The 57,671-nt window shown below is 47.0% G+C and carries 55 protein-coding genes and 5 pseudogenes (2 of these 60 only partly in view); 53 read left to right on the forward strand and 7 right to left on the reverse strand.

Annotation, left to right across the window (positions count from 1 at the left end; all coding sequences use genetic code 11):
- The 15 genes and pseudogenes from DXA20_RS06220 to DXA20_RS06285 all read left to right on the forward strand — a co-directional run.
- Positions 1–350 (forward strand): annotated as a pseudogene (locus tag DXA20_RS06220) (VirD4-like conjugal transfer protein, CD1115 family); the annotation flags it as partial.
- On the forward strand, positions 343–513 hold the full coding sequence (locus tag DXA20_RS16385; protein WP_164468384.1) for a hypothetical protein: 171 nt from the start codon (positions 343–345) through the stop codon (positions 511–513). The pseudogene DXA20_RS06220 and the gene DXA20_RS16385, both read left to right, overlap by 8 nt.
- 194 nt (positions 514–707) lie before the next feature.
- Positions 708–923 carry a Maff2 family protein gene (locus DXA20_RS06225; protein WP_009906233.1) on the forward strand — a complete coding sequence of 72 codons (216 nt, stop codon included), beginning with the start codon at positions 708–710 and terminating at the stop codon, positions 921–923.
- A gap of 18 nt (positions 924–941) precedes the next feature.
- A complete protein-coding gene (locus DXA20_RS06230) occupies positions 942–1,811 on the forward strand; it encodes a VirB6/TrbL-like conjugal transfer protein, CD1112 family (protein ID WP_015529210.1) in 870 nt (289 codons plus the stop codon).
- Between the two features lie 21 nt (positions 1,812–1,832).
- Positions 1,833–2,237 carry a PrgI family protein gene (locus DXA20_RS06235; protein WP_035394369.1) on the forward strand — a complete coding sequence of 135 codons (405 nt, stop codon included), beginning with the start codon at positions 1,833–1,835 and terminating at the stop codon, positions 2,235–2,237.
- The gene (locus tag DXA20_RS06240; protein ID WP_054344400.1) at positions 2,185–4,614 is read left to right on the forward strand and encodes a VirB4-like conjugal transfer ATPase, CD1110 family; all 2,430 of its coding nucleotides are present in this window, start codon (positions 2,185–2,187) and stop codon (positions 4,612–4,614) included. Before DXA20_RS06235 ends, DXA20_RS06240 begins: the two co-directional genes overlap by 53 nt.
- Before the next feature lie 152 nt (positions 4,615–4,766).
- A complete protein-coding gene (locus DXA20_RS06245; RefSeq protein ID WP_442857777.1) occupies positions 4,767–6,554 on the forward strand; it encodes a CHAP domain-containing protein in 1,788 nt (595 codons plus the stop codon).
- 31 nt (positions 6,555–6,585) lie between these two features.
- Positions 6,586–6,855 (forward strand): DUF4315 family protein, encoded by a 270-nt coding sequence (locus tag DXA20_RS06250; RefSeq protein WP_005933780.1) that lies wholly within the window; start codon positions 6,586–6,588, stop codon positions 6,853–6,855.
- On the forward strand, positions 6,845–7,570 hold the full coding sequence (locus DXA20_RS06255; RefSeq protein ID WP_015529207.1) for a DUF4366 domain-containing protein: 726 nt from the start codon (positions 6,845–6,847) through the stop codon (positions 7,568–7,570). The genes DXA20_RS06250 and DXA20_RS06255 overlap by 11 nt, the downstream gene beginning before the upstream one ends.
- On the forward strand, positions 7,567–7,752 hold the full coding sequence (locus DXA20_RS06260; RefSeq protein ID WP_015529206.1) for a hypothetical protein: 186 nt from the start codon (positions 7,567–7,569) through the stop codon (positions 7,750–7,752). Before DXA20_RS06255 ends, DXA20_RS06260 begins: the two co-directional genes overlap by 4 nt.
- A gap of 15 nt (positions 7,753–7,767) precedes the next feature.
- The gene (locus DXA20_RS06265) at positions 7,768–9,858 is read left to right on the forward strand and encodes a DNA topoisomerase 3 (protein ID WP_054344402.1); all 2,091 of its coding nucleotides are present in this window, start codon (positions 7,768–7,770) and stop codon (positions 9,856–9,858) included.
- Between the two features lie 216 nt (positions 9,859–10,074).
- Positions 10,075–13,947: an antirestriction protein ArdA gene (locus tag DXA20_RS06270; protein ID WP_118559695.1), complete on the forward strand. Its 3,873-nt coding sequence runs from the start codon at positions 10,075–10,077 to the stop codon at positions 13,945–13,947.
- Between the two features lie 3 nt (positions 13,948–13,950).
- A complete protein-coding gene (locus tag DXA20_RS06275) occupies positions 13,951–14,895 on the forward strand; it encodes a hypothetical protein (RefSeq protein WP_015529204.1) in 945 nt (314 codons plus the stop codon).
- Positions 14,892–15,104, forward strand: coding sequence for a transposon-transfer assisting family protein (locus DXA20_RS06280; RefSeq protein WP_005933795.1), 213 nt, complete (start codon positions 14,892–14,894; stop codon positions 15,102–15,104). The genes DXA20_RS06275 and DXA20_RS06280 overlap by 4 nt, the downstream gene beginning before the upstream one ends.
- Positions 15,101–15,466: a cysteine-rich VLP domain-containing protein gene (locus DXA20_RS06285; protein ID WP_005933796.1), complete on the forward strand. Its 366-nt coding sequence runs from the start codon at positions 15,101–15,103 to the stop codon at positions 15,464–15,466. Before DXA20_RS06280 ends, DXA20_RS06285 begins: the two co-directional genes overlap by 4 nt.
- Positions 15,467–15,610: 144 nt before the next feature.
- Here the strand turns inward: DXA20_RS06285 and DXA20_RS06290 are convergent, their stop codons facing one another.
- The 5 genes and pseudogenes from DXA20_RS06290 to DXA20_RS06310 all read right to left on the reverse strand — a co-directional run bounded on the left by DXA20_RS06290 (position 15,611) and on the right by DXA20_RS06310 (position 18,522).
- On the reverse strand, positions 15,611–15,904 hold the full coding sequence (locus DXA20_RS06290) for a hypothetical protein (protein WP_025579757.1): 294 nt from the start codon (positions 15,902–15,904) through the stop codon (positions 15,611–15,613).
- Positions 15,905–15,950: 46 nt separating this feature from the next.
- On the reverse strand, positions 15,951–16,220 hold the full coding sequence (locus DXA20_RS06295) for a helix-turn-helix domain-containing protein (RefSeq protein ID WP_015529202.1): 270 nt from the start codon (positions 16,218–16,220) through the stop codon (positions 15,951–15,953).
- A 60-nt stretch (positions 16,221–16,280) separates the two neighbouring features.
- Positions 16,281–17,629 (reverse strand): annotated as a pseudogene (locus tag DXA20_RS06300) (relaxase/mobilization nuclease domain-containing protein).
- Positions 17,590–17,919 (reverse strand): plasmid mobilization protein, encoded by a 330-nt coding sequence (locus tag DXA20_RS06305; RefSeq protein WP_015529200.1) that lies wholly within the window; start codon positions 17,917–17,919, stop codon positions 17,590–17,592. Before DXA20_RS06305 ends, DXA20_RS06300 begins: the two are co-directional and overlap by 40 nt.
- A 243-nt stretch (positions 17,920–18,162) precedes the next feature.
- Entirely contained in the window at positions 18,163–18,522 is a 360-nt protein-coding gene (locus DXA20_RS06310) for a helix-turn-helix domain-containing protein (protein ID WP_442969684.1), read from the reverse strand.
- A gap of 160 nt (positions 18,523–18,682) precedes the next feature.
- On the opposite strand from DXA20_RS06310, the gene DXA20_RS06315 reads away from it, so the two are divergent.
- From DXA20_RS06315 to DXA20_RS06445, 27 genes and pseudogenes are all read left to right on the forward strand, one after another.
- Positions 18,683–18,859: a helix-turn-helix domain-containing protein gene (locus DXA20_RS06315; protein ID WP_015529198.1), complete on the forward strand. Its 177-nt coding sequence runs from the start codon at positions 18,683–18,685 to the stop codon at positions 18,857–18,859.
- Positions 18,860–18,968: 109 nt separating this feature from the next.
- A complete protein-coding gene (locus DXA20_RS06320) occupies positions 18,969–19,751 on the forward strand; it encodes an ABC transporter ATP-binding protein (RefSeq protein ID WP_015529197.1) in 783 nt (260 codons plus the stop codon).
- Positions 19,741–21,891 (forward strand): ABC transporter permease, encoded by a 2,151-nt coding sequence (locus tag DXA20_RS06325; RefSeq protein WP_015529196.1) that lies wholly within the window; start codon positions 19,741–19,743, stop codon positions 21,889–21,891. Before DXA20_RS06320 ends, DXA20_RS06325 begins: the two co-directional genes overlap by 11 nt.
- 37 nt (positions 21,892–21,928) lie before the next feature.
- Positions 21,929–22,612, forward strand: a complete 684-nt coding sequence (locus tag DXA20_RS06330; RefSeq protein WP_220389690.1) for a response regulator transcription factor — start codon at positions 21,929–21,931, stop codon at positions 22,610–22,612.
- Complete coding sequence (locus tag DXA20_RS06335) at positions 22,609–23,661, forward strand: sensor histidine kinase (protein ID WP_015529195.1); 1,053 nt, start codon at positions 22,609–22,611, stop codon at positions 23,659–23,661. Before DXA20_RS06330 ends, DXA20_RS06335 begins: the two co-directional genes overlap by 4 nt.
- 2 nt (positions 23,662–23,663) lie before the next feature.
- Positions 23,664–24,152 (forward strand): hypothetical protein, encoded by a 489-nt coding sequence (locus tag DXA20_RS06340; protein WP_015529194.1) that lies wholly within the window; start codon positions 23,664–23,666, stop codon positions 24,150–24,152.
- Between the two features lie 522 nt (positions 24,153–24,674).
- Positions 24,675–25,115 (forward strand): RNA polymerase sigma factor, encoded by a 441-nt coding sequence (locus DXA20_RS06345; protein ID WP_015529193.1) that lies wholly within the window; start codon positions 24,675–24,677, stop codon positions 25,113–25,115.
- On the forward strand, positions 25,096–25,353 hold the full coding sequence (locus DXA20_RS06350) for a helix-turn-helix domain-containing protein (protein WP_006858660.1): 258 nt from the start codon (positions 25,096–25,098) through the stop codon (positions 25,351–25,353). The genes DXA20_RS06345 and DXA20_RS06350 overlap by 20 nt, the downstream gene beginning before the upstream one ends.
- Positions 25,354–25,771: 418 nt before the next feature.
- Positions 25,772–25,975: an excisionase gene (locus DXA20_RS06355; RefSeq protein WP_009905235.1), complete on the forward strand. Its 204-nt coding sequence runs from the start codon at positions 25,772–25,774 to the stop codon at positions 25,973–25,975.
- Between the two features lie 79 nt (positions 25,976–26,054).
- Positions 26,055–27,248, forward strand: coding sequence for a site-specific integrase (locus DXA20_RS06360; RefSeq protein ID WP_118559697.1), 1,194 nt, complete (start codon positions 26,055–26,057; stop codon positions 27,246–27,248).
- Positions 27,249–27,675: 427 nt separating this feature from the next.
- Positions 27,676–28,997 (forward strand): annotated as a pseudogene (gene rsxC, locus DXA20_RS06365) (electron transport complex subunit RsxC).
- Between the two features lie 13 nt (positions 28,998–29,010).
- On the forward strand, positions 29,011–30,003 hold the full coding sequence (locus tag DXA20_RS06370; RefSeq protein WP_118559698.1) for an RnfABCDGE type electron transport complex subunit D: 993 nt from the start codon (positions 29,011–29,013) through the stop codon (positions 30,001–30,003).
- Entirely contained in the window at positions 29,993–30,655 is a 663-nt protein-coding gene (locus DXA20_RS06375) for an RnfABCDGE type electron transport complex subunit G (protein WP_022306561.1), read from the forward strand. Before DXA20_RS06370 ends, DXA20_RS06375 begins: the two co-directional genes overlap by 11 nt.
- Positions 30,656–30,667: 12 nt before the next feature.
- Positions 30,668–31,498 carry an electron transport complex subunit RsxE gene (gene rsxE / locus DXA20_RS06380; protein ID WP_118559699.1) on the forward strand — a complete coding sequence of 277 codons (831 nt, stop codon included), beginning with the start codon at positions 30,668–30,670 and terminating at the stop codon, positions 31,496–31,498.
- Entirely contained in the window at positions 31,498–32,097 is a 600-nt protein-coding gene (locus tag DXA20_RS06385) for an RnfABCDGE type electron transport complex subunit A (RefSeq protein ID WP_330420673.1), read from the forward strand. The genes rsxE and DXA20_RS06385 overlap by 1 nt, the downstream gene beginning before the upstream one ends.
- A 15-nt stretch (positions 32,098–32,112) precedes the next feature.
- Positions 32,113–32,907 (forward strand): RnfABCDGE type electron transport complex subunit B, encoded by a 795-nt coding sequence (locus tag DXA20_RS06390; protein WP_022306558.1) that lies wholly within the window; start codon positions 32,113–32,115, stop codon positions 32,905–32,907.
- A 200-nt stretch (positions 32,908–33,107) separates the two neighbouring features.
- Positions 33,108–34,081 (forward strand): annotated as a pseudogene (locus DXA20_RS18355) (aldolase catalytic domain-containing protein).
- An 80-nt stretch (positions 34,082–34,161) separates the two neighbouring features.
- Positions 34,162–35,232: an HD-GYP domain-containing protein gene (locus DXA20_RS06400; protein ID WP_243100564.1), complete on the forward strand. Its 1,071-nt coding sequence runs from the start codon at positions 34,162–34,164 to the stop codon at positions 35,230–35,232.
- 183 nt (positions 35,233–35,415) lie between these two features.
- Complete coding sequence (locus DXA20_RS06405; RefSeq protein WP_118559701.1) at positions 35,416–37,503, forward strand: aminopeptidase; 2,088 nt, start codon at positions 35,416–35,418, stop codon at positions 37,501–37,503.
- A 102-nt stretch (positions 37,504–37,605) separates the two neighbouring features.
- Positions 37,606–39,231, forward strand: a complete 1,626-nt coding sequence (locus DXA20_RS06410; protein ID WP_118559702.1) for a diguanylate cyclase domain-containing protein — start codon at positions 37,606–37,608, stop codon at positions 39,229–39,231.
- A 3-nt stretch (positions 39,232–39,234) separates the two neighbouring features.
- Complete coding sequence (locus tag DXA20_RS06415; protein WP_022306553.1) at positions 39,235–40,077, forward strand: NYN domain-containing protein; 843 nt, start codon at positions 39,235–39,237, stop codon at positions 40,075–40,077.
- Between the two features lie 56 nt (positions 40,078–40,133).
- On the forward strand, positions 40,134–40,751 hold the full coding sequence (locus tag DXA20_RS06420) for a hypothetical protein (RefSeq protein WP_118559703.1): 618 nt from the start codon (positions 40,134–40,136) through the stop codon (positions 40,749–40,751).
- Entirely contained in the window at positions 40,748–41,839 is a 1,092-nt protein-coding gene (locus tag DXA20_RS06425) for a hypothetical protein (RefSeq protein WP_118559704.1), read from the forward strand. Before DXA20_RS06420 ends, DXA20_RS06425 begins: the two co-directional genes overlap by 4 nt.
- Positions 41,832–42,659: a TPM domain-containing protein gene (locus DXA20_RS06430; protein WP_158577150.1), complete on the forward strand. Its 828-nt coding sequence runs from the start codon at positions 41,832–41,834 to the stop codon at positions 42,657–42,659. The genes DXA20_RS06425 and DXA20_RS06430 overlap by 8 nt, the downstream gene beginning before the upstream one ends.
- Positions 42,660–42,811: 152 nt before the next feature.
- The gene (locus DXA20_RS06435) at positions 42,812–43,510 is read left to right on the forward strand and encodes a DUF3795 domain-containing protein (protein ID WP_022306550.1); all 699 of its coding nucleotides are present in this window, start codon (positions 42,812–42,814) and stop codon (positions 43,508–43,510) included.
- Between the two features lie 53 nt (positions 43,511–43,563).
- Entirely contained in the window at positions 43,564–44,874 is a 1,311-nt protein-coding gene (locus DXA20_RS06440) for a M18 family aminopeptidase (RefSeq protein ID WP_118559706.1), read from the forward strand.
- Positions 44,875–44,928: 54 nt separating this feature from the next.
- Positions 44,929–45,954 carry an acyltransferase gene (locus tag DXA20_RS06445; protein ID WP_158577151.1) on the forward strand — a complete coding sequence of 342 codons (1,026 nt, stop codon included), beginning with the start codon at positions 44,929–44,931 and terminating at the stop codon, positions 45,952–45,954.
- Between the two features lie 178 nt (positions 45,955–46,132).
- Here the strand turns inward: DXA20_RS06445 and DXA20_RS06450 are convergent, their stop codons facing one another.
- Together DXA20_RS06450 and DXA20_RS18360 are read right to left on the reverse strand one after the other, a co-directional pair.
- Complete coding sequence (locus DXA20_RS06450; RefSeq protein ID WP_118559708.1) at positions 46,133–46,705, reverse strand: carbonic anhydrase; 573 nt, start codon at positions 46,703–46,705, stop codon at positions 46,133–46,135.
- 59 nt (positions 46,706–46,764) lie between these two features.
- Positions 46,765–48,137: pseudogene (locus DXA20_RS18360) on the reverse strand (sodium-dependent transporter).
- A gap of 366 nt (positions 48,138–48,503) precedes the next feature.
- Here DXA20_RS18360 and DXA20_RS06460 point away from each other — a divergent pair.
- Positions 48,504–49,901 carry an alanine/glycine:cation symporter family protein gene (locus DXA20_RS06460; RefSeq protein WP_118559709.1) on the forward strand — a complete coding sequence of 466 codons (1,398 nt, stop codon included), beginning with the start codon at positions 48,504–48,506 and terminating at the stop codon, positions 49,899–49,901.
- A gap of 155 nt (positions 49,902–50,056) precedes the next feature.
- Positions 50,057–50,602, forward strand: a complete 546-nt coding sequence (spoVT, locus tag DXA20_RS06465) for a stage V sporulation protein T (protein WP_022306543.1) — start codon at positions 50,057–50,059, stop codon at positions 50,600–50,602.
- A 170-nt stretch (positions 50,603–50,772) separates the two neighbouring features.
- On the forward strand, positions 50,773–51,570 hold the full coding sequence (locus DXA20_RS06470; RefSeq protein WP_118559710.1) for a hypothetical protein: 798 nt from the start codon (positions 50,773–50,775) through the stop codon (positions 51,568–51,570).
- Positions 51,571–51,804: 234 nt separating this feature from the next.
- Positions 51,805–52,080: an HU family DNA-binding protein gene (locus DXA20_RS06475; RefSeq protein WP_022306541.1), complete on the forward strand. Its 276-nt coding sequence runs from the start codon at positions 51,805–51,807 to the stop codon at positions 52,078–52,080.
- Between the two features lie 107 nt (positions 52,081–52,187).
- The gene (locus DXA20_RS06480; protein WP_022306540.1) at positions 52,188–52,427 is read left to right on the forward strand and encodes an RNA-binding S4 domain-containing protein; all 240 of its coding nucleotides are present in this window, start codon (positions 52,188–52,190) and stop codon (positions 52,425–52,427) included.
- Positions 52,428–52,506: 79 nt separating this feature from the next.
- Complete coding sequence (yabP, locus tag DXA20_RS06485) at positions 52,507–52,791, forward strand: sporulation protein YabP (protein ID WP_022306539.1); 285 nt, start codon at positions 52,507–52,509, stop codon at positions 52,789–52,791.
- Complete coding sequence (yabQ, locus tag DXA20_RS06490) at positions 52,788–53,180, forward strand: spore cortex biosynthesis protein YabQ (RefSeq protein ID WP_022306538.1); 393 nt, start codon at positions 52,788–52,790, stop codon at positions 53,178–53,180. The genes yabP and yabQ overlap by 4 nt, the downstream gene beginning before the upstream one ends.
- Positions 53,181–53,345: 165 nt before the next feature.
- Positions 53,346–53,648: a septum formation initiator family protein gene (locus DXA20_RS06495; RefSeq protein ID WP_158577152.1), complete on the forward strand. Its 303-nt coding sequence runs from the start codon at positions 53,346–53,348 to the stop codon at positions 53,646–53,648.
- A gap of 163 nt (positions 53,649–53,811) precedes the next feature.
- Complete coding sequence (locus DXA20_RS06500; RefSeq protein WP_118559711.1) at positions 53,812–56,145, forward strand: SpoIIE family protein phosphatase; 2,334 nt, start codon at positions 53,812–53,814, stop codon at positions 56,143–56,145.
- A 17-nt stretch (positions 56,146–56,162) separates the two neighbouring features.
- Positions 56,163–57,671, forward strand: partial view of a tRNA lysidine(34) synthetase TilS gene (tilS, locus tag DXA20_RS06505; protein ID WP_118559712.1) — the 5' portion only. 42 nt of this gene lie beyond the right edge of the window; the window shows 1,509 of its 1,551 coding nt (coding positions 1–1,509); its start codon is at positions 56,163–56,165; the stop codon falls past the right edge of the window.
- On the forward strand, positions 57,658–57,671 hold the 5' portion of the coding sequence (gene hpt / locus DXA20_RS06510) for a hypoxanthine phosphoribosyltransferase (protein ID WP_022306533.1). Its footprint extends 517 nt past the window's final position; only the first 14 of its 531 coding nucleotides appear in the window; its start codon is at positions 57,658–57,660; its stop codon lies off the right edge, out of view. Before tilS ends, hpt begins: the two co-directional genes overlap by 56 nt.

The following is a 57,671-nucleotide window of genomic DNA, read 5'->3' on the forward strand; positions in this document are numbered from 1 at the left end:
GGAAAGAAACCATTGACAGCTTCAACACTTCCGAGAACCGGGGGCGCGAGGTATCGCATGGGCTGAACTATCAGAAGTTAGGCAAGCAGCTTATGACGGAAGATGAAATTGCAGTCATGGACGGCGGGAAATGTATCTTGCAGCTACGAGGGGTGCGCCCGTTCTTCTCTGATAAGTATGATATTACAAAGCATCCCAACTATAAATACCTGTCCGACTATGACAAGAAAAATACCTTTGATATGGAAAAGCATTTAAGGCGCAGACCCGCCCTTGTGAAGCCGGACGAACCCTTTGACTATTACGAAATCAGTGAAGCAGATTTGCAGGAGGACACCGACCATGAATAGACGTATCCGAAAGAAAAAGGATAAGAAAATCACAGAAGCCATAAACGGGCTTATTTTCATTGCCGAGCGACGGGAGCAACAGCGACAGACAGCTATCCGGCAGTTTGTAAAACGGTGTGAAGCCCTGTATGAGCAGCAGCGAAAGGAGGAATTGACGCAGTAACAAAGAAACAGACAACTTACAGAATACGCGCCCCTACTGGAAAATCCATAACGCCCATACTTAAAAACTGAATACCGCCGCGCGGCAGACACATAGGCAGCGCGGGGACTTATGACCGCGGCAGTTACAAAACTGACCGCCGTTTTTTATGCCCTTTTATGGGGCAAGCCGCATTTGCGGCAGAAAGGAGCTTTATGGAATTTTTTAACTCTGCTATCGACGTATTACAGACCCTTGTTATCGCACTGGGCGCAGGCTTAGGCATTTGGGGCGTTATCAACCTCTTAGAGGGATATGGAAACGACAATCCGGGTGCAAAATCACAGGGCATTAAGCAGCTTATGGCGGGCGGCGGTGTTGCCCTTATCGGCACTATCCTTGTACCGCTTCTTTCCGGTCTGTTCGGATAAGTTTACGGAGGGTAGCCTATGGAGAGCATACTTGACGCGATTAACGAATGGATAAAAGAAATCCTTATCGGCGCGATAAACGGTAATCTGTCAACGATGTTCGGGGACGTAAACGAAAAAGTAGGCACCATTGCAGCGGAGGTAGGCAAGACCCCACAGGGGTGGAACGCGAACATTTTCAACATGATACAAAATCTGTCGGAAAATGTGATTGTACCCATTGCGGGGCTTGTCATTACCTATGTCCTCTGTTATGAGCTTATCAGCATGGTAACGGAAAAAAACAATATGCACGACGTTGACACGTTCATGTTCTTTAAGTGGTTTTTCAAAGCCTTTGTTGCCGTTTTCTTGGTAACGCACACCTTTGATATTACTATGGCGGTGTTTGATATGGCGCAGCATATTGTGTCCGGCGCGGCGGGGGTAATCGGCGGCGATACGAATATCGACGTAACCGAAGCCCTTGCCGCCATGCAGGAGGGACTAAAAGATATGGAAATCCCCGAACTACTGTTACTTGTCATGGAAACGAGCCTTGTAAGCCTTTGTATGAAAATCATGTCCGTACTGATAACCGTTATCCTCTACGGCAGAATGATTGAGATATACGCCTACTGTTCCGTTTCCCCTATCCCTTTTGCCACCATGACAAACCGGGAATGGGGACAGATTGGGAACAACTACCTAAAGGGGCTGTTTGCACTTGGTTTTCAAGGCTTCCTCATTATGATATGCGTCGGCATTTATGCGGTTTTGGTAGGCGAAATGGTCTTAGCGGACAACCTGCACAGCGCGATTTTTTCCCTTGCAGCCTATACCGTTATCCTCTGTTTCTCCCTGTTCAAATCCGGCGCACTGGCAAAATCTATATTCAACGCCCACTAAGGGCAGAAAGGAGGTTTTTTCTTGGCGTATGTACCTGTACCCAAAGACTTATCCAAAGTCAAAACAAAAGTCGCTTTCAATCTGACAAAGCGGCAAATCCTTTGTTTTTCAGTGGCACTTCTTATGGGACTGCCACTTTTCTTTTTGTTCAAAGACAGCGCAGGGACGAGCCTTGCGGCAATGGCAATGATTGTCGTCATGCTTCCCTGCTTTTTGGTTGCCATGTATGAAAAGCATGGGCAGCCCCTTGAAGTGGTTGTAAAGAACATCATTCAGACAAAATTGACCCGTCCCAAAGTGCGACCGTATCAGACGGAAAACCTGTATGCACTCTTGGAGAAACAGCGGGCATTAGAAAAGGAGGTATCAGCGATTGTCAAAAGGACAGACAAAAAAGACGCGGGAAGCCGCAGGAAACAGGCGTAAGCTGACCCGCGCGGAAAAGAAACAGATAGCGGCGGTTATCCGGCAGGCAAAGGGGGACGGCAAAGCCCACACCGCACAGCAGACCATTCCCTACCTTGCCATGTACCCGGACGGTATCTGCAAAGTGGCACAGCGGAAATATTCAAAGAGCATTGCCTTTGAGGACATCAACTATCAGCTTGCACAGGCAGACGATAAGACCGCCATTTTTGAAAACTGGTGCGATTTTCTCAACTACTTTGACGCAAGCGTGAACGTGCAGCTTTCTTTCATCAATCAAGGCTCACAGCAGGAACAGGCAGCGCTGGCAATCCATATCCCGCTGCAAAATGACGATTTTAACTCTATCCGCACTGAGTATTCCGATATGCTGAAATCGCAGCTTGCCAAAGGGAACAACGGGCTTGTCAAGCATAAGTACATCACATTTTCCATTGAAGCGGACAATCCGGCGGCAGCAAGGGCGCGGCTTTCCCGTATTGAAACAGACGTACTCAATAATTTTAAGGTGCTTGGGGTATCGGCGCACCCCTTATCCGGCTATGAACGCCTAAAGGTGCTGCATGGGGTATTCCACCCGGCAGGCGAGCCGTTCTCATTCTCTTATGACTGGCTGACCCCGACGGGGCTTACCACAAAGGACTTTATCGCCCCGTCCTCTTTCAAGTTCGGGGAGGGACGCTACTTTGCTATGGGGAAAAAGACGGGGGCGGTATCGTTCCTTGAAATCCTTGCCCCGGAGTTAAACGACCGTATCTTAGCGGATATGTTGGACTTGGAAACAGGCGTTATTGTCAATCTCCACATTAAAAGTATCGACCAGTCGGAAGCAATCAAGACCATTAAGCGCAAAATCACTGACCTTGACAAGATGAAGATTGAGGAACAGAAAAAAGCGGTTAGAAGCGGTTACGATATGGATATAATCCCGTCCGACCTTGCCACCTTTGGAAATGAAGCAAAGAACCTGTTGCAGGATTTACAGAGCCGCAACGAGCGAATGTTTCTTCTCACGTTCCTTGTGGTAAACATGACAGACACGAAGCGGAAACTGGAAAATGACATTTTCGCGGCGGCGGGCATTGCACAGAAATACAACTGCGCCCTGACCCGTCTTGACTATCAGCAGGAAGCGGGGCTGATGTCCTCTATCCCTTTGGGGGAGAACCTTATCCCGATACAACGTGGACTTACCACATCAAGCACCGCTATTTTTATCCCGTTCATCACGCAGGAGCTATTTCAGACCGGGTCTGCCCTGTATTATGGGCTGAACGCTTTAAGCAACAACATGATACTCTGCGACCGCAAGCAGCTTAAAAACCCGAATGGGCTTATCTTGGGAACACCGGGCAGCGGAAAATCCTTTGCGGCAAAGCGGGAAATCACAAACGCCTTTCTCATTACTGACGATGATATTTTTATCTGCGACCCGGAAGCCGAGTATTTTGCCCTTGTCAAGCGGCTTGGCGGGCAAGTGATACGCTTATCCCCGACCGGGAAAGGCATGGACGGCAAGCCCCAGTATGTGAACCCTATGGATATGAACCTTAATTACAGCGAGGACGACAGCCCCCTTGCACTGAAAAGTGATTTTATCCTGTCCCTCTGCGAGCTTGTCATTGGCGGCAAGGAGGGCTTGCAGCCCGTTGATAAGACCGTCATTGACCGCGCCGTAAGGAATGTGTACCGGGACTACCTTGCTGACCCCGACCCGGCAAAAATGCCTATCTTGGGCGACCTTTACGACGAGCTGTTAAAACAGCCGGAGCCGGAAGCTGCCCGCATTGCAGCGGCATTGGAGCTGTATGTTTCCGGCAGTCTTAACGTATTCAACCACAGAACGAATGTGGAGCTTTCTAACCGCCTTGTCTGCTTTGACATTAAGCAGCTTGGGAAGCAGCTCAAAAAGTTAGGTATGCTCATTGTGCAAGACCAGATATGGAACCGCGTTACCATTAACCGGGCAGAAAAGAAATCTACCCGCTACTATATGGACGAATTTCACTTGCTCTTAAAAGAGGAACAGACCGCCGCTTACAGTGTGGAGATTTGGAAGCGTTTTAGAAAATGGGGAGGCATACCCACAGCTATCACGCAGAACATTAAGGACTTGCTTGCTTCCCGCGAGGTGGAAAATATCTTTGAAAACTCTGATTTTGTCCTCATGCTCAATCAGGCACAGGGCGACCGGGCTATCCTTGCAAAGCAGTTAAATATCAGCCCACAGCAGATGAAGTATGTAACCCACACCGAAGCAGGCGAGGGACTTATCTTTTATGGGAATGTGGTGCTTCCCTTTGTAGACCATTTCCCGAAAGATACCGAGCTTTACCGCATTATGACGACGAAGCCGGAGGAAGTGAGCAGCCTATGAAACAGTTAAAACCACGCGATAAAATCACGCAGAAAATGACCCGCGACGGTGCGGTGGAAATCAATGAAACACAGCAGACTGCCGAGCGTATCAGCAGCCGGGAAGCAGACAGCGACTTTTCACAGCCGGACACCGCTACCGCAGAGCGTGTCATGGAACACCTTGACGCAGCCCATACCCGAAAGGCAAGCAAAAAGGCAGTCAAGAAAGCACAGGAAGCGGCTGTTTTGCGTACTTCCACCTCACGCTTGCAGTTTACCGACGAGGAACGGGAAACGCCAAAACTGCAACCCTACATCAAAAAATCGGAAAAAGCAGCCGACAAACTGGACGCAGCAAAGGCAGCTCTCCCGAAGCAGAAGAAACTTGTAAAAGAGCGCACCTTTGAGGAAACCGCCGGAAAGGCAAAGACCCGTTTACGCTTTGAAGAACAGGAAAAGCCGATACCCGGCGGCAAAGCCCACAGTAACCCGTTATCCCACCCCGCGCAGGAAGCGGGTATTTTTGTTCACAACAAAATCCATAGCGTCGAGAAAGATAATTCCGGTGTGGAGGGCGCGCACAAATCGGAGGAACTTGCCGAGCGCGGCGCAAGGTACGGGACAAGAAAATTAAAACAGGGCTACCGCAGCCATAAGCTGAAACCCTACCGGGAAGCGGCAAAGGCAGAACAGGCAGCGTTTAAGGCAAACGTCAATTTTCAGTATCACAAAGCCTTGCAGGAGAACCCGCAGCTTACAAGCAATCCCTTTTCACGGTTCATGCAGAAACAGAAAATCAAACGCCAGTATGCAAAAACCGTAAAGAAAAGCGGCGCAGCCACCGCCAAAGCTGCCGCCGGAGCGTCCCAAACAGCAGCAAAGAAAGCGGCTGCCTTTGCAGGACGACACCCGGCAGGCGTGATAATCGCTATCGCCGCGCTGCTTCTGTTCATCATGGTATCCGTAGGGCTTTCCTCTTGTGGGGCAATGTTTTCCGGCAGCATGAACAGCGTGTTAGGGACTTCCTACACGTCCGAGGACAGCGACCTTGTGGCAACGGAACAGAGCTATGCTGCAATGGAAAATGAGCTGCAACAGGAAATTGACAATATCGAAAGCACCCACAGCGGCTATGATGAATACCGCTATGACCTTGATACTATCGGGCATAACCCCCACGAATTAGCGTCGTACTTGACTGCCCTTTTGCAGAGTTACACCCCGCAGAGCGCACAGGCAGAGCTAAAACGGCTGTTCGGCTTACAGTACACCTTGACGCTGACGGAAGAAATCGAGATACGCACCACCACCGACGAGGAGGGCAACGAGGAAGAATACGAATACCGTATCTTAAATGTGAAACTGACAAACAAGCCGATTGCTTCCCTTGCGGAAGAACTGCTGAACCCACAGCAGTTTGAAATGTTCAAGGTGTACTTACAGACACAGGGCAACAAACCGTTGATTTTTGGCGGCGGCTCTCCCGACGGAAGCCCGTCCGAGGATTTAAGCGGCGTGGAGTTTGTAAACGGCACACGTCCCGGAAACCCGGAGCTTATGGAGCTTGCAAAACAGCAGGTCGGAAACGTGGGCGGCTACCCTTACTGGTCTTGGTACGGTTTTAACAGCCGCGTGGAATGGTGCGCCTGCTTTGTGTCATGGTGCTACAATCAAGCCGGAAAAAGCGAACCCCGCTTTGCGGGCTGCGAATGGCAGGGCGTTCCTTGGTTCCAGTCAAGGGGACAATGGGGCGCACGCGGCTATGAGAATATCGCACCGGGCGACGCTATCTTTTTCGACTGGGATTTAGACGGCGTTGCCGACCATGTGGGGCTTGTGCTTGGCAGGGACGGAAGCCGCGTCTATACCGTTGAGGGCAATTCCGGCGACGCCTGCAAGATTAAAAGCTATGACCTCAACTATCAATGTATCAAAGGCTACGGGCTGATGAACTGGTAAGCAGCCCCGAAAAGAAAGGAGAATTTATTTTATGGCAAACAACAAAATCGACCGTATCAATAAGGAAATCGCAAAGACCCGCGAGAAAATCACAGAGTATCAGAACAAGTTAAAAGGACTGGAAGCGCAGAAAACCGAAGCGGAAAACCTTGAAATCGTGCAGCTTGTACGCGCTATGCGACTTACCCCGCAGGAATTAAATGCTATGCTGTCCGGCGGCGGTATTCCCGGCATGAACGCCGCACCCGCTACCGAAGCGGCAGACTACGAAGAACAGGAGGACAATGCAGATGAAAAATAAACTCAAACAGACCATGACTGCCCTTTGTGCCGCCCTTATCCTTATGGGCGGTTTTTCTGTCCCTGCCTATGCACAGGGAACAGCCGCAGAGCCACCCACAGAGGACGCGACCAACGACAGCAATGTAGTGGTGGAAGAACCGGAAACGCCGCCCCTTACCCCAAAGGGCAACGCAACACTGGTGGACGATTTCGGCGGCAATAAGCAGCTTATCACTGTTACCACCAAAGGCGGCAACTACTTTTATATCCTCATTGACCGGGCAGCCGAGGGGGAACAGACCGTACATTTCCTTAATCAAGTGGACGAAGCCGACCTTATGGCACTGACCGAAACCGGGGAAGCCACGAAAAAGCCGGAAGTCTGCAACTGTACGGAAAAATGCGAAGTCGGAAAGGTAAATACGTCCTGCCCGGTATGTGCAACTACTCTGACAGGCTGCACAGGCAAGGAACCCACGCCAACACCCACCGAGCAGCCGGAAGAACCCAAAGAAAAAGACGGCAATCCCGGCGCGGTGCTTGCCTTAGTCCTCTTTGTGCTGCTTGGTGGCGGCGCGGCGTTCTACTACTTTAAGTTTGTAAAACCGAAGCATAACGTGAAAGGAAGCACCGACCTTGAAGATTTTGACTTTGAGGATTACGACGAGGACGAGCCGGAAGCAGATACCGGGGAAGTTTCCAAAGAGGAAGAAACGGAGGACGAGGAAGTATGACCCTGTTTACCGACAATCCCTTTGAAAAGATGATGATACAGAAGCCGGACTATGGCAAACGGGAAAAATCCCCGCCGGAGCTTTCTTCCCCACGCTGCGCGGGCTGCCCTTACAAGGGGCAGTCCCCTTGTGTGGGGTACTGTATGAGAAAACTGGAAAACAAACGACAGACCGAACGATAAAAGGAGGAATTATCATTGATTTTAGTTATCGCAGAAAAGCCCAGTGTGGCACAGACAATCGCTGCCGTACTTGGGGCAAAGGAAAAGAAAGACGGATTTCTCACAGGAAGCGGCTATATCGTTTCTTGGTGCGTGGGACATTTGGTAGGGCTTTCCGAAGCTGCCGCCTACGGGGAGCAGTATAAAAAGTGGAGCTATGACAGCTTACCGATTTTGCCGCAGGAATGGAAGTACACCGTTGCTTCTGACAAGGAAAAGCAATTCAAGACCTTAAAGGAACTTATGCACCGGGCAGACGTTTCCGAAGTCGTCAATGCCTGCGACGCGGGGCGCGAGGGAGAACTCATTTTCCGTTTTGTCTACGAAGTTGCCGGGTGCAGGAAGCCCACGCGCCGCTTGTGGATTTCCTCAATGGAAGAAGCTGCTATCAAAGAGGGCTTTTCTCATCTGAAGAACGGCGAAGCATACGACGCGCTCTTTGCTTCCGCATTATGCAGGGCAAAGGCTGACTGGCTAATCGGTATCAACGCCACCCGTCTTTTTTCTGTCCTTTACAACCATACCTTGAATGTGGGACGCGTACAGACCCCGACCTTAAAAATGCTTGTTGACCGGGACGCGGCGATTACCACGTTCAAGAAAGAAAAATACTATCATGTGCGCCTGTCCTTATCCGGCGCGGAAGCTGCAAGCGAAAAACTGTCTGACCGTTCCGAAGCTGACAGGCTGAAAGCTGCTTGTGAAGCGTCAAAAGCAGTCTGTACTTCCCTTGTGAAAGAGAAAAAGACCGCAGCCCCGCCGAAGCTCTTTGACCTTACTTCTTTGCAGAGGGAAGCAAACCGCCTGTTCGGATATACCGCAAAGCAGACCCTTGACCTTGCACAAGCCCTGTATGAAAAGCGTTTGCTTACTTATCCGAGAACCGACAGCGCATTTCTGACCGACGACATGGGCGACACAGCGGCGGGCATTATCAAGCTGCTTTGTGGGAAATTTTCTTTTATGGCGGGCATGGACTTTGCGCCGGAGCTTGCAAAAGTGCTGAACAGTAAAAAGGTATCAGACCACCATGCCATTATCCCGACTATGGAGCTTGCAAAGACCGACCTTGCCGCGCTGCCGGAAAGCGAAAGGAATATCCTTACCCTTGCCGGGGCGCGTCTGCTCATGGCGACCGCCGCAGTACATACCTTTGAAGCGGTTACGGCTACATTTGAATGTGCCGGACAGTCCTTTACCGCAAAGGGAAAAACAGTGCTGTACGACGGTTGGAAAGAGATTGACCGCCGTTACCGGGCAGCCTTAAAGAACAAGCCCGAAACGGACGACGCAGACAGCGACACAGAAAAGACCCTGCCGCCATTTACCGAGGGACAGACCTTTGAAAATCCGGCGGCAACGGTAACGGAACATGACACAACACCGCCAAAACCTCACAACGAAGCGTCGCTGCTCTCTGCTATGGAGCACGCCGGAAGCGAGGACACCGACCCGGACGCAGAACGCAAAGGGCTTGGAACTCCCGCCACCCGCGCCGCCGTCATTGAAAAACTGGTAAAGGGCGGTTTTGTGGAGCGAAAAGGCAAGCAGCTACTTCCCACAAAGGACGGTATCAACCTTGTGTGCGTCCTGCCGGACACCTTGACAAGCCCGCAGCTTACCGCAGAATGGGAAAACAATCTGACACAGATTGCAAAAGGCAAGGCAGACCCCGCCGCATTTATGGAGGGTATTGAGAATATGGCGCGGGAACTGGTAAAGACGTACCCGTTTCTTTCTGATGATAAAGCGCAGATGTTCAAGCCGGAACGGGAAGCGTTGGGAAGCTGCCCCCGCTGCGGTTCTCCTGTCTATGAGGGCAAGAAGAATTACTATTGCAGCAATAAGGAATGTATCTTTACCATGTGGAAAAATGACCGTTTCTTTGAAGAACGAAAAGTAACCTTTACCCCGAAGATTGCCGCCGCGCTCTTACAATCCGGCAAGGTAAATGTGAAAAAGCTCTATTCCCCAAAGACGGGCAAGACCTACGACGGAACTATCGTATTGGCTGATACGGGCGGGAAATATGTCAACTACCGGGTGGAGCTTCCGAAGAAAAAATAACTGAATAGCAAGCATAGGAAAAGAGTACCCTTTTCCGTAAAATTCCTGCTTTCTCTACCGAGAACGGCGGGGATTTTTGCTTGTTGGGAAGTTCCCAAACCCTCTGAAATCTTGAAAAAATATCTAAACTCTTTGGCAAAAACGCGGGCGCGGGGTACTGAATGATGAAACTGGAAAGCGCAGCGTCCGCGCTGCCTTTGGGAAAGGAGGTTACACATGGCAAATTTACGGGACACCGTAAAAGACTATCAAGAAGAATTAAGGGACGGTATCGCTTGGGTGGCGTTTTGGAAAACGGGACGTTCTTGGAACGCGGAATATTTCCACCTTGAAATGGGCGATATTCTCTACCCGGAGGACAGAAGCCGCATGGAAGAAATCAAACAGGCTGACCCTGCCGCCGTTGTGGTAAACGGCTATTATTCCGGCTATCTTGGCGAGGACAGGAACCTTGACGAACTGACCGCCGGGGTGCGCCGCCACTACGAAAACGGATATAGCAATATCGGGGAATTTATCGAAGCCCACGACGACAGGCTGCCGCCGGAGCTTATCGAGGAAGCAAGAGCCGCCGCCCACGCTGCGGGGCTGCCTTTTTCTGAAAAAGCCTACCGGGGCGGCGAAGAACCCGACCCCTATCTATTTGACGGGAGCATGAGCATGGAGGACTACGAGCTTATGCACCGCATGATTGAGAAAGAAAGGAGTGAGCGCATGGAAGAAACGATTTTAAGCGGGTATCTTTCTAATCTTGGAAAGTACACCGAGGGCAGACCTGCGGGCGAATGGGTATCATTCCCCACGACTGCTGAACATTTGAAAGAAGTCTTTGACCGTATCGGGATAGACGGCAAAAACTACGGGGAGCTGCACATCACAGAATATCAGTCCTCTATTCCGGGACTGGCAGGGAAATTGACCGAGCTTGAAAGCCTTGACGAACTGAACTATTTGGGCGAGCTTTTGAAAATGCAGTTTGACGACGACCGGGAAAAATTTGCTGCGGCTATCACATACGGCGACCATACAAGGGACTTGCAGGACATTATAAACCTTGCACAAAATCTTGACTGTTACTGGATTTATCCGTCCGTAAAAACCGAGGAAGATTACGGGCATTATCTGATTGAAGAACTGGACGAGTTGGAGCTGCCGGAAGAAGCAAAAAACTATTTTCTCTATGAGGAATACGGGCGGGACGCTGCTATCAATGACGGGGGCAGATTTACCGAGCAGGGATATATCTACAACAACCGCAACACCTTTACACAGTGGTATGACGGACGGGACGTGCCGGAGGAATATCGGGTAACACCGCAGCCGCCAGTACAGGAAAAGGAACAGGCAGACCTTGACGCTGCCGCAGCCATACCGACCACTGCCACAGAGCAGCCCCCGGTTCTCCCGATTATCCTATCTTCCGAAAAGCCCGCCAACAAAATGAAAGAGATTACCGACCGACTGGAACAGGGCATTTTGGGGATTTATGAAAGCGACCGTTACGCCGACTATCTGCGTACTATGTCTAAATTCCATGATTACAGCCTAAACAATACAATCCTTATCGCCATGCAGGGCGGCAACCTTGTAAAAGGCTATAAACAATGGGAAAAGGAATTTGACCGCCATGTAAAGCCGGGGGAAAAAGCTATCAAGATAATTGCGCCCGCGCCCTTTACCGTTAAGAAACAGGTGGAAAAAATCGACCCGGACACGCAAAAGCCTGTTTTCGATAAGAACGGGAAAGCCGTTACCGAGGAAAAGGAAATCCAAATCCCCGCCTTTCGTGTGGTATCTGTTTTTGACGTGTCGCAGACCGAGGGTAAGGAGTTGCCCGACCTTGGGATAAAGGAGCTTACGGGCGACGTGGAACAGTATCAGGATTTTTTCGCTGCCCTTGAAAAAACTTCCCCCTTTGCTATGGGATTTGAAGCACTAAGCGGCAGTATAAAAGGACGCTGCAATTATGAGGAAAAGTGTATTCTCATCAACGAGGGCATGGACGAATTGCAGAATATCAAGACCGCTATCCATGAAATTGCCCATGCGACACTCCATGACATAGACAAAGACGCGCCGGAACGTCCCGACCGCCGCACCCGCGAGGTACAGGCAGAAAGCGTCGCCTATGCCGTTTGCCAACACTACGGGCTTGATACGTCGGACTATTCCTTTGGATATATCGCCGGGTGGAGCAGCGGAAAAGAACTTGCAGAACTGAAAGGCTCTCTTGAAACAATCCGCAGCACCGCCGCAAGTCTGATTGATACCATAGACGGACATTTTGCAGAAATCCAAAAGGCACAGGATAAGGAACAGATCACCGAACAGGCACAGACCCCACAGGAAGCTACCATACAGCCCGAAGCAGAAGCAGCCGCGCCGGAGCTTCCCGAAGAAACAGCCCCGGTACAGGAAAAAGAAGCACAGACCGAGCCGGAAGCTGATACAGGCGCAAGCAGCGAAGCACCACAGCCGGAACAAGCTGCACCCGCCGCACCTTATTACACAATCAACGAAGCTGCCGCCAAACGTGCAAAGGACGCAAACAGTTTTTCCGATTATAAGCAAGGCAGCGCGACGGCTGAATACAGGCACTATGTAGATGAAGCCGTACAGCTTGCAGAAAGGCAGAAACAGCGGGTAGACCCGATGTACCATGAGAAAATCGACAGCCTGCTTGACACCTACGCCCGGAAACTGGCGGCGAACATGAACAAAGGCTATGAGATTGACGCGCGTGTTCCCTCTATCCTCATTGCGGGCGGCTCTAACTTCCCCACAAGGAAGAAAGAAAAGCAGAACGCAGCCCGCGACAGCAATTACCGGGAATGGCAGGACATACAAGGACTTCTTGATAAAATCCGCAGTACCGGCATGGGCGGTATCAGTGCAGACGACCCGCAGGCAGTACAGAAGTTAGAAAAGAAACTGGAAAGCCTTGAAAAATCACAGGAAACCATGAAAGCCGTAAACGCCTATTACCGTAAGCACAAGACCCTTGACGGCTGCCCGCATTTGTTGCCGGAACAGCTTGAAAAATTAAAAGCGGACATGGCGAGCAGTTGGCATTTGGGGGACAAGCCCTTTGCGACTTGGGCGTTATCCAACAACAGCGCGGAAATCCGGCGCGTGAAAGACCGTATCAAATCCCTTTCACAGCAAAAAGAAATCGGTTTTGTGGGTTGGGAATTCGACGGCGGCAAGGTGGAAGCAAACACCGAAGCGAACCGTCTGCAAATCTTCTTTGAGGATAAGCCGGACGAAGCTACGCGGGAAGCCTTAAAAAGCAACGGCTTCCGTTGGTCGCCAAAAGCCGGGGCATGGCAGCGGCAGCTTACCAGTAACGCCTATTATGCGGCTGATTATGTCAAGGCGATTGCACCTCTTACCGGGGAAAAGCCTACCGAGTTACAGCGGGCGCATATCCGGGCGCAAAAGGTAGCTGCACAGGAACAATTCGCACAAGGGCAGCCGGAGCAGGAAGCCCCACAGGATAAAGACACCTTTTCCATTTATCAGATAAAAGGCGGGGACGAAACAAGGGACTTGCGTTTTGAGCCTTACGACCGTCTGATTGCCGCCGGACACCGGGTAGACGCGAAAAACTATACACTTGTCTATTCCGCACCTCTTACGCCGGGGACTTCCCTTGAAGATATTTACACCCGCTTTAATATCGACCACCCGAAAGATTTTAAGGGACACAGCCTTTCCGTTTCCGACGTGGTGGTACTTCATCAGAACGGACAGGACACCGCCCACTATGTAGACAGCTTCGGTTATAAGGACGTGCCGGAGTTTTTGCAGCCGGAAAATTATCTGAAAGCTGCCGAACAGACCACCGAGCAGAATTACAACATGATTGACGGGCAGATAAACAACACCCCGACCGCTACGGAACTGGAAGAAAAAGCAAAAGCCGGAGGACAGATTTCCCTTGCAGAATACGCCGAAGCCCTCAAAGCAGAAAAGAAACAGGCAGAGCCGGAGAAAAAGTCCTCTATCCGGGCGCAGCTTAAAGCAGCGAAAGAACAGGCACCGAAGAAACAGGCAAGACAGAAAACACAGGATTTGGAAAGGAGCTGACCTATGAAGTTACAAAAATTTGAAAATGTGGACGTTATTGCTTCCCTTGAAGCCATAATGAAACAGAACACCGCTTTTTATCAGAGCGATTTTGACATAGACAAACAGATTTTGCGGAAAGCGGCGGTAAGCCTTATCCCGGAGGACAAACGGCTTTTGTGGTTTTCCCGCCCGTCCGGGACGTGCTGCTTCCGGGAACGGGACGTTTTTCTAAAGGACACAAGGCAGCATAATACATGGCGGTTTTACGGGGAACAGACCCGCGATACTATCCTTGCCTATGCGGTGGAACTGACAGGCACAGAGCAGGAAAAAATCAAGGGCAATCTTTATGAACTGGATTATTTGCAGCATTTCCGGGAAGTAATCGAAAAATCAATCCCTGCCGACAACTACACGCTGATTTATGAGCATGGGGAGCTGACAAAGCCTGCCGGACAATATTTTGACGGGGACACTGACCCGCAACTTGGAAAGTTTATACGTTTTGAAGCACAGCCAAACGACCCGGAAGCCTTAAAAAGCCTTTTGAGGGAACAGCAGAAAAAACGAACACCTCATACGCAGAGGGATTTTCAGTTACATATCGCCGCCCTGCATGATAGACAGATTGAAATAGAAGCCCGCCGGATTGTGGAAAATGTAAAAGGGCTTGGAGAACCGGACAGCCCCGAAAAGACCCATTGTGCGGTAGAACTTTCTCCCTACTTTGTTCCACTGGCAACGGATAAGGATATGGAACGGCTGCTTTCCATGCTCCCTTACAAAAGCCTTTCCTTATCTACGTTGGAGGGCAGGCATGGCGTTTATGCGCTGATAGATAAAAGCGAGAGGAAGAAAGAGATGAAACAGTCCCCTCCCTCTGTCCGGGCGCAGTTACAAACAGAAAAATCCCCAAAAGTCCCGAAAAAGACAGCAAAATCAAAACATCACGAATTGGAGGTATGAGCATGATTAGACTGACCGTTGAAGAAATGAACCTGTTGAGTATTTACCATGAGGGAAGCAAAGCACAGCTTATGGAAAATATGACGGCTGCGCTGCCGTTCATGGACGAGGATATGCGCCCCTTTGCAGAACGCACCTTACAGAAAATTTCCCCGCTAACAGAAAACGAGTATGCGGAGCTTGCCATTTTCGCCGCTGATGAAGTATGACCGGGGGTAAGCGGCTTACGCCGCCACAGAGCCGAAAAGTCAACAGCCTTGTAAAAAAGGAGTGCTGCAACTGCGAGCGCGGACACTGTATCTTACTGGACGACGGGGAGGAATGTGTCTGCCCGCAGCTCATTTCCTGTTCGCTTTTATGCAAGTGGTTTCAAATTGCCGTACTTCCTCTTGATAAGCTACTGTATGCAGAGCTTTTCAAGACAGAGGACAAAAAGCGTTGTACCGAGTGCGGCACGTTCTTTGTATCAAAATCGAACAGCGTCAAATACTGCCCGGACTGCCGGAAGCGGATTACCCGCAGACAGGCAGCCGAGCGCATGAGGAAACGGCGTGCGGCGGTTACGCGATAAGGGCAAAAAAAGCCTTGATTTACAGGGCATAAATGACGTGAAACTGGCATAGGCGATACAGAATACCTTTTCCCTTAAAATGGGGGTTCTACTGCGTAACATTTTAAAATCAGTACCTATAAAAGAACAGGGTGCGGGAGGTCATTACTGGCTTCCTGCGCCCTGTTCTTTTTGTGTCTGACTGTCTTTATCCTGCATTTCCGGCTTCGGCTGTAATTCTTTTTCTATCCGGTTCCGGTAATGGGTTTTCCTGCGGTAAAAATATTTTGTTACTTCCTGTTCCGGCAGCCATATCCCCGCAGCTTCTATCCGTTCCATAACAGCGGCAACGATTTCCCGGTTGTTGTACTTATGCGGCTCCTGTCCCTTTTCTATCCAAAGACGGCGGTATTCCTCATAAAGCCATGTACTGATAGTTTCTTTCTGCCGTTGCTTCAAATGCCGGAACTGCTTATCTGTCCGCAGCAGCTTCCCGTCTACCTTTTTATGATTTTTTGTCCCGATTTCTTTTTTCCTCTCTTTCCATTTCTTCAAGGGGAAACTGGGGGAGGGCTTCTATCAGCTTCATTGTGATATACTGGCGCATATCTTCATCAATTTCCAGTTTGAATGTTCCGTCCGGCTGACGTTTCTTTACAGTTGCCTGCCTGTCGATTTCGTCCTTGTAGCACATAAGCACCTTTTCCACCGCCCATGTTTCTCCGGTAACGGCGGCGCTTATGGTTTCATAATCGGGTATCGTTTGGTCTGCCATGTTTTCACGCTCCTGTCTATATTGGAATACCTTTATCCTACCACGCTTTTATAGATATTTCTACTGTAAGCGTTCGGTTTCCCTGCCCCGTTCCGGTTCTTTTTCCAGTCTTAAAATACTGTCTATGTTCTGTTTGATAACGTCGTATTCCTTGACCTGTTTTTTCAGCTTGCCATAATCAGTGTAAAGGGCTTCTTTCTGCGCTTGGAGCTTCCCGTATTCTTCCTGCATGGCGGCAAGATTGGGGAGCTTGGTAACGCCCGCCGCTTTCAATGCCTTTGCCGCCGCTTCATGGAGTATCAGACTGCTTTCCTGCTTTGCCCGGTATGTGTCCTTATCCTTTGCCCTGCGGTATGCTTCATAGACGGTTTTTGTTTTTTGGTAGGTGGTAACGTGCTTCATCAGCACCGCCATGTCTGCAAGACGTTTCTCCACGCTCTTTAATGCGTCTGCTGTCTTTTCATTTTCCGCATTTATTTCTTCAATCCGGCTGACTAAATCCGCGTACTGCTCAATCTTGTGTTCTGTCAAGAAATTCATAGTTTTTGCAGCCAGTTTCAGATTATGGATTTTCGCCCACTGTTCATAGCCCCGGCTCTCTTGTGCTTGATACTACTTTCAATGTCGATAAGCAGCGATACGCCGCGCTGCTCTTTGGGAGCTTTCGCTGCCTTTGTGCGCTTGCCTGCAATCCGTTCTTTGATTGCTTCCTCTGTATAATCTGCACCGAGGGTTTTTAAGCGGGTAAAGCGTTCCTGTCCGGGAGCGCGGCAGGAGATATATTTTCCCGGTTTTATCTCATAGCCCGCCGCCTGTAACCGCTGCAATAATTCTTCAAAACTTGCTACTTGGGGGATAAGTGTATCAACGGCAATTTTTAGCTTGCCTTTCCAACTTGTTCCCGTCTTTTCCGCTTGATATTCTGCATAGCTTTTTCCCTTACTGCCTTTACCCGGAATGACAACGGACAGCCCGTTTTCCCTGCACAGCTTATCACTTATGTTCCGTATGCCGTAGTAACTGCGCCTATTGGAATTGTACTTATGGTAGTCAACAAAGTTGACCGCACAAAAAATGATATGGTTATGGATATGCCCTTTGTCTATGTGGGTAGTCAAGACGTATTCATGCTGTCCCTTTGTTACCGCGTCGGCAAGCTGTTTTCCGATTGTGTGGGCTTTCTCACAGTCCACCTCTCCCGGTTCAAACGATTGTATCAGATGAAAGGCTAAGTTGTTCCCTTTCTGCCGAGCCTGCGACAAAGTATATTCAAACTCAATATCTGCCGTTTCATAGCTGCACCCAAAGGAGGACACAAGCGTTTTCCCGTCTGTCTTATCCGGGTTTTGGATATAACCAAGGGCTTTGCTCAACGTGCTTTTAATAGGCTTAATCTTTGTAACCGCCATATCTCCGCAAGCACCCCCTTTATTTCCTCTATGTCCTCTTGGTAGACGCTGCCTGTCGCATTGACACGCTTTGCAATCTGATTGACGTTGACCCCGATTTTCTGTATCTCCGCTGTCATGGCTTTTATGTCGCTATGGTCTGTCTGAATGATATACCCGTCAATGGCAATCTTGCGAAGATACGCCGCCATATTTTGGGTAGGGACGAGCTTCATTTTCTGTTCAATCAATGCCCGTTCTTCCTCTGTTACATAGAATTTGATTTGTACTTTTCTTTTGCGTCCGTTCATGCAATCGTTCCTTTCCATTCCGAGGGTTTGGGACACTTCCCAACAAGCAATTTTTAACCGACGCACCGCAGGGCGGGAGGGCGAAAATACGGAAAAGGGTACTCTTTTCCTATGCTTGCTAAGAAACTTTCTCCCTTTATCCCTACTACATGGAAAATTTGATTTTGCCAAAGCAGGACAAAAGAAAAACGTCGCAAACTGCGACGTTTCAAACTGCTTTCTCTATGAAGAAACGAGGGAACTTTATTCCCCCGTTGTTTCGTTGTTGGCTTCCTCAATCCCTTTTGCGGTAGCAGACAGGATTTTCAAATCCTTTTCGCTCATGCCGTCGAGCATGGTATCAAGCTGACGGCGGCGGGTGGACTTTTCCTGTTCCCGTTCCGGGAAAAAGAACTGGTCTACCGATACGTCAAGCAAGGTTACAAGCTCATACAAAATCTGCAAACTTGGGTGCTGTCCGCTGTTCTCAATGGACGCGATATATCGCGGCGCAATGTTCAGCTCATCCGCTAACTGATTGCGGGAAATCCCCTTTGCTTTTCTTGCCGCTTTTATAGCCTGTCCGAAAGCCTTAAAATCAAACTTTTCTTTGTTCTGCTTCATAATCATTTCACCCAACTACATTGTATATTTCATCTCTCTTTCGAGATATGATTACACACATCATAGTATGGATAGAAATAGAGCATATCATACACTTGCTATTATTCGGTTATCCGATTATAATTATATTGATAAAGTTTGAGGAAAGGGCGGTTGAACTATGGAATATATGTCTTGTCCAGAAGCAGCGGAAAAATGGGGCATTTCTGAACGGCGAGTACAGATACTTTGTAAACAGAACAGAATACCGGGAGTTTCAAAAATCGGTTATATGTGGTTGATACCCAAAGCGGCAGAGAAGCCTACTGATGGACGTAGGAAAGGGAATAAAAAATAGATAATTCCTTACGTAAAACCTTACATCAAATGTAAGTGTTACATTGAGTTATTACGCAGTAAAATTATAACTGGTAAACAATCAACAATCCACAAGGCGAGGTGTAAAAATGAATTATACAGAAAAACTCTTGGAAGTGTGCGACTTGCATAAAGTTTACACAAAAGATGGTGTCCCCACAAAGGCTCTAAATGGGATTTCATTTAATGTTCTCAATGGTGAATATTTGGGTATTATGGGTGCAAGTGGTTCCGGTAAAACTACATTATTAAATTGTATTGCGACGGTAATTAAACCAACTTCAGGTCAAATTTTACTTTCAGGTGCCAATATAAGCTCTTTTGATGGCACGAAGTTGGCTGAATATCGTGGCAACAAGATTGGTTATCTATTTCAAGATTTTGCTTTACTTGATAATCTAACTGGTAAAGAAAATATTATATTGCCTTTATCAATTCATAATATTGACATTGTTACAGCGGAAAAAAAGCTAAAAGATATAGCAGATTTTCTTGGAATTACAGACGTTCTTTCTAAATTTCCGTCACAAATGTCGGGCGGTCAAAAACAACGCGTAGCTGCTGCACGTAGTTTGATTTCTGACCCCGATATTATTTTGGCTGATGAACCTACAGGTGCATTAGATACAAAATCAGCACGTTTACTCATGGAGAAGTTACAGGAAATCAATCTTAGGCGTGGACGCACAATCCTAATGGTCACGCATGACCCTAACGCCGCGAGTTTCTGTTCTCGTATTTTGTTCATTCAAGACGGTGTTATTTTCCATGAGTTACGTCGTAAAATTCCAAATGAAACACAGGAAGATTTTTATGCACGTATTTTACAAGTGATGGCTCAAATGGGGGGAGGAAGTGCAAATGTTCTTTAATCTCACATGGCGAAACGCCAAACGGAGCCGTAGCGAAAACCTAATTTATTTTCTGACAATGATAACAGCCGTAGCAATGTTTTATATAGTGCTTTCTCTTGGACAACAGGACGTAATACGTTTTTTAAGTGAAATTGAGAGCGACGCAGTAGAACGGTTGCTTACTAATCTTTTACCGACGGTTTATCTTTGTGCTTTATTATTTGTGTTCTTTCTCGTAGTATTTGCAAACAAATATCAACTTGAATGTCGTAGTCGAGAACTGGGGCTTTATTTGATGTTTGGAATGACAAAGATTAAATTATTTATTCAAATAATGACAGAGGGGCTAATCACGTCGTTTTTAGCTCTTTTAGGAGGGCTTGTATGCGGTGGCTTTTTATCCGAAGCTATAAGTCTTACAACCGCGCGTTTAGTAGGGCATGGTATCATTACACACCAATTAAGTTTTTCTGTAAGTGCCGCTATTTTCACATCGTTAGGCTTCTTGATTATTCAGTTTGTAGCATTGTTTGTTCTATGCGGAAAGCTGTTCCGTAAAGAGCTACATCAACTTGTTTATGGAGAGATGGCGAAAAAGCAACGCACAGGGAATCCATATGTAAGTTTCGTATCGTTTGCTATAGGCACCGTAATTTTGCTTGTCGCGTACTGGATTGTTGTAGAGCATTTTATGGCTGCGAGTGGGGCAATGCTGCTTATTGCCGTTTTACTTGGAATTATCGGAACAATTCTATTTATTCGAGGACTTGCAAGAATTTTGAGTATATGGGCAGCTTCTATAAAACACAAAGCCACAAGAGGACTTTATGTATTTACTTTACGGCAGTTGCATGAAAATGTCGTTAATAAATATATTTCAATCAGCGTAGCGTCCATTCTGATGATGCTTACTATTATGTTAATTACCGACGGCTCAGTGCGCATAATGTCATATGGAAGTGAATTGACACGAGGTACTTCTGTTTATGACTTTACTGTAATGGGCAACGACCAAATTGTTGAGAAGTATCTTTCCAACGAACAAATTCGTCCTTATGTATCAAATCTGAACCGTATGGAAATAGGAAATATAAAATCCACTGCTTCGGATGGGATAAGTTCTCCTGTTGATTGGTCGAAATTTAGGAAACAAATCGTGCAGCATTTACCTCAAGATGTAGTAGACCCTGCCACACAAGAAGATGGTATGTATAGTTTTGGCTCCGACCAACCTGCTGCCTTAAACCTTTTAGGTCTTATTGATACTGGTAGTTCTTCTCCTTATTTGCTTCCTGTATCTTCCTATAATCGGTTATTGGATGCCGCGGGAGAAGAACAGATTAGCCTTGGGAACAATGAAGTTGTCTATTATCTCAACCCAGATTTTTTAGGTAATGCTCAAGATGAAACGGTTACACTGTTAAATCAAATTGCAGCAGACGCACAGGCGAATAATGAAGCGTCGCTTTCTATCAACGAAAGACCATTTTATCTTGTTCCCTCCGTACCGATGAAAGGGTTGACCGCAGATGAAAATATCAAGATTATAACTGCATTGATTGTTTCAGATGAGATATATTCAGAATTTGTAAATTCAGACACTTGTATGGTTTATTGGAACTTTTGTATTCCTAATGAACTTGTTGAAACAAAAGGTTTAATGTTACCGATTATGGAAGCTCGTGATTTGTTAAAACCATCTGGTCTATATTACGAAAGCTATCTTAATAATTTTGGGCGACAATTATTTTATGTTATTTCCGGAAGTTATACAACACTATACATGGGATTTATGTTTTTGATTATTGCGTGTGCATTACTTGCCCTGCAATTCTTGACGCAAATGCAAACTACAAAATCAAGGTATCTAACACTCTCTATTTTAGGAGCACGACGTGAACAAATTAAGCGTTCTATCAACCAACAAGTATTATGGTATTTCCTGCTTCCTCTTATATTAGCGTGTATCAGCGGAGCAGTAGGGATATATGCCATGCAGCTATATTTATATTCAGGAGCGGCACACCTTGAACAGTCCTATCCTCTTTTAATTGCTATGGCTGTTATTGTTGTTCTTGTTATGGTAATTTACGGTGTGGCTGTTGCTCGAACAGCTAATCGTGAAATAGGAAAGCTCAATTACAAGCCCAATTCTTAACAGGCTTATAAATATTATGGGAAAGGAGGCGGACATATTGGCAAAGATAGTTGTGGTTGAAGATGATGTTTATATGCGAGAAGAACTGTTGAACTTATTAGAAAAATCGGGATATGATACGATTGGATTATCGGATTTTGAAAACGCAGTATCAGAAATAGCAGCATATTTTCCCGACTTAATTTTGCTTGACATCAATCTTCCCTTTCGTTCGGGTTTTGAAATATGTAAAGAGTTGAAAGCTAAACAGATTGGTACGGTACTCGTATTGACTGCAAGAGATAAATTGCAGGACGAACTGCACGCATTAGACTTGGGGGCTGATGACTATTTAACAAAACCTTGTAATATGTCACGTTTACTTGCCCGAATTAAAAATCTTCTTCGACGTAAAGAAGAACAGGTACAGCAAGGGTTACTTGATGGAGGTGGTTTTTTACTTGACCCGAATACCTTTACAATTTATGTAGGGAATAGCTCTTACCTTATGCCACCGAACGAAGGAAAAATATTACTTGCTCTCTTGAAAAATAGCCCTAAGATTGTTTCTAAAAAAGAATTATGCATTAGACTATGGGGAACAGAAGAATTTATAGACGAAAATGCATTACAAGTAAATTTTACTCGGCTGCGAAAAACGCTTCGGGAGTTTGGGCTTGAAGAACGTATAGAAACGGTGCGAGGGCAAGGATACCGTTTGAAAGAGCAGGTGGACATATGAATAAATGGAAAAATCTTTTAATTGCTATTTCTTCTAATCGAATTTGGTTTATAACATTTATGTGTTTGGATTTGTTCTTTATATTCCTTGCTTGGTTGGCTTACCCGGAATATTTCACAAGCTATGTTGCCTTGATAATTTTTGTTTCATTGGCTGCACTTACTATACCGATTACTATATCAATCAAAAAAAGTAACAAAGCTGATGTTGTTTTTCATAGTTTTTTATTGGAACCAGATGATACTAATGAATACTTACTATGTGAAATTGTACCCGCGTTATTACGTCCCTATGTTCGTGAATTGGGACAGCATTTGAGAACACAGCAGGAATATGTGAACGAACAGAAAATAAAGATTTCGGACTATGAACAATATATTGAAAATTGGGCGCATGAAATTAAAAAGCCACTATCGCTTATGACATTGTTATTGGATAATCGAAAAAACGAAATGTCCCCTTTAGTGCATACTCGTATGCTTTACGTGCGTGACCATGCGCGGCAAGATGTTGAACAAATCCTTTATTTTTCTCGGCTTGGTGCTGTCCATAAAGATTATTATTTTGAACCACTATCTATTCTTAGGACTTGTCGAGAAGCAGTTGAGGATAATGTAACTCTGCTTGAAGAAGCCGGATTTTCTATTGAGTTTTTGGGGAATGAATATCAAATTATATCCGACAAAAAAGGGCTAATGTTTATTTTAGGACAGATTATTAGTAATAGTGTAAAATATGCTGAAAAAAAATCTTCTCCCTTTCTTCAATTCTCAATCAATGAAGCTTCACAAAGTGAAGAAATCATCTTATCTATTAACGATAATGGAATGAGCATACCCATATCGGATTTGCCATTTGTTTTTGATAAAGGTTTTACCGGCGATACAGGAAGTTATTTAAGCCGTTCTACAGGCATGGGGTTATACCTTGTTCAAAAAATGGCTAATGACCTAACTATAAAAGTGGAAATACAGACTAATTCTTATGGTGGAACAACCGTAACCTTGACGTTTCCAAAAGTGGAACGTCCTTTCTTTCGGGAGGTGTAGAAATGCAACAACAGAGTAACGTAACAAACGGACAAAAGCAAAATTCTATTTTGGTATTGTTACTGAACTGGATAATTATTTTAGGAGTGTACCTTTTAATTCGTATTGTATTTATTGTTTTAGGCTTTCATTTATATACACCCCTTTTAGGCGGTTTACTTGCTATTATACCGTATCTTTTAGGAACAATATATTTATGGAAATCCTGTAATCAATACAAAATTTGGTTTTATGTATTGGCTATTCTTCTACCATCTATCGTTGAAAAAATCACATTATATTTGTTTGGCTCGTTTTTATATAATTTAAGTCCGACAAACATTGTTGAAGTTATGGAAACTATTGGTAACAATATGCCATATGTTAACTTCATTAAAAGTCAATCTGCACAATATTTAATCAATATATCATTTTTTAATTGGACGTACATTATATGTAGTATTGTATTTTCTCTTGCTTGTGTTTTGTTTTTGGTAAGGCGAAAAAAGTGACTGAATAACCACAGAGAATAAATTTAGATATTGCAAATATTATAACAAATGGATATAAAATAGACTAAATCTGCCGCGCGACGGCAAAAGAAAAAAAGCCGTCGTAAAGCAGACATATTTTCACGCGTCTTTGAAACGGTGGCTTATGGAAAAGCCGCCGTTTCTTTTTGCTTAAAGCACTTTGACACTCTCTATCCCATGCAATCAGCAGGGGCGGTATATTGGGAGGTTGTCATTGTGAAAAAAGGAAAGAATGAATACATACAGATAAGGAATACCTTATCAAAAAAGCCAGCCTCCTACAAGGGGTTATTGCGGCTATATATATGAATTGTCAAATCATCTGAATACTTCTTTTAATTCCTCTGCGCCTGTCCGAGTTTTTTCGGGCGGGCGTATTTTGCGTTTACAGAAGATTTTTTCAAAAACTTTGTCCTCTTTTTGGCAAAGCAAAAAGTCGCCTGTATTATCCCGCGAAAAGGGGAGGTACTACCGCCTTTCGGCAGAAAGGAGGTGAACACCATGACACCTAATCGCAGGGAATTTGAAAAGCAATGTGCGTTTCAAAAGTTCTGTAAATCAGTGCTGCACAACGAAGCGTGCAACGCCCATGAAGAAATTCGTCGGCGCAGAGTTCGGGAGGTTACTTTTTCCAACCTTGCCTTGCATGAGGAACGGCAACTTTATACCGTCGATAAGTATTTTCAAGACGAAGAAGCAGAGCCGTCTTATCAAATGGCAGGAAAAGAAATAACCCCAAAACTGCTACTTGAAGCTATCCGGGCTTTGCCCGAAGAACGGCGCAAAATTATACTGCTGTATTACTTTGAGGGATTGACTGATATAGAAATCGGAAAGCAACTCAATATCTCAAGAAGTACGGTACAGTATCGCCGGACAAGCTCCTTTGAGCAGTTAAAAAAATATTTGGAGGAAAACGCTGATGAATGGATTGAATGGTAAACCGACCGAGTACCCGGAAAATGCCCTTGTTCCCTATCCCGTTATTTTGGCGGCGAGCAAAGGCGACCCGGACGCAATGAAGATTGTATTGCAGCATTTCAGCGGCTATATAGCAAGTCTTTCCATGCGGAAGCTCTATGATGAGCGAGGAAATGTTTATTTTGGAGTAGACGAAGAAATACGCGAAAGGCTGCAAGCAAAACTGATGAGGGCAATCCTCACATTTAGGGCTGAATAAACCAACGCGGTATTGGAACGCTTCTCCCTTTTCCGTTCCATATCGCAGAACAGCTCTCTGCTCTTTGACAAAGAAAGCGGCGCAATAGAACGGCGACGCAGTATAAGGCAAATCGGATACGTTCCTTTTGTGCCGAGCCATGCGGTGGGTACGCCATGACCTTTTTCTTAACCGAAAAGCGAGCGAGAAATACCACACCGTAAAGCAGGGATAGCACCCTGCGGGCGATAACGCACAGAATATATAATGATACTTCCTTACAGCCATAGTCCGAGCGTTAGAAGCGTCGCAGGCAATGGGTAGGGCTTCGGCAGACCGCCGGAGGGGTGCAAGTCCCATGAGGTTACGCTAATAGCCGTCCGATTAAAGCCTATGTTACACATTAACTTTTGACCCATTAAGAAAGGGGGACGACAAATTGAACAATAACGACGTGCCGATTTGGGAAAAGTACACTCTTACCATAGAAGAAGCGGCAAAATATTTCCGTATCGGAGAAAGCAAGCTGCGGAAACTGGCAGAAGAAAATCCCGTCCCGGACTGGGTAATGATGAACGGAAACCGTATTCAGATTAAGCGGAAGCAGTTTGAAAAAATGATTGATACGGTGGACGCAATCTGATAGTGAAATCGAGCCTTGAATGTGGTACAATGTAGTCAAGCATATCAAGGCTCTTTCCATTATGGAAAGGAGCATAACGATGTCGGAAAAAAGACGGGATAATAAAAATCGTATTCTCCGCACCGGAGAGAGCCAGAGAAAAGACGGGAGATATGCCTACAAATATATAGATACCTTTGGGAAACCGCAGTTTGTTTATTCTTGGAAGTTAGTGCCTACGGACAAACCCCCGGCAGGAAAGCGCGACGATATAGCGTTGAGGGAAAAAGAGAAAGAAATCCAAAAAGACCTTGACGACGGTATCGACCATATCGGAAAGAAAATGACTGTCTGCCAACTCTACGCAAAGCAGATACGCCACCGGGCAAATGTGCGGCATGGTACAAAGCAGGGGCGAAAACAGCTCATGCGGATTTTGCAGGAGGATAAACTTGGAGCCTGCCGGATTGAAAATGTGAAGCTCTCCGACGCAAAGGAATGGGCGTTACGCATGAAAGAAAAAGGTTACGGCTTCAAAACTATCAACAACCACAAGCGTTCCTTAAAGGCTGCCTTTTACACAGCCATACAGGACGATTGTATTCGTAAAAATCCGTTTGACTTCCAGTTGAACACAGTCCTTGAAGATGATACAGAACCAAAGGAACCTCTATCCCCTACGCAGGAAGCGGCTTTCTTGTCCTTTGTGCAGCATGATAAAGTCTATCAGAAATACTACGACGAGATTATCATACTGTTAGGGACAGGGCTTCGCATTTCGGAACTCTGCGGATTGACGGAAGCTGACATTGACTTAGACAAACAGCTTATCCATGTAGACCACCAACTTTTGAAGATTGCAGACGTGGGCTACTATGTGGAAACACCTAAGACGAAAAGCGGCAACCGGGTTATTCCTATGAGTGAAAAAGTGTTGGAAGCATTTCAGCGGGTGCTGAACAAACGGAAATATGCACAGCCTGTTATTTTGGAGGGCTACACAAAGTTTCTGTTCCTTAACCGGAACGGCTTGCCAAAAGTGGCGGTCAACTATGAAAGTATGTTCCGGGGGCTTGTAAGGAAATACAACAAAACGCAAAAGGTAGCATTGCCAAAGGTAATGACACCGCACACCTTACGCCACACATTCTGCACCACGTTAGCAAATGCAGGAATGAACCCAAAGGCATTACAGTACATCATGGGACATTCTAACATCAACATGACACTGAACTATTACGCGCATACGACTTCCGAAACGTCGATAACAGAAATGAAGCGGCTGATTGCATAAGTAGTAAACGGAGAATTTACTACTCCACATACTACTTTTGAACATCAAAACATACGGGGATATAAGAAGATTTGAGAATATCTTCCATAACGAAAAATGCCGGAAAAGCCTGTAACAATAGGCTATACCGGCATATAAGAACTTTTGAAAAGATAGTCAAAAATTACTTTGTGATTTCTTTTACATATTTATAATTTTCGGAAAAGTCTGATATAAATTCTCAATGGGAAAAGGGACGAACTTTTGGTGAAAATAACCGAAAACGGCGTGAAAATATTGACTTTTGTCGTACGAATGATACAATAAAAGGTGAATTGTTGTGGCTGAATCACGTCCCAAAAGAATAGATTGTAATAGGCATATGTGAGGGAAATGAGAAATGATCTCAACAGACACGGCAAAATAAAACAAAGAAAGGGGAACCGGAATGAGTAACGCAACATTTCGTGGGGGTGTTCATCCCTACGAGGGAAAAGAGCTGTCTAAGGATTTACCGATCAAGCAGGTAAATCTGCCGGGAGAGTATGTATTTTCCATGGCTCAGCATATTGGTGCGCCTGCGACTCCAATCGTGGAAAAGGGCGACAAGGTGCTGGTAGGACAAAAGATTGGCGAAGCCAGTGGCTTTATTTCTGCAAATATCTGCAGTTCGGTTTCTGGAACCGTCAAAGCAGTAGAACCGAGGATGCTTCTTAATGGTTCCAAAGCAACTTGTGTAGTAATTGAGAATGATGAGGAGTACACAGGCATCGAGGGGCTTGGAGAGGATCGTGATTACACGAAGCTGTCCAAGGATGAGATCCGCGATATCGTCAAGGAGGCGGGTATCGTTGGTATGGGAGGAGCAGGCTTCCCGACACATGTAAAGCTTGCCCCGAAGGAGCCGGATAAGATTGATTACATCCTTGTAAACGGCGCAGAGTGTGAGCCGTATCTGACATCTGATTATCGTCAGATGATGGAATACACCGATCAGATCGTTGAAGGTCTGAAGGTAATGCTTACGCTTTTCGACAATGCGAAGGGTGTGATCTGTATTGAGGACAACAAGCCGGATGCGATCGCAAAGATGCGGGAGGCTGTTCAGAATGAGGAACGCATAGAGGTGCTTCCCCTTAAGACAAAGTATCCTCAGGGTGGTGAGCGTACCCTGATCTATGCGGCAACCGGACGTAAGATCTATTCTGCAAAGCTGCCGGCAGATGCAGGCTGTATCGTGGATAATGTATCTACGGTTATTGCGATCTACCGTGCTGTCTGCAAGCAGACACCTCTGATCCGGGGCGTCTGACATTAACCGGAGATGCATTTAATACACCGGTCAATGTAGAGGTTCGTCTCGGCTGTAGTCATGCCGATCTGGTACCGGAAGGAGATGGCTTTAAGACAGAGCCGGTCAAGATTATTTCCGGTGGTCCGATGATGGGCTTTGCATTCTTTGATCTGAATGTACCGGTGACGAAGACTTCCTCCTCGATCCTTGCACTGACAAAGGATGAGGTGGCAGAGTATGAGCCGACACCGTGTATCCGCTGCGGACGCTGCGTGGAAGCATGTCCCGGCAATCTGATGCCGCAGAAGATGGCACAGGCGGCTATGCACAATGATTACGATGCATTTGTGAAATTAAACGGTATGGAATGCTATGAGTGCGGAAGCTGTACATTTGTATGTCCGGCAAGACGCCCTCTGACCCAGACCTTTAAGCAGGCACGCCAGTATGTGGCAGCCCAGAGAAGAAAGAAATAGGAGGTGTAGAATCGTGAGTAATCTATTGAATATTTCATCATCACCACACGTTCGAAGCAAGACCTCTACAAAATCGATCATGTACGATGTGCTTCTTGCTCTGGCACCGGCGGCTCTGTTCGGAATTTACAATTTCGGTATCCGCGCACTGGTATTGATTGTGGTATGTATGGCGTCATGTGTACTGTCTGAGTACATATGGCAGAAGGCAATGGGACTTCCGCTGACCGTCAGCGATGGAAGTGCCGCTCTGACAGGACTTTTTCTTGGACTGAACTTAAGCTCCAAGTTTCCGATCTGGATGGCGATCATCGGCAGTGTTTTTGCAATCATCATTGTAAAACAGCTTTTCGGTGGTCTTGGACAGAACTTCATGAACCCCGCACTCGGTGCAAGATGTTTCCTGATGATCTCCTTTGCGGGTCAGATGACATCCTTTGCATATGACAAGGCAGTAGGATTGAAATATCTGTCCGACAAACAGCTTGATGCGATCAGTGGAGCAACGCCGCTGGCAATGATCAAGGATGGCTCCATGAATCTTGACTGGGCACAGGTGCTGAAGATGTTTCTCGGAACAACCGGCGGAACGATCGGTGAAACCTCAGCACTTTGTCTGTTGATCGGTGCAGCTTATCTGTTGATCCGCAAGGTCATCAGCTGGCGTATTCCGGTATGCTATCTGGCAACCTTCGCTGTATTTTATCTGATCTTCGGCGGACACGGTTTCAATATAATGTACCTTGCTGCTGAGCTTTGCGGCGGCGGACTTTTACTCGGTGCCTTCTTCATGGCCACTGATTACGTAACAAGCCCGATCACCCCGAAGGGACAGATCGTGTTTGGTATCCTGTTAGGTATTCTGACCGGTATCTTCCGTGTGTACGGTGCATCTGCAGAGGGCGTATCCTATGCGATCATCATCAGCAACCTTATGGTACCGTTGATCGAAAAGGTGACAATTCCTGTTCCATTTGGAAAGGAGGGCATCAAGGATGGCAAATAAAGACGAGAAAAAATCAGGCAATACACTGGTGCATGATACCATTGCGCTTACCGTGATCACACTGATCGCCGGTATCCTGTTGGGCGGTGTGTATACCATTACAAAGAAGCCGATCGAGCAACAGAATGAAAAGATAAAGGCAGAGGCATATGCCGCTGTTTATGAGAATGCAGAATTTGTCGATGACAAGACGGTTGATGACGCACTTGTCAAGTACAATGAGAAGCTTGCTGCCGGTGAGATCAAGGCAGATGCCATGGGTGAGACCCTCAGCGATGTAGAGATCTCTGAGGTCATGAAGGCACAGGTGGACGGCGCAGATGCCGGCTATGTAGTGACCTGCTCAGCCAAAGGCTATGGCGGAAGTGTGGTGCTGGCACTTGGTGTTGATAAGGATGGCAATATTTTAGGTATCCGTGTAACCGACTGCTCCAACGAGACACCCGGTCTTGGACAGAACAGTGCGACCTCATGGAATGAGCAGTATGTCGGCATGGCAAAGGGTGACTCCGGACTTTCCGTTGTGAAGGATGGTTCCGGTGATGCAAAGAGCGGCACGGTCAATGCGATCAGCGGAGCGACCATTACAAGCCGTGCGGTAACAAGAGCCGTCAATGGTGCGTTGGATTTCATTGCATCATTATCAGAATAGGAGGAATGGATTATGAATTCTTGTACAGAACGTTTGAAAAACGGCATTATCACAGAGAATCCTACCTTCGTGATGATGCTTGGCATGTGTCCGACGCTGGCTGTTACTTCATCAGCCATCAACGGTCTGGGCATGGGTCTGACGACAACGGCAGTTTTGATCCTGTCGAATGTATTCATCTCTCTGCTTCGTAAGGTGATTCCGGATAAGGTGAGAATCCCTGCATTTATCGTAATCGTTGCAACGTTCGTAACGTTGATCCAGTTACTTTTGCAGGCGTATCTTCCATCACTGAACAAAGCATTGGGTGTATATATCCCACTTATCGTAGTAAACTGCATTATCCTCGGAAGAGCCGAGGCATATGCATCAAAGAATCCGGTACTTTCATCTGCATTTGATGGACTCGGTATGGGTCTTGGATTTACGTTTGGTCTGACCTGTATCGGTATCTGCCGTGAGATCCTGGGTGCTGGTGCAATCTTTGGACATCAGTTCATTCCGGATGATTATCATATTACATTTTTTGTACTGGCACCGGGAGCATTCCTTGTTCTGTCTTTCCTGACAGCAATCCAGAATAAGCTCAAGATGCCTTCTGCGACAAATGTAGAGAAGGCAGATGACGAGATTGCCTGCGGTGGAAATTGTGCATCCTGCGTCGGTAACTGCAGTGTTGCCAACAAGGGACTTGTAGAGGCAGAGAGAGCTGCTCAGAAGGCAGCCGCAGCCAAGGCAAAAGCAGAAGCCGCAGCGAAGGCGAAGGCAGCAAAGGAAGCAAAGGCTAAAGCCGAGGCTGAGACCAAGGCGAAGGAAGCCGCTTCTGACAGGAAGGAGGATTGATGGCAGTGGGCGAATTATTTGTGATCATTATATCATCAATGCTGGTCAGCAACGTCGTATTGAGCCAGTTCCTTGGTATCTGTCCATTCCTTGGTGTATCGAAAAAGGTTGAGACAGCCGTTGGTATGGGAGCTGCCGTTACATTCGTTATTACGATTGCTTCAGCAATAACATATCCGATTTATTATTTTATTCTGGAACCAACCGGTCTTGCTTATCTGGAGACCATTGCATTTATCCTGATCATTGCTGCACTTGTGCAGTTTATCGAGATGGTTCTTAAGAAATTCATGCCGGCACTGCATGCATCCCTTGGTGTGTATCTTCCACTGATCACGACCAACTGTGCAGTTCTTGGTGTGGCACTGAACAATGTAACTGATTATGCCGGAGAGAGCTTTGGTATGGGATTCCTTTACAGTGTCGTAAGAGGTCTGTTTACCGCACTTGGTTTTCTTGTGGCTATTACGATCATGGCAAGTATCCGCGAGCGCAGCGAGTACAACGATGTGCCGAAGTCATTTCAGGGTACACCGATCGTACTTGTAACAGCAAGTCTGATGGCAATCGCATTCTGCGGCTTTGCCGGTCTGGTATAGAAGGGAGGAGACAAAATGGTAGCTGGTATTTTACATGCGGCAATTTTAATTGGCGTTATCGGTATTCTGATTGGTCTTCTTCTGGGATTTGCAGCGATCAAGCTCGCCGTGCCTGTCGATGAGAAAGAGATCGAGGTTCGTGAGTTCCTTCCGGGCAACAACTGTGGTGGTTGTGGTTATGCAGGCTGTGATGCGCTTGCCAAAGCAATCGCGGCCGGAGAAGCACCGGTTAATGCATGCCCGGTCGGAGGCGCAGCAGTCGCCGGGAAGATCGGAGCGGTCATGGGCGTGGATGCCGGAGAGGCAGTCAGGATGGTTGCCTTTGTGAAATGTAACGGAACCTGCGATAAGGCGGGGCTTAAGGCAAATTATTACGGTATCTCAGACTGTAAGAGAGCAGCAGCGATACCGGGACGCGGCGACAAGGCATGCTCTTTTGGATGCATGGGTTTTGGCTCCTGTGTGGCAGCCTGTCAGTTTGATGCGATCCATGTGGTTGACGGCGTGGCAGTTGTTGACAAGGAGAAGTGTGTGGCATGCGGTAAGTGTGCGGAGGAATGTCCAAATCACCTGATTGAGATGGTTCCATACGATGCCTCTTATGGAGTGGCATGTTCTAATCAGGATAAGGGACCAAAGGTTATGGCAGTCTGCGACACCGGATGTATCGGCTGTGGTCTTTGCGTAAGACAGTGCGAGTCCGGAGCTGTGACGGTTGAGAATAATGTGGCTCATATCGATCAGAACAAGTGTACGGGCTGTGGCAAGTGTGCGGAGAAGTGTCCGAAGAAGATCATTCTGGCACACTAACAAATGAAAGAGATTCCGCTTGACGGCGGATCATAAACGCATAGAAAGCTGTGATATTTCCATTTTGGTGAATATCACAGCTTTTTTGTAGTATGGGAGAATCTTTTTATTTCCGATCGGAGTAAAAGGATTGTAAAACATGCCGAGATTATGTATAATATACGATGGAAATAAAGTTTTAGAAACGGAGGAAAGACATTATGGCACAAAAAGGAGATTTATTATCTTTTCGTCCGGACATCAAGGTCCTGGATGCAACAATTCGAGATGGTGGACTGGTTAATGATTTTTATTTTACCGATGAGTTTATTAAAGCTCTGTATAAGACCAACGTAAAGGCTGGCGTAGATTATATGGAGTTCGGATATAGAGCAGACAAAGAAATGTTTGATGTGGACAAATTTGGCAAGTGGAAATTTTGCAACGATGAGGATATCCGCGCGATCGTAGGAGATAATGATACTGATCTGAAGATCTCCATCATGCAGACGTCGGAAGGTGTAATTACAAGGAGGACATCCATCCGAGAGATGAGAGTCCGGTTGATCTGGTGCGTGTCGCTACATATGTGAACACGATGCCGGCAGCACTCGATATGATCGAGGATGCATACAATAAGGGTTATGAGACGACATGTAATATCATGGCGATCTCCAATGCGAAGGAGTCCGATATCATGTCTGCGCTCGAGATGCTCGGCAACAGTCCGGTAGATGGAATCTACATCGTAGACAGCTACGGTTCTTTATTCCCGGAGCAGATCCGTAATATCAGTGAGCAGTACCTTGAGATCGGTGAGAAGTATGGCAAGTACATCGGAATGCATGCACACAATAACCAGCAGCTTGCATTTGCCAATACGATCGAGGCGTTGACCAATGGCGTATCCTTCCTGGATGCAACGATGAAGGGCATGGGACGTGGCGCAGGAAACTGTGCGATGGAGCTTCTGCTTGGATTCCTCAAGAATCCAAAGTACCAGTTATTCCCGGTACTGCAGTTTGTTGAGAAGTATATGGTTCCTCTCGAGGAACAGGGAGCTGTCTGGGGGTACGACATTCCGTACCTCATCACAGGTCATCTGAATCAGCATCCGCGGACAGCGATTGCAGCAACGAAGGAACAGAGAAAAGATTACTCAAGCTTTTTCATGGAAGTTGTTGATAAGGATTGATGATGCTTTTGCCCGCAAAACCGGAGAGTGCTTCGGGGAGCGGGCTTATTTTGAACAAGAGGTGGTGAAACGAAGTGCAGATGATGGACAAGTCGAGGCTTTGTCCGGGGATGATCCTGGGACAGGATGTCTATAATTTTGCCAATCAGATCGTCATAAAAAAGGGAACGGTGTTGGATGAGAGAACCATCACAAAGCTGCACCGTTTCGAGATACCACAGTTTATGATCGAGGAAGAGGTCTTAAGTATTCAGGAGGCCAATTCGTATCATCGTTCCTCCTATTCGGAACGGATACAGAACAGTCCGGAGTTTAAGAAGTTTCAGGAGGATTATGACACAGAGGTGTTAGGTTTCCAGAATATGATCAGCTGTGTCGTCGAGAAGAATCAGAAGATTGACTGCGAAGCATTGTACCGTCAGGTAGTGATGCTTTTGAAGGATACCGGTAATTCCATCAATGCATTCGATATGGTTCAGAATTTGAGACACTATGATGATAGTACATATGCGCATTCAATGAATGTGGGGCTTTTGTGCAACGTATTTGCGGACTGGCTTGATTTCGATGAGGAAGAGAAAAAGACTCTGACTGTCGCCGGCATCCTTCACGATATCGGTAAGACAAGGATACCGCTCGAGATCATTCAGAAGCCGTCAAGGCTCAGTGAGGAAGAATATCAGATCATCAAGAAGCACACGGAATATGGCTTTGCGATACTGACAGAGAACAAGCTGGATTATCATATCCGTTATACGGCGCTGCAGCATCATGAACGCAATGACGGCAGTGGATATCCGCTTGGGCTGGTGGATGCACATATTGATGAATATGCCAAGATTGTATCGATCGTGGATGTGTATGATGCAATGACTTCTCCGCGTGTTTATCGCGGACCGACATGTCCGTTTGATGTGATCAATCTGTTTGAACAGGAGGGCTTTCAGAAGTATGACAGCCGATATATCATGATCTTTCTGAGGAGGATTGCAGAATCCTATCTCAATGAAAACGTACGTCTTTCGGATGGAAGGAGCGGAAAACTGATCTATATCAACAACCATGCTCTGTCGCGGCCGGTAGTGATGGCAGATGGAGAGGCAATCGATCTGCGTAAGGAGAGATATCTGCGGATCGAGGAGATCATGTAGCCGGATACAACGGCGATATGAAGGGGGCAGTGAGGCAGGTTTGCAAAGCTTATGCACCGGACAATAAAGGGACTTAAATCAATAACACTGTGGTGCCGACTGTTTTTACAGGCGGTGCTCCAGTATTTTTTCTTTATTATGGGAACAGATAATCAGGAATGCTACAGGGGGATTTGAAACACTATGAATATTGTTTATCCAAAAGCAGAGGAAGAAAAGAAGCAGTATCAGGAAAGATATGAGCTTGCGGCGGGGCGTGTCCGCGGAGTTTACGAAGAGTTAAAGAACGGCGGAGCAGTTGTGCCGGAATATACCGGAGATTATTTTGAAAAGGTTTCCGGTTATCTTGTGATGCTGATGGAGACATATGAAAGTGTCACAGACGGCACGCTTTACACAAAGTCATTCGAGGAGCTGCAGGAGCAGAACCATGCACTTTACGAGGATATCCTTCCGGAGAACTATGGGGAGAGTTACGCCAACCCGGCATATGCAGTGAAGGTGCTCGGGGAAGAGTATGGACGGTATCTGTGCCTGTTATATGCAGAGCTGCGTGAGACGCTGGTGTGGGTGTTTGAGCAGAGACTGTTTTTCCTGGTGACGGGTCTGGAGTTATTCATTGAGATCTACGATCTGATGGAGGATGAGAAATGCGAACCGCATGAGCTTCGGAATGCCCTGTATTATTATGTGTATGATTATGCGGATGTGACGATTGCGGACCGGACACAGGCGATGTTAGATCCGGATCACTGCTTTGCACAGTCGCTGATCATGACGGCAGATTTGACAGATCAGAAGTACCTGTATTATTTTGGAGAATATATCGGAGAGAATGAGCTTGGAACAGCCAGACATCTGCAGGAGTTGGAAGTAAAGCAGATCGAGGATATGGCGTGCACTTATACGGAGGGATACCGGAAGGGATTTGAGTTGTACCGGATCGATCTGTCCTCTAAGCAGACGGTCAACATCCGGTATCAGCTCGGCTTTGAGCGGATGATACGTGCGGCAATGTGCCGGTTTGAAAAGCTGGGACTTAAGACGACGATGTACCGTGCGGTTGGCAATCTGATCTATCACAATGGCAGAGGCATCCGGGTGGGCTACAGCTCCGGAGGAGCTAATCCGCAATACGATTACGATCACCGTTTTGATGAGGCGCTGATCTTTGGAAAGGCACTGGCAGACCGGAAGCTGGTACAGCAAAGATGTGCTTATGAGGAATATCAGACACTGGCGGCTGCCTATGCAGGTCCGGCAGTTGTTGAAGTTTTCGGAGAGGAGCCGTTTGTCCCTGTTGCAAAGAAGGAGGCTGCCGTATATACCGAGAAGCAGCGTAAGCAGAAGCTGGAATACCAGTCTGCCGCCTCACTGCTTTCCAATGAATTTATACCAGGGGATCAGGTGAGCTTTACGATCATCGCATACCCTGTCCCGGAAATTGGACAGAACTACAAAGAAATCTTTGACGAAACCGTACAGGTCAATACGTTGGACAGCACCAAATACGGCGTGATCCAGCAGAAGCTGATCGATGCGCTGGATCAGGGAGAATATGTTACCGTAACCGGACGAAACGGCAATTGCACAGATCTGACGGTAGCGCTTCATCCGCTGGAGGATCCGGAGCGTCAGACCGATTTTGAAAACTGTCTTGCCGATGTGAACATTCCGCTTGGAGAAGTATTTACTTCACCGAAGCTGGAGGGAACGCATGGAACACTTCATGTGACCGAGGTATATCTGAACGAACTCAAATATGAGAACCTGTCTCTGGAGATTGAGGATGGTACGGTCAAAGAATATATGTGTACCAATTTTGGAACAGAAAAGGAGAATAAAGCCTATATTGAGGAGAATCTTTTGTTCCAGCATTTGACCCTTCCGATGGGGGAGTTTGCAATCGGTACGAATACGACTGCTTATGCGATGGGGCAGAAGTACGGCATTTCCAACCTCCTGCCGATCCTGATCGCGGAGAAGACAGGACCACATTTTGCGTTTGGTGACACTTGTTTTTCTCATGAGGAAGAGCTTGTCACATATAATCCGGATGGCAAGCAGATGATTGCAAAAGAAAACCGCTTTTCCGCACTTCGCCATACCGAGCCAGAGAAGGCGTATTTTAACTGTCATACAGATGTGACGATCCCATATCATGAGCTGGGGGATATTATTGTTCATTGTCATGACGGAAGACAGATCGCGCTGATCCATGAGGGGCGTTTCGTGCTGGAGGGAACCGAAGAATTAAATGAGGTATTATAATTATAATACAAAATGTCATTTTAGTATCTGGTGTATGTTGCAAATTCATGATACACTGTATAAAGAAGGATAAGCACGAAGGAACAAAAGAATGGAGATAGTATGAAATCAATTCAAAGCAAATTTACAGTCCTGATGATATCGGGACTTCTGACGATGTCATTACTGTTAGGCGGCATCTGCCTCGTCTATGCAGTTTATGAGTCGACAGAAAATCTTAAGACGACACTGAATACAGTGTGCGAGGAGCAGACGATCCGCATGGATAATCAGCTCGATACCGTAAAGCAGGCGGCAACGATCATTTACAACTATGCCCGGAGCCGTCTGACCTCACTGAAGGATCTGCAGGATGAAGATTTTCGGAAGGAATATACCGACCGGGTGTGTTCATTGGCAGTCAACGTAACAGATCATACAGAGGGAACGCTCGGGGTGTATTTTCGTTATAATCCGGAGCTGACGGGACCGAAGGACGGATTCTTCTGGGCGAAGAACGATATCAAGAGTGGCCTTAAGAAATCAATGACGACAGATCTCACCGAGTATGGAGAAAAGGACGTGGAAAAGACCTGCTGGTATTATCAGCCTGTCAATGCCGGGAAACCGATATGGACAAGTTCCTATTATAATGAGACGATCGGGGTGGAGATGATCTCTTATGGAATTCCGTTCTACCTTGGCAAGACATTAGTAGGCGTGATGGGAATCGATATGGACTTTTCTTATCTTGTGGATCTGGCGCAGGAGGGTGCCATTTACGAAAATGGACGTGGTAATCTTGTGGATATGAACAAGCGGGTGGTTTATTATCGCAATGCCGGTGACAACGAATTTGAGATCCGCACACTGGATATTTCAGATCATTTCTATAATACCCTGAAAAAGGCAGACACCAATCAGGGAAAACTTCTGCCGTTTTCCTATAAAGGGAAGCATTCCCATATGTCATATCAGACGTTAAATAACGGAATGAAATATGTACTTCTTGCACCTGTCACAGAGACAAACCGGCCGAAAAATCATCTGCTGATGGTAATTCTGCTGGTGACCTGCAGTATTCTGATCGGTTATTTGTGTTTCACGATATATATGACGAAAAAGATCGTTCAGCCGTTAAAACAGCTTAATGCCGCGGCAAAAGAGATTGCGGACGGTAATATGGATGTGAGCATCGAGTGTAACACGAATGATGAAGTGAAGACGCTGACGGAGAGCATCCAGCAGATGGCGCAGAATCTCAAGGCTTATGTAAAGGAGATCAACGGACTTGTCTATCGTGACGGACTTACCGGAGTTAAGAATAAGACGTACTATTATGAATACATAAAATCCCTGTCCGAGGAGGCGCAGAAGCAGCCGTACACAATCGTAGTATTTAAGGTGACGGGACTGGCGGGAGTCAACAAGACAAGAGGCAGAAAATGTGGAGATGAACTGATCGTAACAGCGTGCGGCATTATCTGCAGGGTGTTCTCTCACAGCCCGATCTTCCGCATCGGTGGAGACGAGTTTGTCGCATTTCTGAAAGGGAACGATTACATGAAGTGCGGGGAGCTTTTGCGGGAGTTTGAGGATTTAAGCAGCGATGTGACGCTTGTGGGTGCGCCGGACATCGCAGTTCGGATCGTGTATGGCACGGCACAGTCGGCTGATGGAACAGAGCCGTACGAGGAGGTATTCTGTCGTGCTGACGAGGAGAAGGAACAGAAAAAGAAAGGAATGTAAAGGATGCAGAAACAGGACAAGATAGCTGTATTGATCGACGGAGAAAATATTTCCCGCAAATATATTAAACTGATCTTGGATGAAGTCATAGAATTTGGTACACCGACGTATAAAAGAGTGTATGCGGATTTTTCCGAAGGAAGTGCATCGGCATGGAAGGATGAGCTTCGTAAATATGCACTCACGCCGATTTTCCAGATCAATTACACAAAGAACAAGAACGCATCGGATTCGGCGATGATCATTGATGCGATGGATATTTTGTATACAGGCAACGTGACCGGTTTCTGTCTGGTCACTTCAGACAGTGATTTTACAAAGCTTGCGAACCGGCTGCGCGAGGCGGGCATGCTTGTCATCGGTATGGGAGAGAAGAAAACACCGATCTCTCTTGTGTCAGCCTGCGAGACCTTCAAATATCTCGACCTTCTGTATAAGGCGGAGGATGAGAATAAAAAGCAGCAGAAAAAGAAACCGGCAGGCGGCAGTCAGTCCGGCAAAAAACAGAAAAAAGAATCAAAAAAGGAGAATGTACCGGTATATTCTTCCTACGATGATGTTTTCTATGATTTTTACGATGACCATGCAGAGGAAAGCTTTTTGACCAAGGAGGAGCTCGGAGATGAGATCGCCAATATTATTGATCTGAAATCTGACGAGGATGGATGGATCAATCAGTCAGAGATCGGTATTCAGCTCTCCAAAAGAATCCCGGGCTTTGATCCGCGAAACTACGGCTATTCCAAGCTTGGCAAGCTGATCCGAAGCTTTGACTTTCTGGAGATAGATGCTGTGCCAAGCCCCAAAAATTCCAAGCTTAGCATAGTTTATGTCCGAATCAGATAAATGGAAATGTTATGCAAATAATTTAATCATAAAGGAAAACCGAAAGGAGGTATTGTATGTATGAATGTCCTAATTGCGGAGGGAATCTGCGATACGATATTCCATCAAAAATGATGGCATGCGCAAGCTGTGACTCCAAGTTCGATCCTTACGAAGTGTCCGAACGCAACGGAGCGCAGGAAACAGAGGATGAGTACGAGGTAACCGTATTCAAATGTCCGCAGTGCGGCGGCGAGATTTACAGCACCGACAACACGGCGGCAGGCTTTTGTACCTTCTGCGGATCGGCAGCGATACTGGAGAGCCGTCTTCGTAAGGAGCACCGGCCGAAGTATATCATACCGTTTCGTCAGACGAAGGAGCAGTGTAAGAAGTCTTACATGAAGCTGATGGGAAAGGCAGTCTTTGCCCCAAAGGAGCTTAAGAGTGAGAAGCATATCAATGAGTTTCGCGGAATTTACATGCCGTATTGGATCTACAACGTTCATGAGGGCGGCGGGGATATCCGTCTGACAGGAATCACGGAGAAGCGCAGAGGTGATATATCATTAAAAGTCACTATAATCTGCACCTTGATCTGGATGCTGATTATCAGGGAATTGCTTATGATGCATCCTCCTCGTTCTCGGATACGATCAGCGAGAATCTGGCACCGTTTGACACGAAGAATATGAAGGAATTTACACCGGCATTTTTAAGTGGCTTTTATGCGGACAGCGCAGATATAGATACCTCGTTATATGTGGATGACGCAGAGCAGTTTGCACTGGATAAGACGCAGGATTTTATCAGCTCTTACCCGAACCTGCGAAAATATGACATCGTAGAAACCGGCAAAACGTTGCAGTGGAAACTGAATTCTACGGTAGGAGATGCTGAGGGAGCAATGTTTCCGGTATGGTTTATGGCGTACAAGAATAAAGACCGTGTCGCCTACGCAACGGTGAACGGTCAGACCGGAAAGGTTGTTGCGGATCTTCCGGTGGATGTCCCGAAATATCTGGGGGCGTCGGTGGTATTGACAATTCCGCTGTTTTTCTTGTTAAACGCTTTTCTGACATTGATCCCGAGTATGCTGCTTGGCATAGTCTGTCTGGTAGCAGGAATCGTATCCTGTATGTATTTCAGACAGATTGATGATATTGCAGCGCAGGAGGGCAAGGAATATGACAAGGGTGCGATCGCGGCAAGGCTGCGTGAGCAGAGAGAGAATCACAAAAGAGCACCCGGAGGAGAGAAGCTTCCGCCAAAGTCGGATGCACAGCTTGCGGCATCCTTAGAGGAGAGGAAAAAAGAAGAGGCAGATGCGAAGCCGAAGCTTATCGTTAACGGAGAAACGGTATCGGCGGAGAGTGACAGTTTCCGTGCAGCAATGACGTTTTTTGATCCGATCCTTGTTCTTGCTGTGGTAGCAGCAGGGCTTCTTTTTGGATTTGTACTGGAAGAATATTTTACGCGGATCACAGTGGGAGCCGCAGCGGTTCTGGTCTTGATCTACTGGTTCCGTACATGGTTTAGGATGGATGATGTAAGCTCCAGAAAGGGACGCGGCAATGCGTTGACCTATCTGTTGATTCCGATGGTGGCTTCTGTGATCGTTGCATTGCTTCATCCGGTTTCAGATCTGTATTATTATGGATGCATTGCATTGATGCTTCTTGCGATGGTGGCTTCCCTGGTGGATCTGATCCGCTGCTACAATCTGTTTGCAACACGGCCATTGCCGCAGTTTCATTATAAGGGAGGTGATGACCGTGCATGATCGTAATTTTGGGAAATTGACCGGTATGAGATTTGTTGTGATCTGTTTACTGGCAGCGTTTTGTCTGCTGTTTGTGCCGGCATCCGTCCATGCGGAGGAGATCGGAGAGTTAAGCGGAACCTGGTATATCAATGATGAGACCGGATATAAGATTGAGCTTCACGATGATGCTTCTCTTCTGGAGGAGAGTGAGCTGCGCGCACTGGCGGAGAATATGAAGGGGCTGACAAAGTACGGTTCTGTGGGATTTTTCACTTCTGATACAGAAGGATTCAGAACCTCCGGGCTTGCACATTCTCTGTATGATGAGTATCTGTGGAAACAGAGCAGCGGCGCAGAGAGCGGAACGATGTTTCTGATCGATATGGCAAACCGCAAGATTTATATTTACAGCAACGGCGTGATCTACAAGACGATCACAAATGCATATGCCAACACAATCACCGATAACGTTTATAAGCATGCTACGAGGGGCGATTACTATAAATGTGCCAGAGAGGTGTTTCTCTCCGAGCAGACGCTTTTGGAAGGGCGAAAGATCGCACAGCCGATGAAATATGTCAGCAATTTATTTCTGGCACTGGCACTTGCGATCCTGATCAATTATATTCTTGTGAAGCTGTTTTCAAGGGCGAAGAGTCCGTCGGATCGGGAAATGCTGGCGGCAATCGCAGCGACACAGAGAATGAATCATGTTGATGTGCAGTTTGATCGGGAGACGAAGACATACAGTCCGCAAAGCTCCGGAGGCGGTGGCGGAGGAAGCAGCGGAGGCGGTGGCGGAGGCAGCAGCGGAGGCGGTGGAGGTCACAGCTTCTGATGCACCGATGTTATTATTTTGAATTTATCGTCCGGTAACGATATACATATCACAGGCAGTCCGTTTTGGCGGGCTGCTTTGTTGCGTTATGTGACGGAATGTGATACATTTTATAATGATTATGATTACGAGAGAAAGCAGAGGATTCAAAGATGTACAAAGGAATGGATTCTTACTGTGGCTTAAGCTGCGAGGAATGTGAATATAGAGAAGAGTTTCATTGTGGCGGCTGCATGGCAACCGGCGGCAATCCGTTTTATGGTCCCTGTGAGCTGGCAGCATGTGCCCGCCGCAAGAAGGTCAATTTCTGCGGAGAGTGTAAGGATTTCTGCTGTGAAATGCTTCACCGTTATTCTTATGATGACGAGGAGGGAGATGATCCGAAAGGGGCAAGGATCGAGCGCTGCCGTCAGATGAAGGATTATCTGGTACAGCGTGCCAAAGCGGGAACGGATCCGATCGCGCGCTGTGGACAGCATTGTACACATTGTCTGCAGAGTCAGTGGTGCGGAGGCTGCAGGAGTAATTACGCCTGCTGTTCGTTTGGCACACTTTTCCCGGACGGACAGTGTGAGAATGTCGTATGTTCGAAACAGCGCGGCTTGGACGGCTGCTATGAGTGCTTTGACCTGCCTGCCTGCAGCAAGGGCTATTACAATATACAGACCGAATATATCGCGAAGGTATCGGCGATATTTATACAGAGATACGGCAAGGCATGCTTTGAGGAGACGTTGAAGAAGGCGATGGACGACGGCGTTGCTTATCCAAAGGGCTTTAATCAGACCGGCAGTTTGAGAGCGGCGATGGAGCTGATGGAGCATTACCGGATGCAGGACGACCTGTTTTGATGCATGCGTCTGCAAACAAACGACAGATATAGCAGAAAGGCGTGGTGAATGGGATGAATGAGAAGATTTCCCGTGAGATGATGGAATTTATAAAGAGCCATCCGAGCAGCTTTCATGTGGCGGACGGACTGGCACAGATATTATCCGATAATGGCTTTGAGCGGTTATATGAAAATGAAAAATGGAAGCTGCAGAAGGGCAGAGACTATTATGTGATGCGAAATGGATCGTCTCTCATCGCCTTCCGGATCCCGGAGGGGGAAGTGCATAATTTCCAGATGGTAGCGTCCCACAGCGATTCGCCGAGCTTCAAGATCAAGGAGAATCCGGAGATGGTTTCGGCAGGTCATTATGTGGAGCTGAATGCAGAGAAGTACGGAGGTATGCTGTGCGCACCGTGGTTTGACAGACCCCTCTCGATTGCCGGAAGGGTTATGGTACGTGCTGACGGCGGCGTGAAGCAGCGTCTGATCAATTTTGACCGAGACCTTGTGATGATCCCGAATCTGGCGATCCATATGGATCGTAACCTGAATGATGGATATAAATATAACGCCCAGAAGGATATGATACCAATTTGGGGTGACGAAGCCTCCGAGGGCAGCTTTGATGAGATGGTCGCAGCAGAGTGCGGTGCTGCAAAGGAGGATGTGGTATCAACGGATCTGTTTTTGTACAACCGGATGCCGGGAACCGTGTGGGGAGCGCAAAACGAGTATATTTCAAGTCCGCATCTGGATGATGTGCAGTGCGCATATGCCTCTGTGAAGGCAATGCTCAAAGGACATCACCGTGAAAGCATCAGTGTGTGCTGCGTGTTTGATAATGAAGAAGTCGGAAGTGGCACGAAGCAGGGGGCGGCGTCTTCGTTCCTGAAGGATGTATTGGAACGGATCGCCTTTGGCCTTGGTATGAATGCAGAGGAGCTGAAAATGCTTCTGTCAGAAAGCTTTTTAATTTCTGCGGATAATGCGCATGCCGTTCATCCAAATCATATGGACAAGGCGGACCCGACGAATCGTCCGTATATGAATGGCGGTATCGTGATCAAATATAATGCCAATCAGCGATACACGACAGATGCGGTGTCTGCAGCTGTATTTCAGGAGATATGCCGGAAGGCTGAGGTACCGGTACAAAGCTATGTGAATCGTTCGGATGTGCCGGGAGGCTCTACGCTCGGCAATATTGCGAGCCATCAGGTATCTGTTAATATGGTCGATATCGGACTGGCACAGCTTGCTATGCATTCGCCGTATGAGACAGCGGGCGTGCGTGATACCGCGTATCTGATCCGGGCACTTGAGACATTTTACAACACCGGGATCCGGCGTGAGAAGGACGGAACATATCGGTTTTCCTGAAACCAACGAATATCAGAGATTTGAAATATTACGGATTTGAGAGGAGTGTTGGCTTTGAGCCGCGAGAGGAATTATAATATCGAATTATTGCGGGTCATTTCCTGTTTATTGGTTGTCTGTATTCATGTATCAAATGTATATAGCAGAGGGTACGGAGAGGTTTCCGGCGGAACTTATCTGTTTTCTCTTATGACGAACTGCTTCAGCCGTGTGGCAGTTCCCATCTTTTTTATGATCAGTGGCTACCTTCTGCTGGACGAAAATGTCAGTCTGCGTAAGAGCGTACACAGGGTAGTTCATACGATCGTTGTACTTGTTTTCTGGAGTGTTCTGTACTATTTTTGGAACATTGTATATTGGGGTGACCGGTATGACTTTAAAACTCTGTTTGAGGATCCGGTCAAGAAACATCTGTGGTTTTTATATGCGATTCTGGGGATGTATATTGCACTGCCGTTTTTCCAGCTTCTGTTTAAAAAGATGTCCAGGCGCCTGATGGAGTACTTCTTCCTTTTGTGGGTGTTTTTTCTGACACTTTATTATGTTCTGGCAATGGCAGACATGGAATTTACATATATGGTACCAATGGTAGGTAATTCCAGCTATCTCGGTTATTTTGTTCTGGGATATATTATGCGGAAGTTCAGTAAATACTATAAGTTGGGGACGAAAACCTGCTTCGGAATTGTTCTGATCGTGGGACTGATCAATATCGGGCTGACCTGTTACGGAACCTTTACGACAGGGGATCATGAAGAAATATATTTTCAGTACCGTAATCCTCTGATCGCGATCTGTTCTCTGGGAGTATTTATAGGGATCATAGAGCATGGGAAGATCGCATTTACCGAGGCGCAGAAATCTATCATGCAGATGATCTCACGTCATTCCTTTACGATATATCTGTCACATATTATTTTTCTGGATATTGTAAAGGAAGAATTAGAACCGCTCGATGTACCGGGATGGATCGGGATACCGCTGTATACGGTTGGAATTTTTCTTGTGACCTTTGCGTTTGCCGTGGCAGCAGATAATGCATGGAAGCATTTGCGGACATATCTGCCGGCATGGATGTAGATTGGGATTCCGGTGTGTTTTGTGCGGCTATGAGATCGCCCCGGTTTCCGGTATATTTTCATGATTATGATATCGTTCAATTCTCCGGTGTGCTGCGAACAACGATGATATCGTTGAGTTTAAGAACGGTATCCCTCTGCGGAAGGATCGAAAGATCATCACGAAGTTCTACTGTTATCTATAACAAACGCACTTCACCGGATTCGATATCGTAAATGGCTCCTATGACACGAAGACCGGAATCCTCCTCTATGTGGTGGATCTCCAGGCTGTCCTCGATGATGTGAATGCTGTGTGCCACATTGAGTTCGCATGCCTTTGTAGCATCGGTCTCATCGCCGATGGCAAGACGAATCTCGTCTGTAATAAATTTGATGTAATTTTTCGGATTGCCATTCATCGCGGCCTCCACAGCACCGCAGTGTGTATGCCCCATGACAAGGATCAGTCGGCAGCCGAGATGTCCGGCGGCGTATTCAATGCTTCCAAGCTGGTGATCATCGATGACATTGCCGGCAAGACGGATCACGAAAAGCTCACCGATACCCGCAGAAAAGATATTCTCCGGAATGACACGTGAATCAGAACAGGTGACAATGATCGCATAAGGAGCCTGTCCATGCTGAGATGTCCGCTGTCTTATCTCTTTTGAAATGTCACCGATGCCACACTTGGCGTCTATGTATTTCTGGTTGCCCGCAAGAAGTCTTTCGACTGCTTCCCGGGCAGTTATCTGTAATGTTTCCTGCATTTTATCACCTCGTAAAAAGATAAAACAATAGTATATTTATCATAGTGCTTTGCCATAGTTTAAATAGAGATCCATCCGAGCGCATTGGCAACGGAGCTGATCAGAATGATCACTGCGAAGATCGGACAGAGATATTTGATCATAAAGTAGAAAACCCTCTTGCGTCGGAAAGGCATTCCCTCCTGTGTAACCTCCTCCTCAATACGTTTTACACCGATCACTCTGGAGACAAGCAGACATGTTGCAAATGCGGCGATCGGCATCATTACAGAGTTTGTCAGGAAATCAAAGAAATCCAGGAACTGCATGCCGATCAGCTTGATGCCGGCGAGCGGACCATAGCCGAGAGAGGAAAGGCTTCCGAGGATCAGAATGATCACACCGGCAAGAATCGTCGACTTCCGGCGGTTCCATCCAAGCTCATCCTCAAAGGTAGAAACAGCACTTTCCGTCAATGCGATGGAGCTTGTCAGTGCGGCAAACAAAACGAGTGTGAAGAAAAGAATACCGACTGCTGTACCAAAGCCCATGCTGTCAAACATTTTCGGAATCGTGATAAACATCAAAGACGGACCGGACTGCAGTGTGCAGAGTCACCACCGGAAAATGCGAACACTGCAGGAATGATCATCAGACCGGCCATGATCGCGATCGCGGTATCAAATACCTCCACATTCTGTGTGGAATCTTCAATCGATACGTCCCTCTTCATATAGGATCCGAAGGTGACGAGGATACCCATCGCAATGGAGAGGGAATAAAACATCTGTCCCATCGCGGCGACAACGGTCATCCAGGAGAAATCCTTCAGATTCGGAACGATAAAAAACTTAACACCCTTTAATGCACCCGGTCTGGTCACGGAATAAACCGTGATGATCAACGACAGAACAACGAGGATCGGCATCATGAATTTGGAAACGCGCTCAATACCGTTACGCACACCCGCATAGATGATCGCAATTGTGATCAGGGCAAATATAGCAAAGCAAAGCTCTGTAGACACGCCATCGGAAATAAATCCGGAGAAATAATTATCCGATGCGAGTTTACTGCCGTTTCCACGGATATATTCTATGAGATACTTGATGACCCATCCGCCGATCACGGAATAATAAGGGACGATCAGAAGCGGAATGATCGCATTGATCCAGCCGCCCAATGAAAACCAGCCGGATTTACCGAAGCTGTGGAATGCGCCGACCGGACTTTTCTGCGTCATTCGTCCCAGAGAGGTCTCCGCCATGATCATCGTGTAACCGAAGGTCAGTGCCAGCAAAATATAAATTAACAGGAAAATACCGCCGCCGTATTTGGCTGCCAGATATGGGAAACGCCAGATATTACCCAGTCCGACGGATGCACCGGCTGCGGATAGAACAAATCCGATCTTGCCGGAAAAGGAACTTCTTTTCTTCTTGTGTGATTTCATACAATCCTCCTTATTTGAGAGAAACAAAAATATATTTCTGTTTGCAAAAACTGCTGCACAGCAGAAAAATCTGTCTCATTATAACTATGTAATTGTTGAATTACCCGTGAGATATCAGTATAGCATGAGGACGGCAAAAGAGCAATGACCGGTGCCAAAGATGCGTCATTTATCATGCGAAAAAAATGAAACTGTATGACTTAATTTTATAAATTCCAGAGAATAAACTTGACATTTTCTGCAAAATAGAGTACCCTATGCATAATTTAATAAATGTTTCATATGATTTAAGAGCGATGTTGTTCAAACGTCGCTCTTTTTGTATTTTGTAGGTACTACATATTTAAGAAAAGTGAGGAATAACGTATGGAGAGATTTGCAGAAATTGTTTCAAAGGTGGATGACTTTGTCTGGGGACCGGTGATGCTGGTTCTTCTTGTGGGAACAGGAATTTTCCTAACCTTCCGGACGCGATTTTTAACATGGAGAAATTTAGGGTATGCATTGAAGAGCACCCTGAGTAAGGAGGCACGCACGAAGAGCCGCGGCGAGGGCGATGTTTCTCCGTTTTCGGCGCTGACAACGGCACTTGCGGCAACGATCGGAACCGGAAATATTGTCGGAGTTGCAACGGCAATGGTTTCCGGTGGACCGGGAGCACTTGTGTGGATGTGGATTTCGGCTGCATTCGGACTGACCTCCAAGTTTAGTGAATGTATGCTTGCAATCAAATACCGCGAGGTGAATGAGAAGGGGGAGATGAGCGGCGGTCCTATGTACACGATGAAAAAAGGACTGAAGAATAAGAAGCTTGGTGCCGTTCTTGCATGGTTCTTTGCATTATTTGCCGTAATCGCATCGTTTGGTATCGGAAATATGACACAGGGAAATTCCATTTCGGGAGCGATCAAAGCAACGTTTCATGTGCCGACCGGAGTTACCGGAATTGTGATCACCGTGCTTTCTCTTCTGATCATTGTCGGTGGAATCAAGTCGATCTCAAAGGTATCGTCTGTAGTTGTTCCGGTTATGGCAATTTTCTATGTGATCTGTGGTGTTATTGTTATTATAGGAAATATTGCAAATTTGCCGGCAGGCGTTGCCATGATCTTTAAGATGGCATTTTCGGTGAAGGCAGTGGGCGGCGGACTTTGCGGAACGATCGTTGCTTCCATGATGAATGCGATGCGATACGGCGTTGCGCGTGGTGTATTTTCCAACGAAGCCGGCATGGGTTCGGCAGCAATTACCGCAGCTGCGGCTACAACCGACAATCCGGTGCGTCAGGGTTATATCAATATGACGGGAACATTCTGGGATACCATTGTTGTCTGCACGATCACAGGACTGGCAATTGCCTCCTCCGGTGTGCTTGGTATGACGGATGCAGACGGCGCGCTTCTGACCGGCTCCGACATAACGATTGCCGCATTTCAGACGGTGCTTGGCTCCGGCGGTGGCTGGCTCGTCACGATCGGTATTACATTGTTTGCATTTTCCACGATCCTCGGCTGGGAATATCATGGTGAGAAAGCATTCGAGTATCTTCTCGGAACACATAAATACAATATGGTATATAGAGTGGTGTTTTCGTTGATCGCCTATTTTGGCTGTACGCAGACGCTCAGTCTTGTGTGGAACTTTTCGGATATTGCCAATGCGCTGATGGCGATTCCAAACTTAATCTGCATGCTCCTGTTAAGTGGCGAGATTGCAAAGGATATCCGCGATTTCCAGCCTGAAATTGAAAAGACGCGGGAATAGAATATTTGCTCGCTTTCAAAAAATGGAAAAAATACCGATTTTGAAACCGGAAGGTTGCATCTGAAGTTCAATGCATAATTCTCCTTGATTTCCACATACTACCCATACAGCATAATTATGGAAAATATGATGGAAACAAGGAGGATTTTTTTGATATGAAAGCTACAGGAATTGTGCGGAGAATTGACGATCTTGGACGCGTCGTCATTCCCAAGGAGATCCGCCGGACATTGCGGATTCGCGTGGGAGATCCGTTGGAGATATATACGGACCGAGAGGGTGAGGTCATTTTAAAGAAATATTCCCTGATGGGAGATATGGGAATATTTGCACAGCAGTATGCAGATTCGCTGGCGCAGACCACAGGCTATCAGGTGGTTGTGACAGACAGGGAGCAGGTGATCGCCGCGTCGGCAGCCGCCCGCAAGGAGATGATGGATAAAGCGGTCAGCAAAGACATGGAGCAGATGATCGATCGGAGAGAGATCACTGTGGCGTCCGGGGAAAGCAGGGAATACCGCAAGATCTGTGATGAGGAGGAACCATTTGCGTGGGAGGTGATCTGTCCGATCATTTCCGAAGGAGACGCGGTGGGGGCGGTGGTGATCTTTACCCGGAGCCGGAAGGAAACGCTCGGCGAGGCGGAGAGAAAGCTGGCGCATGTGGCAGCAGGATTTCTGGGAAGACAACTGGAGCAGTAGAGATAAGCTCATTGCCGGAAGGTGATGGGCTTGTATTTCGATATACGGTAAAAAGATATCTGAAAGCAAAGATGTATAAACGGAATTTTTAATCTGTTTTTGAACCCTGGGTCATGTTATAATAATGAATGAAAAGGAAGTTAAAAGGTACGATGGGAGGAGGGATTACTATGGGAACATGGTCGACGGGATTATATCAAAATGATATGAGTTCGGATGTGAAAGATGATTATATCGGCAAACTGAAAGCCGGCAAAGATGATGAAACGGCACTGCGGGAAATCTTGTCAGAGTATCAGTATGAGCTGGAAGATATTGACTGCAAATATGACATTTATCTGGCACTGGCGGACACCCTGTGGAAAAAGGGACGGCTGACGGAGTCCTTTAAGGTTAAGGCATTAGAGATGCTGGAAGAAGACCGGATTTCAGAACGATGGGAGTCGGAAAAGATCCGCAAAGAAAGAAGCAGGGTGCTCGATAAACTGAAGGCAGAGCTGGAAAGCCCCATGCCGGAGAGAAAGAAGGTTCCGGTGCATAAACCATATGTGACAGGCTGGAAACAGGGAGAGGTATATTATTTTGAGGTGAAGCAGGAGGTTGAAGGATACGAAAAGTATCTCGGATGGTATGCCATGTTTTATGTTGACCGCCTGTTTCAACAGGACTGGAATGTAAGAGGAGTGGACGATGAAGTTGCGGAGGCGTACTTTTTCATGGCAAAGGACAAGCCGCAGAGCATCGAAGATTTTAAGAAAGCAAGACCGGTCTGCTTCTCTAAGGGGAAGGATTCCCGGAGATATAAGGCGAAGATCGTGGAGAGATCCAAAAGAAAACGCCCGAAGGATCTGACGCTGTTAGGAAGCTGTGAGTCGTTTCAGCCACCGAAACATAATGACAAGATCACGGAGCTCTTCTTCTGGATGGAGCCGGATTTCAGAAGCATGTTAAGAGGATATGAGTATTAACGAAGAGGATAGTTTCTACATGTAAAGCGAATCGTGCAGGGAAGGCAGTGAAAGCCGGAAAAACGGTTGAATTTCGTCGTTGCTTCAGAAAAAATAGACACTACAATCGTAGAATGTCTAAAAGTGCGGACAAAATGGAAAGAATTCGTGAAAAACCTTGACAAACAGGGGGAATAAGGGTATAAATAGACTTGTAAGTTTTTACGGAAATTTTTATTGAGGAGGAGTTTATCCATGAACAAGACAGAATTGGTTGCAGCTATCGCAGAGAAGGCTGAGCTTTCTAAGAAGGATTCAGAGAAGGCTTTAAAGGCATTCATCGACACTGTTACAGATGAGTTAAAGAAGGGCGAGAAGATTCAGTTAGTAGGCTTTGGTACATTCGAGGTACAGCACAGAGCAGCTAGAGAGGGTAGAAACCCACTTACAAAAGAGACAATCAAGATCGCAGCTTCAAACGCTCCTAAGTTTAAGGCTGGTAAGGCTTTAAAGGATGCTGTGAACGAGTAATTTTTTGTGAAACAGGATATTCTTTGGGCTGCCATTTATGGCAGCCTTTTTTCAATTTATGGCAAAATGCTTATTTTGTCATTTAGATCATAGAAATGAGGAGTATTATGAGGTTAGATAAGTATTTAAAGGTTTCCCGTCTGATCAAAAGACGACCGGTTGCCAATGAAGCATGTGATGCCGGACGAATCCGGGTCAACGGAAAGACAGCAAAGGCATCCCTTAACGTAAAGGTGGGCGATATCATTGAGATCACCTTTGGCGATAAGGTGGTGAAGGTGGAGGTTCTCAGTATTGAGGAGACCTACAAGAAGGACGAAGCGAAAGAGCTTTATCGTGTCCTGTAATAGAATAAAGTAAAAGACGCCTGCATATATATTTGGTATGCAGGCGTTATTTATTACCTAGAAGAAATGGGGAGTAGTCATGGAAGAAAGAGAAAACAGAGGTGTACATAAGGTTTATCTGAACGGCAGGAAAACAGCAGTGATGTCGGGGGTGCGCGATGTCCTGTCCTTTGATGCCAGAGAGGTGTATCTGGAGACCGAACAGGGGATTCTTCTTATTAAGGGGGACGAACTTCATGTAAACAGGCTGTCGCTGGAAAAAGGCGAGGTTGATGTGGATGGACGTATCGACAGCTTTGCATATTCGGATAAGAATGATCCGGAGAAAAAATCATCATCATTTTTCGGGAGAATGTTTCAGTGAGTCAGATAATTCGGGAACAGATTTATTTTCAGATCACGACGATCTGTGCAGGAATGTTTATGATGTTTGGGTATGACATTCTGCGGCTGTGGCGGTGGATGATCCCTCACGGCAGGCTGTGGGTCTGGATCGAAGACCTGTTATATTGGAGTCTGCTTGGCATACCGGTCTTTGTGCTTTTTTTTCAGATGATCGACGGCGTGCCGCGCTGGTACGGGATTCTAGGGATGCTTGCCGGAGGTATTTTGTATGAGAGCGGGATCAGCATTCCGCTGCGCGCCGGGATGCATCGATTATTGGTGAAATATAATAAAAAAATAGGATTCAGGGTTGCGAAATTAGGAAAAATGTTGTATAGTAAAATAACCAGCCCGTATAGCAGAGGCTAGAAAATCGGGCATTCGGAGCAAGTTTCACTGACATTTTATTTGAACACTATATCTGGTGTTTGTCGTTGATCGGATGTACCAGATATTGGATGTTTAAGAGGAGCTGATCAATGTGTTTCGTTGGGGGACGGGATGCAGGCGATCGTATGGGGAGTTGATAATTATATGGCACGATCAAAACGTAGAAAAAAGCTCAGTCCGTTTACCGTTGCCGGAGTGATGGTTTTATGCTGTGTCCTTTGTGGATCCTTCACGTATAAGACGGTTTCTCTGAAGGCAGAGTCCGCAAAGTATTCGGCACAGATTTCCGAACTGAAAAAGGAAAAGAAGAAGCTGAAGGAAGAGAAAGCGGAGATTAAGGATTATGAGTCTTATGTTAAGACGAAGGAGTATACCGAGGAGGTTGCCCGCGACAAGCTGGGTCTCGTATATCCGAATGAGATCATATTTGAACCAAACGATAAGTAAGACGAAGAGTTTCGCAAATAATTGCGAAGCTCTTTTTTTCGGTCACAGCCTTACGGATAATTTGTCGAAAAAATTTTTTGCCGGCGTGTCCTGATTTTGACAAAAATTTCAAAAATTCTTTTCTATACTTTGTGGCACTGACGAACAAAGAGGGGGTTGTGTCATGAAAAAGTTGCAAAAAAGAATGTTGGTACAATTGTTGTTTGGCTTTCTGATCGGTAGGGTTGTCCTGTTAGAAAGAAATCCTGCGGGAGCGGCGTTTTTTGCTGCGGGGCTTGTTCAGGGCGGAGGTGTCCTGCCACTGCTTGCTTCAGTGGGGCTCGGTATGTTGTCGGCGCTGTCTCTTGAGGCGGTGCTTCGCTACAGTGTGGCGATGGTGGGCGTTATATTTGCACAGAGGCTGATGAGAAAACAGAAGATCAAAATGAATATCTGGCAGTCATCCGGTCTGATGGCGGCAACACTGGCGATCTTGTCGGTGACGCAGTATACGATCCTGCCCTGGCAGTGGAAAGATATTTTATTTACTGTGCTGGAGCCGGTGCTTGTCGTTGCGCTGGCGAGAGTGTTTGCGGAGGGACAGAGGTATCTGCTTCATTATCGCCGCGGCAGGCAGGCGTGTCAGGAGGAGGTCCTTAGCCTGATTCTGATCGGCATGCTTGCCATGTATGGAATCCCGGAGATGATGATCTCGGATATTTCATTGACGGAGCTGGCGGTATTTCTGATAATTCCGTTTGCGGGCTATCAATATGGGATCGGTATCGGAGCCGTGGCGGGAGCAGCAGGCGGGATCCTGCTGACAATGACAGGGACGGATGTGGGGATCATAGGAAGCCTGTGTCTGCTTGGTATGGCGGCAGCAGTTTTCCGTGACAAGGGGAAGATGTGGAGTCTGTCGGCATACCTTTGCTGCGCCTTTGGAATCGGGATCACACTGAACAGTGAAATGCTTGGGCTTGGCGTTGTCAAGGCAATGGTCATTGACAGTGTGCTTCTGGCATTGCTGCCGGACAAGCTGCTGCGTCGTCTGCGTCTTCCGCTGCACCTGTACAGCACGGAGGAAGAGCGGTATGCGGATCATCCGATGAAACACAAGCTGGAGGATTTTGCCGATTCCTTCCGGGAGCTGTCCCATGTGCTGCAGAAGCAGAGTGTGGAGAAAAAGAGCGTAAACCGCCGGGATGTGCGTTTGCTGATGAAGGAAATGGCAGAGCAGGTGTGCGATAAATGCAGCCACAGAGAGTGTTGTATGGGACAGGTTGCGGTCAACCGTCCGGAGGTCGTGTCGCATTTGATGGAGATGCAGGAGCAGGGGATGCTTAGGATCGACCAGATGCCGGCGGAGTTTGTGGAGGAATGTATTCATCCGGACTGGTTTCTGATGGAAGCCAATCAGGGGCTTCGGATGGCACGGACGGTGATGAGTTTTCAAAACCAGCTTGCGCAGAACCGGCGTGTGCTGGCAGGGCAGATGGAACAGGTGGGAGAGCTTTTTGCGGGACTGGCGGGGGATATGTGCCATGCCGGTGAAGTCCCGGCGGAGATGGAAAATGTCATCAAAAGAGAACTGGGAAATCTTCGGGTCAGAGTAAATGATATGATGATTTGCCGCGATAAAAGAGATCACATCGAAATACGGATGCAGGCAAAGACGACAAAGGGGCGGCTGGTGACCGCAAGGGAGACCGCACAGGTATTGTCTGAGCTTTTCGGTAAGTCATTTATGCCGTCCAGGGAGAGTCATAATGTGATTCCGAAGGAAGAGACGGAAATGATATTTGTGGAGGATACGCCGCTTCTGGCTGTGACCGGCGTGGGGCGGCGCAGAAAGGAAGGAGAGGAGGTGTCCGGGGACAGCTTTTCGTGTCTGTCTCTGCCAAACGGAGAACTTCTGCTGGCACTTTCGGACGGCATGGGAAGCGGAGAGGGCGCGCTAGGGGAAAGTCAGGTCGTAATCGAGCTGCTTGAGCAGATGACAGAGGCGGGCTTTTCCAAGATTTCCGCACTCAAGCTCATCAATTCGCTGTATATGCCGGAGGCGGTTCAGACACGCTTTGCCACGGCGGATGTGGTCGTTTTAGATCTGTATCAGGGTAGCTGCCAGTTTATGAAAAACGGTGCGGCGGCAACCTGGTTGCGGCGGGGAGATCATGTGGAGAGGATTGAGGGACAGGCTCTGCCGGTGGGAGTATATCAAGATGCAGAGCCCTATTTCCAAAAGACGGAGATATATTCCGGAGATTATGTTATAATGATGACGGATGGTATCGTGGATGCTTTTGAGGGGAGAGAGGTGCAGTTAGAGAAGCTTTTGCAGCAGACACGGATCGTGAACCCTCAGGAGCTTGCAGAATATATTGTAGAGGAGGCGGTTCGTCAGGATGACGGACGCGTGCGTGACGATATGAGCGTTGTGGTTGCAGCAATCTGGGAGAGAACGCGCGAGAATGCCTGTGTACCATCCTACAAAAACAGACAGATCCGACTGTCATAAAGGAGATAAAGCAAAGCATGAAACTGGAATCGTACCATGAGATGAAAGCGTTTTGTGACAAAAATAAATTACTCCAATCAGGGCAACGTGTTCTTGTGGCATTTTCGGGTGGGGCAGATTCGGTGTATCTGACACTTGCCCTGCAGGAACTGTCCAAAGAATGGGACTTTGCTCTGGAACTTCTTCATGTAAATCACCAGATCCGCGGAGAGGAGGCTGGGCGTGATGAGGCATTCTGTCGTAGCTTTGCTGCACAGCAGGGGCTTAAGCTTCATGTATGCAGTGGAGATGTCCCTAAAATGGGACAGGAGCAGAAATGTTCTCTGGAGGAGGCAGCCAGAAAGTACCGTTATCAGTGCATCGAAGAATTGGTGGAAAGAGAAGACTTTGACCGCGTGGCAGTGGCGCATCATCAGGATGACCAGGCGGAGACGGTTCTTTTTCAGATGCTGCGTGGAAGCGGCGTGCGCGGTATGGGAGGCATGCGGTCTCGTCATGGAATCTACATTCGTCCGCTGCTTTTCCTGCGGCACAGAGACATTGTCCGTGAATTGGGACAGTGCGGACAGTCCTGGTGTGAGGACAGTACCAATCAGGAGGAGGACTGCAGTCGCAATAAGATACGACTGACTATTCTGCCGATGCTCGAGAAGAGCATCAACAGCGGTGCGTCGGCGCATCTGGCGAGAACGGCACAGCAGATGCAGGAGGTACAGTCATTTCTGGAGGAGGAATTAACAAAGCGTCTTCCGGAGCTTATGATGGAGACAACAGGACAGGATGTCACGGAGGATGGACAACTCACTGCCCGTGTCGAAGAAGTGCAAAAGCTTCCGGCGGCACTGCAGAGGGAATGGGCGCATTGGATGATCACCGAAGCGGCAGGAAGAAGCCGGGATATTTCAAACCGCCATATGGAGGCACTGCTTGAGCTGGTGCAGGGAGAAACCGGAAAGCGTCTGGATCTTCCGTACGGACTTGTGGCAGGGAGAGACTATGACCGTCTGTGGATCCGATCAAAGGATCGGAACGTAGACGCTATGGTGGAATCCGGAGGGCAATCTGCTGACACGCAGAAGTTGTGCTGGCAGAAGGAACAGAAAAAGCCGGTGAGTGTTGTTCTTACCGGGATGGATGGCGCTTCGAGAACATTTCTTTTACGGCGGGAGAATTTTTTTACGGCATTTGAACATAACGAAAGAAAAATACCGAAAAATAACTGTACGAAATGGTTTGATTATGCTAAAATATGTGGTATGCTTGAATTTCGTCATCCTGCAGAAGGTGATTTTTTGTGGCTGGATGAGCAGGGAACTTTAAGAAAGCCGTTGAACCGGCTTCTGATCGACCGGCATATTCCCAGAGACAAAAGAAAACAGATATGGATCCTGGCGGAGGGAAGCCATGTTTTATGGGTTCCCGCACTTGATCGTGTCAGTGCCGGGTATTATATTTCGGACAGGACAGAAGAGATACTGTGCATTAATATGATTACTGAGAGTGAGAAAAAAGATGAAAGAAATAGT

This window comes from Roseburia sp. AM59-24XD (assembly GCF_003478445.1).
Lineage (GTDB): Bacteria > Bacillota > Clostridia > Lachnospirales > Lachnospiraceae > Jutongia.

Excerpts from the sequence above, each read along its gene's own strand:
- DXA20_RS16385 (WP_164468384.1), top strand. The coding sequence starts at position 343 with ATGAATAGACGTATCCGAAAGAAAAAGGATAAGAAAATCACAGAAGCC.
- DXA20_RS06225 (WP_009906233.1), top strand. The coding sequence starts at position 708 with ATGGAATTTTTTAACTCTGCTATCGACGTATTACAGACCCTTGTTATC.
- DXA20_RS06230 (WP_015529210.1), top strand. The coding sequence starts at position 942 with ATGGAGAGCATACTTGACGCGATTAACGAATGGATAAAAGAAATCCTT.
- DXA20_RS06245 (WP_442857777.1), top strand. The coding sequence starts at position 4,767 with ATGGAACACCTTGACGCAGCCCATACCCGAAAGGCAAGCAAAAAGGCA.
- DXA20_RS06250 (WP_005933780.1), top strand. The coding sequence starts at position 6,586 with ATGGCAAACAACAAAATCGACCGTATCAATAAGGAAATCGCAAAGACC.
- DXA20_RS06255 (WP_015529207.1), top strand. The coding sequence starts at position 6,845 with ATGAAAAATAAACTCAAACAGACCATGACTGCCCTTTGTGCCGCCCTT.
- DXA20_RS06260 (WP_015529206.1), top strand. The coding sequence starts at position 7,567 with ATGACCCTGTTTACCGACAATCCCTTTGAAAAGATGATGATACAGAAG.
- DXA20_RS06270 (WP_118559695.1), top strand. The coding sequence starts at position 10,075 with ATGGCAAATTTACGGGACACCGTAAAAGACTATCAAGAAGAATTAAGG.
- DXA20_RS06275 (WP_015529204.1), top strand. The coding sequence starts at position 13,951 with ATGAAGTTACAAAAATTTGAAAATGTGGACGTTATTGCTTCCCTTGAA.
- DXA20_RS06280 (WP_005933795.1), top strand. The coding sequence starts at position 14,892 with ATGAGCATGATTAGACTGACCGTTGAAGAAATGAACCTGTTGAGTATT.
- DXA20_RS06285 (WP_005933796.1), top strand. The coding sequence starts at position 15,101 with ATGACCGGGGGTAAGCGGCTTACGCCGCCACAGAGCCGAAAAGTCAAC.
- DXA20_RS06295 (WP_015529202.1), bottom strand. The coding sequence starts at position 16,220 with ATGGCAGACCAAACGATACCCGATTATGAAACCATAAGCGCCGCCGTT.
- DXA20_RS06305 (WP_015529200.1), bottom strand. The coding sequence starts at position 17,919 with ATGAACGGACGCAAAAGAAAAGTACAAATCAAATTCTATGTAACAGAG.
- DXA20_RS06310 (WP_442969684.1), bottom strand. The coding sequence starts at position 18,522 with ATGAAGCAGAACAAAGAAAAGTTTGATTTTAAGGCTTTCGGACAGGCT.
- DXA20_RS06315 (WP_015529198.1), top strand. The coding sequence starts at position 18,683 with ATGGAATATATGTCTTGTCCAGAAGCAGCGGAAAAATGGGGCATTTCT.
- DXA20_RS06320 (WP_015529197.1), top strand. The coding sequence starts at position 18,969 with ATGAATTATACAGAAAAACTCTTGGAAGTGTGCGACTTGCATAAAGTT.
- DXA20_RS06325 (WP_015529196.1), top strand. The coding sequence starts at position 19,741 with ATGTTCTTTAATCTCACATGGCGAAACGCCAAACGGAGCCGTAGCGAA.
- DXA20_RS06335 (WP_015529195.1), top strand. The coding sequence starts at position 22,609 with ATGAATAAATGGAAAAATCTTTTAATTGCTATTTCTTCTAATCGAATT.
- DXA20_RS06340 (WP_015529194.1), top strand. The coding sequence starts at position 23,664 with ATGCAACAACAGAGTAACGTAACAAACGGACAAAAGCAAAATTCTATT.
- DXA20_RS06345 (WP_015529193.1), top strand. The coding sequence starts at position 24,675 with ATGACACCTAATCGCAGGGAATTTGAAAAGCAATGTGCGTTTCAAAAG.
- DXA20_RS06350 (WP_006858660.1), top strand. The coding sequence starts at position 25,096 with ATGAATGGATTGAATGGTAAACCGACCGAGTACCCGGAAAATGCCCTT.
- DXA20_RS06360 (WP_118559697.1), top strand. The coding sequence starts at position 26,055 with ATGTCGGAAAAAAGACGGGATAATAAAAATCGTATTCTCCGCACCGGA.
- DXA20_RS06375 (WP_022306561.1), top strand. The coding sequence starts at position 29,993 with ATGGCAAATAAAGACGAGAAAAAATCAGGCAATACACTGGTGCATGAT.
- rsxE (WP_118559699.1), top strand. The coding sequence starts at position 30,668 with ATGAATTCTTGTACAGAACGTTTGAAAAACGGCATTATCACAGAGAAT.
- DXA20_RS06385 (WP_330420673.1), top strand. The coding sequence starts at position 31,498 with ATGGCAGTGGGCGAATTATTTGTGATCATTATATCATCAATGCTGGTC.
- DXA20_RS06390 (WP_022306558.1), top strand. The coding sequence starts at position 32,113 with ATGGTAGCTGGTATTTTACATGCGGCAATTTTAATTGGCGTTATCGGT.
- DXA20_RS06400 (WP_243100564.1), top strand. The coding sequence starts at position 34,162 with ATGATGGACAAGTCGAGGCTTTGTCCGGGGATGATCCTGGGACAGGAT.
- DXA20_RS06405 (WP_118559701.1), top strand. The coding sequence starts at position 35,416 with ATGAATATTGTTTATCCAAAAGCAGAGGAAGAAAAGAAGCAGTATCAG.
- DXA20_RS06410 (WP_118559702.1), top strand. The coding sequence starts at position 37,606 with ATGAAATCAATTCAAAGCAAATTTACAGTCCTGATGATATCGGGACTT.
- DXA20_RS06415 (WP_022306553.1), top strand. The coding sequence starts at position 39,235 with ATGCAGAAACAGGACAAGATAGCTGTATTGATCGACGGAGAAAATATT.
- DXA20_RS06420 (WP_118559703.1), top strand. The coding sequence starts at position 40,134 with ATGTATGAATGTCCTAATTGCGGAGGGAATCTGCGATACGATATTCCA.
- DXA20_RS06425 (WP_118559704.1), top strand. The coding sequence starts at position 40,748 with ATGAAGGAATTTACACCGGCATTTTTAAGTGGCTTTTATGCGGACAGC.
- DXA20_RS06435 (WP_022306550.1), top strand. The coding sequence starts at position 42,812 with ATGTACAAAGGAATGGATTCTTACTGTGGCTTAAGCTGCGAGGAATGT.
- DXA20_RS06440 (WP_118559706.1), top strand. The coding sequence starts at position 43,564 with ATGAATGAGAAGATTTCCCGTGAGATGATGGAATTTATAAAGAGCCAT.
- DXA20_RS06450 (WP_118559708.1), bottom strand. The coding sequence starts at position 46,705 with ATGCAGGAAACATTACAGATAACTGCCCGGGAAGCAGTCGAAAGACTT.
- DXA20_RS06460 (WP_118559709.1), top strand. The coding sequence starts at position 48,504 with ATGGAGAGATTTGCAGAAATTGTTTCAAAGGTGGATGACTTTGTCTGG.
- spoVT (WP_022306543.1), top strand. The coding sequence starts at position 50,057 with ATGAAAGCTACAGGAATTGTGCGGAGAATTGACGATCTTGGACGCGTC.
- DXA20_RS06470 (WP_118559710.1), top strand. The coding sequence starts at position 50,773 with ATGGGAACATGGTCGACGGGATTATATCAAAATGATATGAGTTCGGAT.
- DXA20_RS06475 (WP_022306541.1), top strand. The coding sequence starts at position 51,805 with ATGAACAAGACAGAATTGGTTGCAGCTATCGCAGAGAAGGCTGAGCTT.
- DXA20_RS06480 (WP_022306540.1), top strand. The coding sequence starts at position 52,188 with ATGAGGTTAGATAAGTATTTAAAGGTTTCCCGTCTGATCAAAAGACGA.
- yabP (WP_022306539.1), top strand. The coding sequence starts at position 52,507 with ATGGAAGAAAGAGAAAACAGAGGTGTACATAAGGTTTATCTGAACGGC.
- DXA20_RS06495 (WP_158577152.1), top strand. The coding sequence starts at position 53,346 with ATGGCACGATCAAAACGTAGAAAAAAGCTCAGTCCGTTTACCGTTGCC.
- DXA20_RS06500 (WP_118559711.1), top strand. The coding sequence starts at position 53,812 with ATGAAAAAGTTGCAAAAAAGAATGTTGGTACAATTGTTGTTTGGCTTT.